The following is a 57,671-nucleotide window of genomic DNA, read 5'->3' on the forward strand; positions in this document are numbered from 1 at the left end:
TGAAAAAGTAAGTAAACCAACGCCAGCGCCAACGAAAGCGGGCTATACATTTGGAGGTTGGTACACAGATGTAACGCTTACAGAAACTTATGATTTCAACAATGTCATTACAGCGAATACGACACTTTATGCGAAATGGAAACTGGTTACTTACACGGTTAATTTTGAAGTGAATGGTGGAAGTCTCGTGCCAAGTCAATCGGTAGCACATGGTGAAAAAGTAAGTAAACCAACGTCAGCTCCAACGAAAGCAGGCTACACATTTGAAGGTTGGTACACAAGTAGTACACTAGATAAAATATTTGACTTTAATAGTAGTTCTATAACTCGAAACGTTACTATTTATGCAAAGTGGGTTAGCATCGTAACACCACCTACTAGCAATGATGGTAACGAAAGCTCTACTCCATCAACAAACACTGAACACATTGTTGTTGATGTCGACGGAGAAAATGGTGTGAATTTAACGAAAACACCAATTATTCGTACGACGATGCCAGATGGAGTAATTAAAGATCATGTTTCAATGTCCGAGGATATCGCTAAGGAAACAATTGAAAAAGCAAAACAACTGGGTAATGATACTGCACGTATTATTATTCCTGATGCAAACGATAAAGTAAGTGAAGTTGTCGTTGATATTCCTAAATCTTCAGTAGCTCAAATAAATGCTGGAAACATAAATTTAGAAATTGCAACTATGAATGCTATAATTTCTATTCCAAATGTATCTATGTTGAACTTTGGTAATGATTTATACTTCCGTTTGGTGCCTATCAAGACATCAGAACAGCAACAACAAGTGGAGGAAAGAATATTAAAAGAAGATCTAATTAAAGATACATTGCAAAGTGAAAAAGTATATTTAATAGGTCGTCCAATGACGATTGAAACGAATATGCAAAATCGCCCAGTGACATTAACATTGCCATTACCGAAGAATATAACGCAAGAACAACTTGATAATTTAGCAATTTTTATTGAGCATAGCGATGGTACAAAAGAGTTATTACGCGGCAAAGTTGTAGATTATCAAAAAGATATGCTAGGTGTACAATTTGAGATTACAAAATTTTCTACCTTCTCCATTATCTATTTACCAGATGATGAAAATGTAGAGGAACCAACAACCGACCATGTTACACATACACCTTATATTCAAGGCTATGCAGATGGCACATTCCGTCCGAATGCATCTGTAACTCGCGCACAGATGGCAAGTATGTTCGCTCGTCAATTAACAGGTAATGCAATTCCGCAAGCGCAGGCAACGTATACAGATACAATGCAACATGACGCAAAAGATGCCATAGAATTTGTGAAGGATGCAGGTTTATTTAATGGTGTTACGGAGACAAGCTTTAATCCAAATGGCTTCATTACGCGTGCCCAAATGGCGGCAGTAGCCGCTCGTTGGATAGAGAAGCAGTGTTCGGACAATCCAAATGCAGAATTTTGTAAAGCAACCTCACAAGATATAGATTTCAAAGATGTGAGTAGTAGCCATTGGGCTAATAAAGCAATTGCTACTGTGAGTGCATTGAGAATTATGACTGGGACGACGGCAGACACATTTAATCCAGATGGTAATTTAACTCGTGCACAAGCAGTGAAGGTACTAAATCACTTGTTTGAGCGTCAAGCGCCAACAGAGCATCAAAGTCCAATTTTTAAAGACGTCCAAAGTAATCATTGGGCATTTTATGAGATTCAAGAAGCTGCAGTAAAACATACTCATAATAGATAATGAATTAGTTAAAAAGGCTGAATGAAAGAATTTTTGCCAATGAAAATCCCGAACTTTTTTGAAAACACTCTAATTTAGTGTTTTGTAATAGTTCGGGTTTTCTGTTTTGCCATTTAGTAAATTTCAACTATATAACAGATAAAATAAATTATGTAATTTCCACTTTTATATCAAATAAAGGTTAAGAAAAATTAACTTTTGTTATTGTGATATGTCATAGTTAGGATTTTAGTACTGATATATAATGAGGGGTGAGTTATAAGTCATTACATAATTTTTAAAAAGGAGGGGTCACTTTGTATCGAAAAAGAGAATGTCTTATGATAGCCATTTTACTAACTTTAATCTGTAGTTTTTGTGTTCAAGAAAAATCAGCCTATGCAGCTTCTGGTAATCATCCACCTGTTGTTGTAGCTTCTGAAATAATTCCAAAGCAATCAATGACACTTGGACAAGGAAAAATTGTTATTGATTTAAGTAAGTTATTTTATGATGCAGATAACGATCAGTTAATACTTAAAGCTATTACTGAAACTGTAGGTATTGTAACAGCAGATTTAAATTCAAATTTATTAACGATTGAGGTACTTTCACCTGGGAAGACACGAATAAAGATTAGTGCTGATGATCGAAAGTTAGGGAGAGCAAGCAGTAGTTTTGAAGTAGAAGTCTTACCTACGTTGAATAACATACCAATAGTTACTCAATTAATAAATAATCAAACTGGGCATGTTGGAGATGCGCCAATTCTAGTTGATGCAAGTAATGTTTTTGCTGATGTAGATAATGATATTTTAACGTTAGAAGTTAGTTCCAGTGATGAATCTGTTGCTACAGCTCAATTAAATTCTCAAATGATTACTATCGTACCTGTAGGCATCGGTCAAAGTATAATTTCAGTAAAAGCGGATGATGGTAACGGGGGTAGTGAAACTACAACATTTGCTGTTACCGTAACTAGTCCACCGAACCAATCTCCCGTGGTTGCGCAATCAATTAGTAATAAATCAGGAATAGTGAATGATGTCATCACTATAGACGGTAGTGGTATTTTTTCAGATGCAGACAATGACGTTCTTACGATAAATGTTAATTCTAGTGATGAATCTATTGCTACAGCTCAAATTAATGGACAAACAATTACTGTTTTGCCGATAGCAGCAGGCGTAAGTACTATGACAGTCCATGCAGATGATGGAAAAGGTGGGCAAGTATCTACAAGTTTTATAGTTACTGTATCTAACCCAACGTTTAACCATGCCCCAATGGTTGCTAAAACAATTAGTAATCAAAGAGCAACAATAGGAGGGAAGCCTTGGGAGATTATAGTAAGTGATGTGTTTACAGACGATGATAACGATACTTTAACGTTAACTGTAAGTTCTAGTAATAGCGGAGTAGCAACTGCTAGTCTGAATGGTTCGTCTCTTAAAATTACACAAAATGCATTGGGTACAAGCGTAATTACTATTTCAGCAGATGATGGAAAAGGTGGACTAGTATCAACAAGCTTTCTTTTCAGTGTAGAAGCCCCAGGACTTTTTATATCGGATTTTGTGCAAAATGGAGAATATAATGATGTCCTAGAAATATATAATGCAACAAGGGTTCCTCTATTAAATTATAAAATAGAAATTCAGCAATATAATTTAATTTTAAAGCAGCATAGTATCAAAACAATAGATATACCTTTAGTTTATCCAAACACAAACTTTGTGTTAATCCATACTTATTTTTATGACTTTTTTGATATTACTTCTTCACAATACTTCAATGATGATTTTATTTTTAGAGATGCCTCTAAAATAACGGTGTCAATGATATTAAAAGACAGTAATGGCATTGTAGTAGATACGGTTGGGGTTAGGGATTCAATCAACCCGATATTGGAAAGTAGCGGTGGTTATATAAGAGATAAAAGGCTCCAATCTGGTTCATCCAATTTTAACAAATCAGAATGGATTGTATTACCTAAAGACGATTATTCTACAATTGGTCACTATTAAAAAGAGAGGGCGATTTTTATTCAATATTCTAAAAGAAAAGTAATAAATTTATTTATTTTAACTATCTTAATAATGATTATGATGCCTGTGACTTTTGTATCTGCAAAAAGTGATTTTTATTCATTTAATACCGCAACTAATAAAGAAGAAATGAAATTAGCAATGACTACAGATTGGAGTGTAGTACATTACTCAGCTCGAGGAAATGAATTATTTCAAAATTTTAAAATAGCAGATCAAAATTATTTGGCAAATAAATTACTAATCGAGCGGCCACAGACAGGGTATACATCTACAAGTGCATTACGACAAGTATATTTAAATGCAGTCGAAAATCGATCCTATCTTATAAATGTTAACAATGCGACAGATGCACTTACACTATGGACAATTTTTATGGATGATTATCATTTAAATTATAGTAACTTCAATCGCCTGACTATAGAAGATCAAGATAAAGTCTGTCAGCAAATTATAATGGCACGTCCTAGTCAAGGTTTTGAGTCTATAGAAACTTTACAATCTGTGTTTGACAGTGAAGTTATTGGTATTTTTATTAACAAAGTACAACTTGATAAAGATGCTCTTACTATTCAATATGCTCAAGATGATACTTCAGAAAATGTAACGAAAAATCTTGTTCTACCTATTATTGGAGATAATGGTGCGTCAATAACTTGGTCATCTGACAAGCCAGAGGTAGTTAAAGGGAATGGCGAAGTTATACGCCCGTCGGCAGGCAAAGGAAATGAAAAGGTTACATTGACTGCTAAAGTTTTCATCGGTGAATATGTGAAAACTAAAGTCTTCACTATTAATGTAAAGGCATTTTCACAGAGTCATAATGCTTTTTTAAAGGAGTTAACGATTTCATCGGGCAACTTCAATACACCATTTGATAAGAAGATAATGTCTTATACGGCCAAAGTTCCACATATAATTGATAGTATAAATATCAAAGCTATTGCGGAGGACGATAAAGCAAATGTAACAATAAATAGTAAGACAAGTACTGAAGCAATAAGGCTAGTAACAGGTATGAATACAATAAAGATTGTAGTGACTGCGGAAAATGGTAGCCAAAGGGAATATACAATTTTGGTTACAAGGGAAAATGCTCCTATTAATAGCGGGGATACAACTGTCTCTGAATCTACAGAAAGTTTTACTGTGAATATAGAATCAAGTAGTGGAGAAGCTGTTTCTAAAACGACAATTAAACGAATAATTGGTGAAGATGGATCGATGAAAGATGAAGTGATTTTAACAGAAAAAAGTGCATTGGAAACTATTTCTAAGTTGAAAGAAGTAGGTTCAGATCAAGCACGTATTGTTATTCCAGATTCACAGAACAAAGTAAAACAGGTTGATATATCAATACCTAATAATATTGTTAGCCTGTTGAAAAACAATCAATTAAATCTAACTATCCAGGCTTATAATGTAAACATCGATGTTTCAAAAGATTCATTGGCAACATTTAATGATAATTTATATTTCCGACTAATACCTTTAAATGAACAAAACGAGCAATTAAAAATCGAAGAGCGTGCAAAAAATGAATTGATTGATAAAGACATAACTGGTAGTTCAATTAGTAAGTTAATAGGGCGTCCAATGAAGATTGAGACCAATATGCAAAATCGCCCAGTAACATTAACCTTACCTTTGCCTAATAATTTATCCCAAGAACAGCTTAATAATCTAGCTATCTATATCGAGCATAGCGATGGAACAAAAGAGTTATTACGCGGGAAAGTTGTAGATTATCAAAAAGATATGCTAGGCTTGCAATTTGAAGTGCAGAAATTTTCTACTTTCTCCATGCTCTATTTGCCAGACAAGGGTGACGATGTTAAATATACACCTTATATTCAAGGCTATGCAGATGGTACATTCCGACCGAATGCATTTGTAACGCGCGCACAGATGGCAAGTATGTTTGCCCGACAACTAACTAGTAATGCGATTCCAAAGTCTAATGCGACATTTACAGATACGGCTCAACATGATGCAAAAGATGCAATCGAATTTGTGAAGGAAACAGGTTTATTTAAAGGTGTTACGGAGACGAGCTTTAATCCGAACGGTTCCATTACACGTGCACAAATGGCAGTAGTAGCAGCTCGTTGGATAGAAAGACAGTGCAAAGAAAATCCTAATGCAGATACTTGCAAACCAACATCAGAAGGTATCATTTTCAAAGATGTTAGTGATAGTCATTGGGCTGTAAAAGCGATTAATACTGTCAATGAATTAGGCATTATGACTGGCGTAACGGTAGACACATTTAATCCTGAAGGTTATTTAACACGTGCCCAAGCGGTGAAGGTTCTAAATCGCCTGTTTGAACGGCCAGTAACAACAGAACATCAAGAGCCAATATTTAAAGATGTCCCAAGTAATCATTGGGCATTTTATGAGATTCAAGAAGCGGCAAAAAAATAGAACGTATTAAGGCGAAAGAGAAAAAGTGTTAGATTGTTTGTAGTCAATCTAACACTTTTTTGCTATGTCGTTGGTGTCCGCTACGGCGGATGCTTTCCAAAAGTTTAGTGGCGATTCGCAGACTTTTATTAGCGATTCCATAAGAGCTACCGCCTTTGCTACTCAAATAGGAATTGATAACCAGAACCCCTTACAGTTACGATTTTAGCTCGATGGCCAGAGATGGATTCCAGTTTTTTTCGCAAATTACTGATATGTACTTTTAACGCCTGTGTTTGTCCGATACTATCTTCCGCCCAAATGAGCTTATACAGGTCAGATGGATGGAAAATTTCCCCTGGACGCTGTGCTAAAAAGTACAGTATATGAAATTCCTTAGTGGATAAAATTAAAGCTATCCCATCGATGTAAACTTTTCCTGAGTGAACATGGAAGTGAATATTATCAATGACTTGAACATCCTCATTGCGTATATTTCCGTCTGTTAATTGCATATTTCCCTTCCGAAGAGAAATTCTTTCAATTGTTTTCATTAAGCGAGCTTTATCAATGGGCTTCAAAATATAATCAATAGCTTGAACAGAAAAGGCATCAATTGCATAATGCTCATACGCAGTTACAAAAATAATATCCAATACATGTGTTAAACCTTCTAATTTACTAGCAACATCAATCCCATTCATCTCTGCCATCTCAATATCTAAAAAAAGAATATCTGGTTTGAGTGCGGGGATGTTTGCTATTGCGTCTAAAGGGTTTAGAAATTTTCCGATAACGTTAATTGTTCCATTGTCCTTTAACATCGTCTCTAGTAAATTGATTGCTAAAATTTCATCGTCAACAATGATAGCTTTTAACATTCCTTCACCTCTTTTCATCCAAAAATAGCGGAAATTTTAGTATCACGGTCGTTCCCTCACTAACAATACTTTCAATATGGAAAGTTGCCTTCTCATATTTTTTTAAACGTTTAGTGATATTGCGAATCCCGACGCTCTGATGAGCGGATGGCTCTCCCGATAAAATGTTTTTTATTGTTTCTTGTGTCATACCTATACCGTTGTCCTTAATTTTAATAACAATCATTTGTTGATCTTTTTTAATAGTCATTGTTACTTTTCCATTTACTCGCTTATTTTTCAAACCGTGAAAAAGAGCATTTTCTACTAAAGGCTGAAGTAGCAGAGGGGGGATTAGTATATTTAAAGGCTCCTCCATCTGAATTTCCCATTCAAGCTGATCTGGATATCTAGTCTGGTGAATATTGACGTAAGATTGAATTAACATGAGCTCCTGTTCTAGAGGGATAAGGCTATTTGTATTCTCAAACGAGAAGCTGCTTCTTAAAAATGTAGCAAAATCCGTTATCATAATACGGGCTTTATCCAAGTCTAAATAGCTTAGCGATAAAATCGAATTTAAAACATTGTAAATAAAATGGGGTTTAATTTGTGCTTGTAAAAATGCAGTCTCCATTTTAATTGCAGTTTCAGCCGATTCCTTTAGTAAGATAAGATTTCGTACCCTTGTCTTCAATTCAGCAGTATCTAATGGCTTGTGTAGAAAATCATTCGCCCCAGATTGGAATGCTGCTAGCATATCCTCAGGACGGATGGCTGCTGTGAGCATTAAAATCGGTAACTCGGCAGAAGAATAGTTTTTCCTAATTTGTTGGCAAACCTCATATCCAGAAAGGTTCGGCATCATAATATCTAAAATCAATAAGTCTATATCTGGATGCACTTGTAATTGTTCGAAAACATGCTGACTATCATCAACAGCGATAATAGAATAGTTCTCCTTTGCAAGAATATCAATTAGTACTTTGAGGTTAATATGATCATCATCAGCAATCAGTATTTTTTTGCCCATTTTTCTTTCCTCAAAATAAGGAAATGTTATCGGCAAATAATCTTTAGTTAATGTGATTTTATTCTGTTGTTGTTTAGCTTGCTGGACTTTCTTTATTGTCTGCACAGGTAATTTAACAGAGAAAGTTGTTCCTTGATCAATAACAGAATGGACTGTAATTTCTCCACCATGCAACTTCACAAGCTCTTTCGTCACATTTAGCCCTAGCCCCGTCCCTTTACTTGCATCTTCTAACTGTCGGAATGGTTCAAATATCGACTCTAAATGTTCTGGAGCTATGCCTCGACCGGTATCACTTACTTCAATAGTAAGGAATCCTTGTTCTTCGTAGCATGAAATTTCTACTTTTCCATGCCTAGTATACTTAACAGCATTTTCTATAATGTTATATAGAATTTGACGCAGTCTATCCTCGTCAGCTACTATAAATTTTCCTCGTTCAATGTAATTGTAAATCTTTACATCTTTATTTCCGATGTACGACAATATTTCAACGATGACATGGGTCACAGAATAAAGATCAACGTTGGTAAGACGAAGCTTTAATTCGCCTTCTTTTAACTTTGAAAAATCTAGAATGTCATTCACAAGATGTGATAACTTTTCTGTAATATTAAATATGAGCGATATTTTTTCCTTTTGTTCCATCGTTAATGTAGAGCTTTCTTGAGGCTCTAACATGGAATGAGATATGGCAATCACACCGTGTAACGGAGTGCGGAATTCATGTGAGGTTTTTGCAAGAAAATCATCTTTTAATTTATCCACTCTAATTAAAGCACTTGTTAATCTACCTTTTTCTAAATAAGAATCTGTAAAACGATGAGAAATATAAAGAGAGAGCATCGTTAAACAAATAAAAGGAAGCAAGGGAGGTAAAGAGTAAATTTCTAGATTAATATTGAGATTTAAGGTAGCAACAACCATATAGATAAGAATAGCCATAGTACTAAGCCATAAATAAATAGCTCCTACTAATCGTTTAAAGATTGCAATCGTTTGAATATAAAGCAAATAAAAGATATTTATTAAAATATAAATAGAATGTACAGTTTGTAAGTATGAGCTAATGGATATTGGGAGCATTACTGTAGCTAATAATAAAATGCCAATAAGACAAAGTGCTTTCACAAACTTTTTATGTGAAAATTGCTGTAGGGCATGGTAAAAATACAGTAGCATAAAGATACCCGAACCGATACTTGAAATGATTTGGACTCTTATCAGGAATTCATAGCTAATAGGGAATAATGACATTAATATTTTTTCTCCATGAGATAGACTGTATAAACCAACCATGAAGCAAAATAAAGAAAAGTAGAGCTGCTCAATTTCGAGCTTGGCATATAAATAGGAACCAGCAAAATAAATAAACATTGTAAAAAAAGCAGCAAAGGTTATTAAATCATAGAAAAGTGAACCTTCTCTTAATTTACCAATACTCGCTTGATCCCCGATAAAAATGGAACCAATAATTCCTCCGCCTGATGCATAATCAAAATTAGCTACATGAATGATGAGGTCAAGTTCATTATTGTCAGGTGAGAAATATGCAACATACGGTACATTTTGTTGAATATACGTCGAATCTTCTGCAGGCTCTCCACTTTGTCCAATACGTTTTTCATTTATGAAAATAGCATTCGACATTCGAATATTACCTGTTTTTATGCCCAATATAGTATCTGTTTCATGAATTAAAATTTTTAAACGATAGGTACCGCTACCCAATGTAGTAAAATTTTGATCATCAAGCTTGTACTTAGACCATAGTGATGGGACATTTACTGAATAAGAATGAGAGTCATTGAATTCAGAATAATTCAACAATTTATTGGGGACAAAATCCCATTCTCCATCCAAGCTTACAGTGTTTTTGTGCAAATCATACTGTCTAAGATCTATTACTCCTGCAACGGCTTTAGGAGCATTCTGGCTTTCATTATTGAGTAATCGAGATGTCATCCCAATCATCATAATACTAATAATGACCATAAAAATAAGTAATAACTTTCTCATTCTCACTTTCATTCTTGTTCTCTCATTCTTATATTATTTTAAGGTATTGATATTAAAAGCGTAGTAAATGAATATGAAATTATACCCATATTATATCATGTGAAAGTTGACTAAGAATAGATGAAATGCACATGATTTCCTATAAAAGATGGATGAGCATGGTTGGATTTTGTGCATTTTGTGTAATTAAAGCGCATCTACTTACAATCGCTCTGTTTTTTGCTTATAATAGAAAGGTAAGAAGTTTTTCTGAAAAAGTAGCCACAAAGTGAGCGATTGCGATTGAAAAAATTATTATACGTAGTATTTTTTCTTGTTTTTATAGTCATTTTTTTGTACGTAAACAATCACTGGCTGGTTGTAAGTAAGCATGTATATGAATCTGAAAAAGTGCCAGTCAGCTTCGATGGACTACGCATTGTACAAATATCAGATTTACATGATGCACTCTTTGGTAATAACCAACAGAAACTCATTGCAAAGGTTAAGGCTACAAATCCAGATTATATATTTATTACAGGCGATGTTATTGATAGTAATCGCTTTAATTTGGAGCAGAGCTTACAGGCGGTGAGGGGGTTAGTCGAATTAGCGGATGTATATTATGTACTTGGAAATCATGAAGTTGCGACGAATAAGGTTAGTGAAATTTATGAGGCGCTGTCATCTTTAGGTGTACATGTGATGGCCAATGAATCGACCGTGTTAGAGCGCGACGGGGAGCGCTTGGCGATTGTTGGTATTGAAGATCCGTTAATGGGTAGATCAACTGAAGAAATGCTGGACATGGCGACTGCTTATGTTCCAGAGGACATGCTAAAGCTGTTGCTGGCGCATCGACCAGAAGTGTTTAGTACGTATGTAAATCAAGAAATAGATTTAGTATTCTCAGGTCATGCACATGGTGGTCAGGTTCGGATTCCTGGCATAGGAGGACTTGTCGCACCAGGACAGGGACTGTTTCCGAAGTTCACGGCTGGTGTTTACGAGGAAGGCAGCACCAAAATGGTAGTTAGTCGTGGCTTAGGAAATAGTAGTGTACCTTTTAGAGTTTTTAATCTACCAGAAATTATTGTGCTGGATTTAAAGAAAAAATAAGTACCGTTGATAAAAGGCATCAAGAAGATCACATTCTTGCTGCCTTTTGTCATTTTTTATGCTTTTATCATTATTACCTTTTTCTAAATATTATTCAGTTGATTGGAGCGGAGGGCGACGACTCCTGCGGGAACGCACCGAGGGCCGGTGCCAGGCACGCAAACAATTTACCTTGCATCTCATGAATTTTAAGACCATCCCAGGAAAAATCCACGAAGAATCCTGCGGGAACGCACGTAAAGTAAGATGCAACAGGCGGCGCGACAGCGACGGTTGCGGCTTACGTGTGCCCGCCGAAAGCGAAGTGGAATTTTACGATTTTAGGAACCGATATTATGCATGTATACATGCATAGTGCCAGGCACGCAAACAATTTACCTTAGGTGATTGGAGCGGAAAGCGTCCACCCGCAGCAGAAATCAACAGCAGTAGACTCTCCAAGCACTGCGTCTTAGCTAAGCAGTGCTTTCTATTTGTTTACGCTCCATACGTTTAACAAGATGAATACTGATTTCATATAAAATAATCATCGGTATTAATACGAGTAATTGGCTAATAAAATCAGGTGGGGTAATGACTGCTGAGCCAACGCCCATTATGATATAGGACCAGCCTCGTATTTTTTTCATCGATTCAGCAGTTAGTACACCGATGGACGATAAAAAGAGCGCTACGATGGGCAGCTCAAATAATAATCCAAGTGGCACCGTTGTCATAAGTAAAAAATGCATATATTCACTGGCGGATACCATTACATCAAAATTCGCCGCACCTAGGCTTACTAAAAATGAGTAGCTAAGTGGATTCACAACAAAATAGCCGAATGCTACACCTAATAAAAAGAGCACGAACATAACAGGTGCGTAGAGCCCGAGAAAGCGACTTTCCTCTTCCTTTAAGCCAGGTTTTACAAAGCTCCAAAGAAAGTGAACGAGAAATGGCATCGATAGACCAAATGCCAGAGTAGTGGAGATGGTCATATAAAATTTAACGACCTCGAGTGGTCCTAAAATAATGAGTGAATGACCACGCGTAACATACGGAAACCAAATATTAATGGTAGAGAATGCGACAATAAAAAATAAAATAAAAACGACAAGTCCTTTAATGATTTGTTTCCTTAGTTCTGCAATATGTTCAAATATTGAATCTAAAGGAAGGAGTGGTTTATCCTCAACTACTGTCTGTTCAATATCATTGAGAGTAATTTCAACAGGAGCCTCCCGCAACGATGGAGGCTCCTCTTGTTTTTTATCAAGTGGACTTAAATAATTTTTTTCTTCATAAGGATCCATAGGAAACCTCCTACGAAACGTCAGATTTTTTTTCTATTTTTTTCGCAGGCTCTTCGTCGTCATCCATTAATCCTTTTGTTGACTTTTTAAATTCTGCGAACGTCTTTCCAACTGCACCACCGATTTCTGGTAGTTTTTTTGGACCAAAAACGATTAGTACAATAACCAATATAATAATTAAACCAGGAACTCCGATTGCTCCAAGACCACCCATGGTGTCATCCTCCTATTAAATATAATTTTTTTGTTGCACTAAATGACAAACATTACACTAAAGAACCACCTGATTTGCTATATTTCAAAATACCTTCTGCACAGCGATAAGCTAGTGCGCCAAGTGTACCTGTTGGATTGTAGCCACTATTGTGAGCAAAGCTTCCGGAACTTAAAGCGAAAAGATTTTCTACGTCCCAATGTTGTAGATAGTTGTTCACAACGCCCTTATCAGGTGTTGTGCTCATCACTGTACCACCAGTATTGTGTGTTGTTTGATAAGGTACGATGTTGTAATCGGTAATTTCCGCATTTGGCACAATTGTTTTGGCACCCATCTCTTTCATTATGTCAGCAGCGCGAGCTGAAATAAATTTATGAAGCGCTCGATCCTGATCAGTGAAGTTGTATGTTAATTGTAAAAGCGGTAAACCGTACGCATCTTTGTAATTAGAATCAAGTGATAGGAAATTTTCTTTATGTGGCATGGATGCCCCTTGTGCACCAATACCGAACGAACGTGTATAGTAATGAATAGACTGCTTTTTAAACTCCGGTCCCCATGTTGGCGTATCAGGAGGTGTTGGATTTGAACCAATAGGGCGTGCACCTGTTTGAGTAAGCGCGATATTGCCACCATGGATAAAATCTAATTCGCTATGGTCAAAGTTATCTCCGTTGTAATCATCAATACTCATACCGAGAGAACCTGCACCCATAAATGTATTGTATTGGTCATCAAAGAATCCTGTAGCACCAGGTAAAATTTGATAGCAATAATTTCGACCTAATGTTCCTTTGCCTGTTGTTGGATCATATAGTTGACCAATGTTAGAAACCATTAGTAGTTTGGCATTGTTAAAGACATAGCTTGTTAATACGACAATATTCGCAGGTTGAATAAATTCCTCTCCAGATATCGTGTCGATATATCTTACGCCAGTTGCTTTGTTACCTTGTTTTAAAATTTCTACAACGTTTGAGTTGTAACGTAAATCAAAATTTCCAGTTTTTAATGCAGTAGGTACTACCGTAACTTCTGCGGAAGATTTTGCGCCATATTCACAACCGAAACGCTCGCAGAAGCCACAATATTGACAAGCATTAATTGTTTCACCGTCAGGATTTTTATAGACTTCTGATAAGTTAGCAGAAGGGACCATATAAGGTGATAATTTTAGATTTTTTGTTGCTTTCTCAAATTGTTGTAGCATAGGCGTCATTTTCATAGGAGGAGTTGGATAAGCGCTTGAACGTTTCCCGGCAAATGGATTTTTATCATCGCCTGAAATACCTGTTGTTTTTTCGAATTTATCAAAATAAGGCTCTAATTGATCGTAATTTAATGCCCAATCCTGTAGTAAATAGTCAGGTCCTAATTTGTTAGCGCCATAACGCTCGTCTGTCAACGTTTTAATTTGGAAATCATATGGTAAAAATCGGAAAGTCATGCCGTTCCAGTGTGTTCCAGATCCACCAAGCCCCTCACCTAATAAAAAGGAACCGAGTTGACGCATTGGTAAAGCTTGCATTTTACGATTATTACGGAATGTAACAGTTTCTTTTGAAAGGTTTTGCATTAAATCATAGCGAATTGCATAGCGATATTCGTCATGAATATTTAAAAAATCCTCCGTGCCACGCTTCTGACCTCGTTCTAAACCAACTACCTTTAATCCAGCTTTCGAGCACTCAGCAGCGACAATGCCACCTGTCCACCCTACACCTACTGTTACAACGTCTACACTTGGTAATGTAGTTGCCATTTATAAAACCCCCCTTAAATTAATGGTTGCCTAATTGATTTGGCTCAATTTTTTGGAACTTAGGATCTTCAATCATTGTGATATACGCCATCTGATGACCAGGGAAGCTCTTCATGCGCCAGCCTTCCATGTTGCGGTTTCCGCCATATAAAGGATCTGAATATGCCCCCTCTAAAGTAGCAGCACGTAATAAAGTGAAGAAGAAAGCTGATGTTACTCCATACATTTGGACTTCACCTTTTTGAAAGGCTGTTAATATTTCATCCATTTGCTTACCCTCTAACTCGTTAAAAGGTTTTTTGAAGCGACTTTGAGCTTCTGTCTCCATTAAAGTAACGCCTTGTTTGAAAATTTCTGCACGAGTTAAACGACTTTGATAACCTTGTGTTGGGGCACCCTCCCCAAAAGGACCATGCATATATTCCTTAGAGTTACTACCATATTGTCCAGCTAACTGATGGTCAATAAAGTAAGGAACATCTAAATCAATCGCACCTGGACCTAAATCATCCTTAGGGAAAATGCGCTCAGTAGCATTCGATAAAATACTAAAATCGCGGTCGTTCATGAAAAACATTTTAGCTTTAGGTGCAGCTGCTTCATTTGCAGTACCGTTACCATGCTCTAATGTAGAAGTACCTTTACCGTTAATGTTATAGCCAACAAGACCACCTATTAATCCACCACCGACTAATGTACCAGCTGCAATACCTGTTGTTTTTAAAAAATCACGACGTGAGACATTATTATCTGTACTCATAAAAATCCTCCCCTCCAAGAAGTAAATAGATTGTGTTCTATCTTTTATAATCAGCAAAAAAACCAGATTATAATCAATTTGCCATGGAAAAAGTTTTAATTTAATCCAACGAAATAGACTATTAAATAACAATTAAGAAAGAGTGTGGATAAAATGTATTAGACTATAAGCACTATGCTTATGATGAAAAATACAATTTTAAACAATTTTTATTGTTAATGGAAAAGTTTTGTTGACTTCTAGTTTTCGTGACCTTACTCTGAAGAAGGAAGGGCAAAAAATTACAAAATTCTAAACAAAAAATTGGAGAAATGAGCAAATTAAATATGTGGATTAAAGGTATAGGTGGTAAATTAGTTGTAGCAATTATCGCTTTAGTATTTGTGACATGTGGTACGCTTGGATTTTCTACATGGTGGAATAGTACAAAAGCAGTTGAGGAACAGGTCCAAGAAAATTTAATATCAAGGGCAGAAGATGTATCAAAATACATAGAAGAACACTTCCAACTAACATTAGTGGAGGTAGAGGCCATTGCGGAGCAAGCAGCTATCCGTAACATGGACTTTGAGGAGCAAAAGACATATTTAACGAAACGTTTTGAGGATAGTAAAAATTATTTAGGCTTTGGTATTATTACGTCTGATGGAATAGCTCATTATTTAGATAATACAACAGCTGATTTAGGTGATCGGGAATACGTAAAAGAAGGTTTTACAGGCAAGACAGTCATGTCGGAAATTACAATAAGCCGTGTAACAAATGAGCCAGTTATTTTAATTGTTGCACCTATTGATACAGTAACAGGGGAAAAAGCATTACTATTAGCGCGAATAGATGGTTATTACTTATCCAACATTGTAGAGGACATTAAGGTTGGAAAAAATGGTTATGCCTTAATGTTAGATGCTAAAGGTACTATTATCGGGCATAAAAATCATGCACTTGTAAAAGAGCAGGACAATGCAATTTCTGCCGCTGAAAAATCTGGTGAAATGACAGGTGAATCATTAGCAGCACAAGAAATGATTAATAATTCAAATGGATATTTTGCCTTCGATACAAAGGAAGATGGCACAAATTTAATGGGGTTCCACACGTTAGATAATGGTTGGAAAATGGGGGTAGTCGCATTAGAAGATGAAATGCTCTCAGGGCTTTCACAATTGAAGACAAATTTCATTATCATGACTATTATTGTTTCAATATTGGGATTGTTGATTTCGTTTGCGATTTCGCGATCTGTAAGTAGACCGTTGCGTCATGTGCTTCGTATTAGTGAAGGGTTATCTGAAGGAGATTTTACACAAGAAATTCCTGATAAATATTTAAAGCGTATTGATGAAATGGGTACTCTTGCGCGTGCATTAAATAGAATGGCAGATAATATGCGAGAGATGATATCACAGGTTGGAAAAGAAGCAACAGCGGTAAATGAGACATCTTGTGAATTAATGGGAGATGTGCTTGATGTGACAAAGCATTCTGAGCAAATTGCAGGTGCAATAGGTGAGGTAGATCGTGGGGCACAAAGTCAAACGGCAATGGCTGAAGAAGGTGCATCAGCTATGGAACAAATGGCATTAGGTATTCAAAATATGGCAGAGGTCGCTTCAACGATAGCCTCTAATACTGATTTTATTTCCGAGAAAATAAGTGAAAGTAATGGAGCCGTTAAACAATCTATTACCCGTATGGATGAAATACAACGAGGAACAGCGGTAGAGCTCGACATTATCCGTAAGTTAGAACAAGAATCAAAAGAAATAGAGTTAATTTCTAAAATGATTACTGATATTTCAGATCAAACAAACTTGTTAGCCCTCAATGCCTCAATTGAAGCTGCACGAGCAGGGGATGCGGGTAAAGGCTTTGCGGTGGTAGCAGAGGAAGTAAGAAAACTTTCGGAGCAAACAGCTGGGTCTGCCGCGCAGATTAATGTATTAATTGATAGAGTACAAGCATACACATTAGAGGTCGTGAAAGCTGCAGAGAGTGGCGAAGTGAATGTAGCCCGAGGATTAGTAGCTATAGAGGCAGTAGGAGAGCGCTTTGAAGAAATCGTACATGCTGTTGGTGAAATAGCAGGTCAGATTGAGGAAATGAATGCTTCAGCAGAGCAAATGTCAGCCAATACGGAAGAGGTTTCAGCTTCAATGGAAGAAATGGCGGCAACAGCACATGCTGCAAGTGATTATGTTTCTGAAGTGAAAAATGCAACATCTGAGCAAATGAAAACTGTAGAGACGATGAACGATCAAACTGTAAAAATGTCTGAAATGGCAAATCGCCTACATGGAGCAATCCAAAAATTTAAATTTTAAAATGAGTGCTAAGATGAGCCAGAATAAAAGAGAAAAAGTGTTAGATTGATTGCAATCAATCTAACACTTTTTTTTATGCCGTTGCTGTCTGCTACGGCGGATTTTTTCTACTCAACGGCACACAGTAGAAAGTATTCAGAATTGTTTGGGTGACTGGCACTTTTATAAATTATCGGCCCAGCAAATTAATATCGATGCAATCTCACAACAATTAGGTGAACCTTGCGGGCCTTGTTATGTTTCTATCCATATACATTTAATTCAGTGCTTCTTGCATAACAGTGAGCAGTTGCTCGCGGGCAATTATGCGCTCGCCACCACCTTGCACCATTTGATTACTGCCGCCACCTTTACCATTAATGACTGGCAAAACTTTTGCAGCAAGGTCTTTCATGCTTGTTGGTACTTGGGCACCACGCGTCGCAACAAACTGTAGCTTGTCTTCATTTTCTGAAACAAGTAGTGCGATTGCATCCGAACGTTCAGCTACAATAAAACGAGCCAATTTTTGAAGCTCTTGTATCGAGCGATCATTAAAGGAAGCAGAAATTATATAGTTATCGCTAGATGCCAACGCTTTCGCTTCAAAGGCAAGCAATTCTTCTTTTGCTGTTACAAGTGCCTTTTCTGTCGTTTTTTGATTTGCTAGTAGCTTTGCAAGCGCAGTAGCTGCTTCAGATTCAGGTACACTTAATTGTCTAGCAACATCGGCTAGTACAGTTTTCCTCATCGCTAGCTCTGCTAAAACTCGTTTACCACATACAAAGGACACACGTACATTCCCCTTCATTTTTTCGGTACTTAAAATTTTAATAGCGCTAACTTGCCCTGTGGATGTCGGGTGTGTACCACCACAGCCATTGTAGTCAAAATCAGGAATAATGACTAAACGAATATCTCCTGTGACTGCTACCTCTTTACGCAAGTTGTAGTTACCAAGCTCTTGTTCTGTAATCCATTTTGTCTCAATTGGACGGTTTTCTAAAATAATGTCATTTGCTCGAGCTTCAGCCGCTGCAAGCTGTTCGCTTGATAGAGTGTCGACAGCAATATCAATATTTACCTGCTCACTACCGAGGTGAAAGCTTACTGTTTGTGCATCAAAAAGTTCAACAAACGCTGCTGTTAAAATGTGCTGTCCAGCGTGCTGTTGCATATGATCGAATCTGCGCTCCCAGTTCAATTTACCGTGCACTTCACCAGATAAAGCGGAAGCATCGTTCTCGATATAATGACGGATTTCATCATCAACCTTTTCAACATCGATGACGTTAGTATTGTTTAATGTACCCGTATCATGTGGCTGACCACCACCTGTAGGATAAAAGGCAGTGTTAGAAAGCACAACGTACTGGCGTCCATCATCCTCTATGCCAGTACGTACAATCGTTGCAGTAAATTCACGTTGCATAGTGTCTTGATAATATAGTATCTCTTTCATTAAAAAGCCCCCTTTATGTAATTTGATTTAACTTTCATTGCTAAAAGTTTTACTTTATTGTGGCATAATTGCTTGTAGGTGTATACAGGTTTTCTAGTTGACCCATGCTGAAATTGATTTATTATAGAAAAGAATAGGTAAAGATAAAGGAGCTAGTATAAATGGATATTACACAATTTTCGATGGAAGAAATTTTAGATCCGACGAATATTATTGAAGGTAAGCGCTATGAGTTTATTTTAGATGTAGACATTGATGAAGAGGATGAGCTATACCATGAAGCGGGTATTGAAATCCGTGTTTTAATTGGCGAAAAAGAAGGTGCGCCATTTATTTTAAATTACTTCATTATGGAAAAGGCAAAGGGAGAGTATTTAGACTTTGCGCTGGAAGATGAAGAGTTAGAAGAGATTTTAACGTTCTGCAAAGAAGAAATAGCAAAAGCATAAGTACTTAAACAGGTAAAGGAAAACGATTGTTTTTCTTTACCTGTTTTTTGTAGAAGGGAAATAACCCGTGCCAAAAAGTTGAGTCATTTGTTCCTCTCTTACTGCTTTCTACCTTTTAAAAAAAGGTAGTACTGGAAACGTGCATTTGTAATTAGCTTTTTGATAACATTGATGTATTGAGTTGCAAAGTAATAGGTTTTATCGCTTGATTTACAGTGCATATCAATGGTTATAAAGTAAAGAAGCGTTATGACAATTTTAAATCCTATGTGAGAGGTACTATTTGCTATGTATGTGGCGGAAAACGTCATCTACATAGTTACGAATACTGAGATTAAGTGGTAATAAGAAAAAGGGGGCTTGTAGGATGAAATTCGTAATCATTGGGGGAGATGCGGCGGGAATGTCCGCCGCTATGGAGATTTATAGGAATGTACCAGGGGCTGAAATCACCTCTTTGGAGCGTGGATTTATCTATTCATATGGACAATGTGGATTGCCTTATGTAGTAGATGGGCGGATTTCATCAACAAAGCGCCTCATTGCGCGAGATGTTGAAACATTCCGTGATAAATATGGTATTGATGCACGAGTTGGACATGAGGTCGAGCATATCGATGTGGAGAACCAGCTTGTTTTGGGTACACAAGCTTCAGGTGAACCATTCGAGATTGCATACGATAAGCTTCTTATTGCTACAGGAGCGGACCCAATTATCCCTGTGCAAAAAGGTGCTGAATTAGCAGGTATTCATAAAGTTAAAACAATACCTGAATTAGAAGATTTACTTGCAGATTTAACACCAAATATAGAGCAAGTGACGATTCTCGGTGGGGGCTATATCGGACTTGAAATGGCGGAAACAATTCGGGCATGTAATAAGAAAGTACGACTTATACAACGAGGCAATCAAGTCGCTAATATTTTAGATGAAGAGCTAGCTAAGCATGTTCATGAAGAGGCAAAAAAGCAAGGCATTGAGCTACTATTAAATACAAATGCCGAAGCGTTTGAAGGCACTACACGTGTTGAACGAATCCTAACAGATAAAGGAGCGTTAGAAACTGATTTAGTTATTGTAGCTTCAGGTATTAAACCGAATACGCAATTTTTAGATGGGACAAATATTATATTAGCTAAAAATGGCGCAATCGTTGTGAATCGTCATTTAGAAACGTCAGTTGAAAATATATACGCTGCTGGGGATTGTGCAACTCATTTTCATATCGTTAAAGAACGCTTAGATTATGTACCACTTGGAACGACGGCAAATAAGCAAGGGCGCTTAGCAGGGCTTAATATGTCTGGGAAATTTGCACCGTTTCGTGGTGTTGTCGGCACCTCTATACTGAAATTTTTTGATTTAACAATCGCCACGACAGGCATCAATGAGCGTACTGCAAAAGAACTTGGATTTGAGTATGAGGCATATAAAATTTCTGCACGTCATATTGCAGGATATTACCCAGGAGCGCAGCGCATGTTTATTAAAATTGTTGTGCGGAAGCGAGATCAGCAACTTTTAGGTGCACAAATTGTTGGACCTGCTGGTGTGGATAAACGCATTGATGTCTTTGCTACAGCTTTATACAATAAAATGACATTACCTGATTTACTCGATTTAGATTTAGCCTATGCGCCACCTTTCAATGGTGTGTGGGATCCATTACAGCAAGCTGCAAGAGTGAATGCACGTCAATAATATAATGGCAAATAGGGGGAGTAAAAATGAATATTTATGATATTAATGTAGCTTTAGAGGATGGAACAGAGTATAGCTTAGAACGTTATAAGGGCAAGGCATTGTTAATTGTCAATACCGCAACGAAATGTGGGTTTACACCACAGTTTGAGGAGTTAGAAGAGCTCTATAAAAAATATCATGATGAAGGACTAGTTGTGCTTGGCTTCCCGTCAAACCAGTTTAAGCAGGAGGTAGCCACTGCGGAAGAGGCTGCATCACAATGTCGTTTAACATATGGAGTAACGTTCCCAATGCATGAAATGGTGAAGGTGAATGGCAAGGAGGCACATCCTATTTTTAACTATTTAACGACCCATTCTAAAGGCTTCCTTGGTAGTAGTGTGAAATGGAACTTTACAAAGTTTTTAGTAGATCGCAATGGAGAAATTATCAAACGATACGGCTCTGCTGATAAGCCAAGTAGCATTGAGGAAGATATTAAAAACGTATTAGCTTAGAGCACGAAGGGGATGGAATATCTCCGTTTGTCCACCATTGAAAAAATCAATATGGTTTATTTGCAGTAAGCAATAGAGTGTCGGCAAAAGACATCAAGAAGTTAGTTCATTCTTGATGTCTTTCGTCATTTTTAATCCTTTTAATAACCGTCAAATGGGTGACAGGCACTCAAACAATTCAGAAAAGTATACGATACTAGTTGATTGGAGCGGAGGGCTGCGACTCCTGCGGGAACAGCGAAAAATGTAAGCCGCAACCAACCGCGCGTTTGCGAGGGTTGCGGCTTACGGTGTGCCCGCGGAAAGGGCCAGCCCATAGCGGAAATCAATTGCAGTAGTCATCTTTTTTCGATTTAAGGTTGTTGTAAGCTTACGACAATTTTGCTGTAAGTTTGGGGTCGTATACTGTAAACAGAAAGAGGTGAGCGTATATGACGCCATTATTAAAGGTACAAAATGTAGGAAAAACATACGGCAAAGGCGCGAATATATTTACAGCGCTTGAAAATATAACATTCGAGGTAGAACAAGGTGAGTTTGTCGGTGTAATGGGGCCTTCCGGGGCAGGGAAATCGACGCTCTTAAATGTTTTAGCGACAATTGATACACCAACAACAGGCGATATTGTAATAGGAAATACAAATTTAGCACATATGAAAGATACACAGTTAGCAGATTTTCGTCGTGATAACTTAGGGTTTATCTTCCAAGATTATAATTTGCTTGATTCATTAACTGTTCGCGAAAATATAGTACTACCACTTGCCATTGCGAAGGTGCCACAGAAGGAGATTGCTGTAAGAGTAGAACGTATTGCACAGTTGTTTGGCATTAGTGATTTACTAGATAAATACCCTTATCAAATTTCAGGCGGTCAAAAGCAAAGAACAGCATCATCACGTGCGTTAGTAACAGCGCCGAAGCTTATTTTTGCTGATGAGCCAACAGGCGCACTCGATTCAAAATCTGCAACAGATTTATTGGAAAGTTTAAGTGATTTGAATCAATCTCATGCCGCAACAATTATGATGGTCACGCATGATGCATTTGCAGCAAGCTTCTGTCAGCGTATTCTCTTTATTCAGGACGGCAAGCTTTCCAAGGAAATTCATCGTGGGATACAAACGAGAAAGCAGTTTTTCCAGGAAATATTACAGGTGCTTGCAGGCATCGGAGGTGGAGTAAATGACGTTATTTAGTTTGGCGCGTAAAAATGTTCAGCGTAATTTGTCGAATTATTTTTTATATATCGCCTCAATGGTATTTAGCATCGTGATTTACTTTACATTTGTAACGTTAAAATACAATGACGATCTTGCAGGCTCAACAGGTATGTCGCAGCAAATTAAAGGACTAATGAGTGCATCGTCAATCGTACTATTATTTTTCATTGTAATATTTATCGCGTATTCTAATTCATTTTTTATGAAGAAACGAAAAAAAGAAGTAGCACTTTACTCGCTACTAGGTGTACGTAAACAAAAAATCGGCCTAATGCTCTTTTTTGAGAATTTAGTTATTGGACTCGTATCACTGGTTTTAGGTATAGTAATAGGCTTTTTTATGTCGAAGGTGTTATTAACAATTTTAGTACGACTGATGGGCTATCAAGTCGTGGCAAATTTAACATTCACCCCTGAAGCAGTGCTTCAAACAGCGGGCATCTTTGCCGTACTTTTTCTATTTACTTCTTTACAGGGCTACCGCGTTATTTATCAATTTAAATTGATTGATTTGTTCCATGCAGAGAAACAAGGGGAGAAAATTCCACGTGCATCGTTTTTAGCGGCAATTGTGGGGACAGCACTTATTGCATTTGGCTATTACACTGCTTCTTCTGATATTTTCACAAGTCCTATTTGGAAGCTGTTTACAATCCTTGGGACACCACTTTTAGTAATAGGTGCAACAATAGTCGGGACATATCTACTGTTCCATAGCGTGAGTGTTTTCGTATTGACAGCTTTGAAAAAGGCAACATCTTGGTCTTGGAGAGGCTTGAATTTAATTGGCGTTTCGCAACTATTATATCGAATACGAGCAAATGCTAAATCGTTGTCCATTATTGCGATTTTAAGCGCAACAACGATTACAGCTGGTGGTGGTGTATTTGGCATGTACTACAATACCGAAGCATCGGTGCGCCACGTGCTACCAAACACATTTATGTGGAAAGGTGAAGCTGTTAAATTTGACCAACAGAACGTATTGTACAATGAATCGATTCAAGCAAAAAATTTACGCGTTGATAATGAATTTGCTTTTTTTGAATATACATTATTGAAGGAATCTGATTACAATCGTTTAGCCACATTACAGGGTACAAATCGTGAGCTTCATATTGCAGACGGTTCAGCTGTGCTACTAGATGTTAACTTTGATGAACGTTTTTCACATGACTTTACGGGTGAAAACTTTAAATTGCAGAGTGGCGAATCCTTCCATATCGACAAAATGTATACAGATAGTGTGCTAAACTTTATTTCAGCTGGCACGGTGCTTGTCGTAAACGATCGTGCATTTGATGCGACAAATGCGGAAGGTGTGACAATGCAGGCTGTTGGCATGGACAATGATTTAAAGCAGCAAAGTGTATCTAAACAAATATATGAACAGCTATCTACTGAGCAACAAGAATGGTTTTCAAGTGTTCCTCAAAGCTATGAGGATAGTCTAGGTACTGTAGGTTCATTACTATTTGTAGGAAGCTTTTTAGGGTTAGTATTTTTAGCAGCTACGGGAAGTATTATTTATTTTAAAGTGTTAACAGAAGCAGAAGAAGATCAGGCGAAGTATGCAGTATTAAATAAAATCGGCGTGAACAGCAAGCAAATATTGAAGACAGTGGCAGGACAGGTTGCTGTCATATTTAGTGCACCTCTTGTTGTCGGCATCGTACACAGTGCTTTCGCGCTTCTAGCATTTTCACAATTATTTAATATGGATATAACGAAGCCCGTTATATTATGGATGGTTGCATATTCAGTCATTTACGGCTTGTATTATCTCTTTACTGTACGGTCGTTTTATAAAATTGTGAGACAGGGGAATTAATATGAAAAAGATGTTTATAAGTATTGGAGCATTGTTTATATTGTTTGTGGCAGGTCTTTGCGTACTCATGACAGTAGATTTTAATCGTTTAAATAAAGACACTTACTATGTGCATATAACTGCCGATGGGGAAGTTGAAGAATACAAGGCAGATGATGGGCAAATTATTCAAACGTATTGGTATGAGCTACCGGCATTTAAAGAAAACGGTGAAGAAATGACGTTGAAATTTTCTGCTCAAAAAAATTTACGCCTAGATGCATACTTAAAGCTTTATGTGAAAAAAGAAAACGAAGTAACGTCTTATGATGAAATACAATTTGATGAAATGCCTGCAAAGGTACAAGCACAAATAAAATAAAAATATAAGAGGAGCGGCCATAATAATTGGACCGCTCCTCTTTATTTTCCGCTCACTTTATGCAATTGAATAGTTACAGTTGTCCCTTTTTGTTTCTCAGATGTGATAGACACCGTTCCTCCATGAGCTTCAATAATATCTCTTGCAATGGCAGTGCCAAGTCCAGTACCCTGTTTTTGCTCAGTATTTGTCCCGCGGTAGTAACGCTCAAAAATATGTGTTAGGTCTTCAGCGCTTATGCCATGACCATCATCAGCTATTGTGATGGTGTTAGCATCTACTAAAACGTGAACACATACATCGGGAGGATTATGCAGTATTGCATTATATAAAAAATTCACAACAGCGCGGCGCATAAAATGCTCGTCAATTGAATGGACAATGACCTCTGCAGTTGCATCAAAATCAATATTTGCTTGTTCATAAGGTGGCGTATTTAGTGTGTCGATGACAATTTCACGCATAAACTGGACGATATTCACCTCAGTTAAAGACAGGGGAAGCTGCTGGTGTCTTAGTCGCATTGTTAAATTTAAATCATCGAGTAAATCTTGCATATGCAATGACTGCTTTTCAATAATTTGTGCGTATTCTGTTTGCTCATTAAGTGATAAACCTCGATCATTTAGTAACTCTGCATAACCACGAATGGAGGCAAGTGGCGTCTTCATATCGTGTGAAACGTTGCTAATCCACTCCTCACGCATCATCTCTAATCGTTTGCGTTCTTGCTCGTGAGCAGCCAACTCGCTTGATACTTCACTTAAATTTTCAAATACAGGTTGATAGAGACCTTTTGGTACTTTTATTGGCATATGTTTGTGATTTTTTAAATGCTGAATACGTTCTATCATTGCGTAAAGCGGCTTCGTTAATGTACGACCAAATAGCCAGCCGACAAGTGTTGCGACTAGTAAATCCGCGATGACGATTAGCAATCCATACTTTCCGATAAGTTGTAGTATAGATGCGGCCGAAAGGTGAACAACTAACCTTGAAACGCCACTACCTTTAATGCCAATTAAATAGCTAATGTTATCTTTACTTCCTACATAAACCGTTGTATCAACATCGAATTCCTTATATTTGTAAACTTGAATTAAATCGACGGGAGCATAATGAGAAAGTGCCTTTTCAGGTGCAAAATAAGCATCAATAACTTGCCCATTTGCATCAAGCAATTGAATCCAAGCATTTCTTTGATGTAATTGTTGTAGCCCTTCTTCACTGACGGATGAATGATTATTACTCACATCAATATACTGCTGGAACTCTCGCACAAAGATTTCCTCGTTATCTGCAGTAGCATCATTAAATTTGTTGAATTGCTGATACACCATTAAAGCAATAAAAATGGCTGTATTGACGAAAATAACAATGATTACAATGGACAATATGGATAGTAAAAAACGAGCAGTTAAACGCCATTTCATGTTTGAGACTCTTTTGGCACGACTAATTTATAGCCAAGCCCTTTGACCGTTGTAATATAAACAGGTTTAGATGGATCATGTTCAATCTTTTCACGTAGACGACGAATATGCACCATGACCGTATTGTCTGAGCCAAAAAAATCCTCACTCCATACACGTTCGAATAATGTCTCCTTACTTAAAATACGGTTTGGATTATGCATAAAGCAAGCCATCAATCCAATCTCCTTAGCTGTTAACTCTAATAAAGTACCACCTTTATGTACTTCGGTTTCATCGCTATTGAGCACAAATGGTCCAACCTGTATCGTCTTCATTGTGGTAGTGGTCGGTGCTTCCTGTATTTGATAACCGGCACGACGCAGATGCGCCTTTACACGATAGGCAACTTCTTTAGGACTAAAAGGCTTGGTAATATAATCGTCTCCGCCAATGGCGAGCCCTAAAATTTTATCAATTTCCTCGTCTTTAGCTGACAAGAAGAGAACGGGAATATGTGATACTTCTCGAATACGTCGGCATAAATCATAGCCTTCACCGTCTGGAAGCATAACATCTAGTAGCACGATGTCGGGTTTTATTTGTTGAAAGCTCGACCAAGCTTTTTCAATGGAGTCTGCTGTATGGATAAGCTTATATCCCTCTTTTTGAAGACTAACCTTTAGCAAATTGGCTAAATCAGCTTCATCTTCTACGATTAAAATAGTTGGTTCTGTCAAAGTTCATACGCCCTTTCCTTTAAGGTTGGCAGTCATTTCTTATTTATCAGCCTTATTATAAATGAAAGTAATGGAAAAGACGAAGCACGATGGATGCAGGAAGCGAAAATCTATAAATTGAGTTTTCTGGAAAAGATCGATAACGCTAAAAAGCACCAGATAAAGCGTCTATGGGCTAGCCTATCCTGCACTCAATGGAGAAAATGTGCTAAAAAACATTGGCACCGATAGTACCGCTATGCATTTTGTAAAATTGGCAAGGTTTTACTCGAAATAGCAGGAACTAATGACCTCTATGTCGAAATTAATTTAATAAGCGGTGATGTGTAGCTTTCAATCGACATCGACTACTAAGTTGTTAGTAAATGCAAAGCAAAATGAAGATAAACGAAAGAGATGGCTTCATCATGCTGCTAAAATTTACACATATTTTAGATTTGTACATGAATAAATTATTAATAATGGCTCTCTGCTCATGAGTGGAGAGCTCTCTTTTACACTTGTGTAGATACATAAAATATTTTTTGGATTGGGAGAGTGGAAAAACATGATTACGGAATTACAAATGCATGAAAAAGCTAAACAACCAGAAAATGAAGAAAGTGTACAGCAGCTCGAAGCAGTGGAAACATTGTTTGTGAATGAGTTCATAGACGGTATTTTAGATCCACAGCAAAAAATGCTTGGCCCTGTCAAAAATGGAGGCACAATTATTGCCAACACAACGCCTGGATGTTGGGGACCAATGCTAACGCCAACAATTCGTGGTGGACACGAAGTAACGAAGCCCGTTTTTGTGGAAGGTGCTGAAGTAGGTGATGCAATTGTTATTACAATCAAATCCATTCAGGTCACATCCCTAGCGACGGCATCTGGGCATGATGAGGCAATACCTGACCGTTTCATCGGAGATCCGTTCGTATCTGTAAAATGTCCTGGCTGTGGCAAGCTACATCCAAGTACAGTGGTGACTGGTATAGGACCGCAAGCAATACGCTGTTCAACATGTGATACAGAAACCGCGCCTTTTAAAATGACAAATGGTTATACAATGGCACTAGACCAAAAAGGTAATATCGGTTTAACGGTTGGACGCGAAGGTGCTCGACGTATTGCGTTAGAAGCAAAAAATTATATGCGCACACCTGAAAAGTCAGTGCAAAACCCGGTAGTAGCTTTGGCACCGAGCGATTTAATTGGTGTAATGGCAAGAATGCGACCTTTTTTAGGTCAGCTTGGAACGACGCCTTCGAAGGCAATGCCAGATTCACATAATGCTGGTGATTTTGGTTCGTTTTTAATAGGAGCGCCGCATGAATATGCCTTTACAGAAGCGGAGCTAGACGCACATCGTACAGATGGACATATGGATATTAGCCGTGTTCGCGAAGGTGCTACAATTATTTGTCCTGTAAAGGTACCTGGCGGTGGTGTGTATATTGGCGATATGCATGCGATGCAGGGAGATGGTGAAATTGCTGGGCATACAACAGATGTTGCGGGAATTGTACAACTGCAGGTAAGTGTTTTGAAAAAAGTAGCACTTGAAGGTCCTATTTTGTTACCAAATGAAGAGGATCTTCCATATACAGCAAAACCTTTTTCGAAGGAAGAAAAACGCCGAGCTCGAGAACTAGCAGAGGAATTTGGTGTGAAACAAGTAGAAGAAGCGTTCCCTGTGTCTGTAGTAGGTACAGGTACAACATTAAATGAGGCGACAGCTAACGCAATTAGTCGAGCAGCAAAACTATTTGAGATGAGTGAGCCAGAAGTGATGAATCGCGCAACAATTACAGGATCCATTGAAATCGGCCGCCATCCTGGTGTCGTTACTGCAACTTTCCAAGTTCCAAAGACTGTGCTAAAAAAAGCGCGAATTTATAAACCTATTAAAAAGCAGTACGATTAAAATTTAGCTCTGCTGAAAAAACGTATCGATATATCTACAAATCAAGAAAACAAGGCACGAGCCAGTGTAATGCAAGAGTACATTGGTCTCGTGCTTTGCTTTTTAACTTCTCATCATTGTAAAAATATAAAGTAAAATTGAATTCTTGTTGTTAGCTGATATAATAGTAAAAGCTTCTAAATCTCTCTATATATAATTACGTTTGATATAATTTCGACTTTAGATTACAAGGATGGTGAATATGGCAGATTTCATACGTTTGCAAGAAAAAGAAGCAAAAAATCATCGACTAAAAGCATACATAGCTAAGATGAGTGGAGGTGGACATGCTCCTTCAAGAACTAATTTTGCCGATGCAATAACAGGTGCAGTTGGTGGCTTACTTTGTATCTTTGTATTGCTTTGTTTAACAAACTATACAGGGGCACCTTGGTTAATGGCATCACTTGGGGGTAGTTGTGTACTCGTATTTGTTGTATGGAATGCGCCATTGTCGCAACCCCGTAATATTATTGGAGGACATTTGATTTCAGCCTTTATCGGATTGATAATGTATTCATTATTAGGATCAAGCGTCTTTTCAATCAGCCTTGGTGTCGGTTTAACGATTTTTTTCATGGCACTTTTCGGCGTTATCCATCCACCAGCGGGAGCGAACCCTATTATCATTATTTTAGGAGGCTATAGCTGGGGCTATTTATTAATGCCAGTATTAATAGGTGCAGTGATTATTGTTATCTTTGGCTTACTAATAAATAATTTACGACAGACAAGAAAATACCCACAATTTTGGTGAGCCGTAAAAAAATAAAATTTTGCACCAATTTCGTGTAACTATTATTTTTGTAATCCGTCTACTGCATTGGGAGTGTTAGCTGTTCATGGAAACAGTGGATACTTAGGAATATAAATGAGTATGGCGCTGACATAGATTAGCGTCGGGCAAAGAGCCATCTGAGACAATGCACTGGGCTACCAACTTAAGGGCAACTATCAGATGAGCTCGTTTGTCTTTATTTAAAATTTAACGAGCTTCGTGAAAATTTCAATGTTGCTCTAAGTAGAGCTAAAGTGTTTGTATAGGCGGACACTTTAGCTCTTTTATTTGTGCATATTCGGAAATTTTTAGCATATGTTGGATAGGATTTGTTATATTGGAGAAAGAGTGATGAAATATTTGAGAAACATATTTTTGCATGATAGGGGAAGATCTTTGTTGCGTGAAATTGATAGGGGGCTCTGGTTGTATGCTGCTGGATTGTGATGAGCAATTATTCATAACATATAGACAAAGTGGTGAAAATGGCGCTGAAAAATTACTTTCAAAATGGGCGGAGGCCGAGGTCACTCCACAAGTAGATCCCAAAATATTAGGTACTGCATTATCACCGCAATTATTTTTAGTAAATAAAGAAGCGGCGATGAACATTGCCTTTTCGACAGCTCGAAAATATTGGGGACGTGTATCTACGGAGTTGCAACTATTTTTCAACAAGCATGGCCTGGATACAAAATATGTGAATGACCGACTTAATGCTTTTTTTTATACCCAAAAAGGGAAGCAAGCTTTTTTTGAGCAGCTTTTTGCCCAGCATACAATGGATTTAGAGCGGTTAGTTTGGCTTGTGTTCGGAAAGCGATGGCAGGTCAAGTTACCTGAAAATGATTTACTAACTATATATTTATATAAATTTGAAGATGACTATTTTGTGCATATGATCTATAAAGAAGAGGCTTTATTTTGGCATTGGCTTTTTATGAAAAAAGTTTATTCACTGCTTATCCACAAACCTTTGGAACAATTCACATTTATTCATGAAATAATGGGTCATTTTGAACAATCGTCAAAAATTACTTATGCACATGTGGATAACTTTGTGCATAATTATAGAAAAACTCTGGATAAGTGTATAACTTATGTGGATAAATGCAATTTGTCTTGTTTAGCAAAAAAACAGCTTCGTCTATATCAAATTGTCACACACTACCGTTTGTCAGAGGGGCAGTATCAATGCATTAAAGAATTGATTACTTGCTTTGAGGCTGATTGGCGTTACTCTATGTATGCCTTAACAGAGAAAGAAAAGGTTTTGATTGCATATATTTTATTGCATATAGCCCATCAAGAACAGGATTATGAAAATGTACTTCATTATGGTGAATATTTATTAGAAGATGAACGGCTTAATAACTATGCAATTGAGATTTTGTTGGAGTACAAGGACTTACTCCCGAATCGAAAACCGACGCCACCTGCAATAATAAAAAATTATAATTTGAATTATTTAGAAAATCTGTATGCAGTATTGCTGGATACTTATGTAAGATTGGAACGTTACCAAGAGGGGTTAGTGCTCTTAAAGGAACATGGCCTCGCATCCAATAAAAAAATAAATGCAGCATTAGTAAAGCAAAACTACAGTAAAGAGCAATTAATTGGCATTGAGGCATCAATGCAGCAAGATATAGCGCTTCAAGTAAATAATTCATTACAACATATTGGTTTGTCAGTGGAAGAATGGCGCCAACATTATCGCCAGCCAGATGCTCCTTATTTTTTAGTAGCACAGAGCGCTTCCATGCATATGATCAATATTTTAAAAATCCTTTTTGTTACTGAACAATATGAGTTATTTGAGAAATTAATAGAAGTTTATAAAAAATATTTACTCATTGAAGATCATTTCGAAAAATTACGAGTATTTATTAGTGCGTATGTATAATAGATAAAAGAGCGTCCCATGAAGTCAAAAAATGACTTCATGGGACACTCTTTTTTAAAAAATAAATATTAATGACCATTACTGTTGATTTCAGAATTGTTTGAGTGCCTGGCACCTGCCCTTTATGTCGCCATCCTATATTATTCTAAAACCCCTTTTTCTTGTAGTGCAATAATTTGTTCAGCACTGTAGCCGATTGATGATAATACTTCTTCGTTATGCTCGCCTAGCTTTGCCCCAACATGCTTGTACGTTGGATTGGCTCCATCAAATTTAAAGGCAGATGCAATTTGTTTTTGTGTTGTACCATCATTTTTCGGAATTTCCACAATCATCCCACGAGCTTGTAATTGTGGATGCTCGCACGCTTCTGGAAAAGTTAACACCGGTTCCACACAACCTTCGAAATTTTCGTTAAAGACTTCGAGCCATTCGTTGTAAGTTTTCGATAAAAAGGCATCGTGCACTGCCTCTTTAAATCGAATTTGAGTATAGTATGAATCATTGAACGTATTATCGATAAGTTCTGGAATATCAAGGGCTTCACATAGCAGCCTACGAAATTGTGGCTCTAGACTTCCCACTGAGAAAAATCGCCCATCCTTCGTTTTGTAAAAATCATAGTAGCTACCACCGTTTAATATTTCTTGTTCAGGCTGAGGCACACGACCACCGCCAATATAGGCAGAGCCATACATTGCATTAAGTGAGAAAACGGCATCGGTCATGCTAATATCGACATACTGACCTTCTCCTGTTTTTTCTCGGTGTAGTGCTGCAGCAAGTACCCCTATAGCTGCGTGCATTGTACCACCAGCAATATCTGCAAGCTGAACCCCCATGGAGACAGGTTTTTTGTCTTTATGACGAGAATAGTCGAGAACACCAGCTAGGGCCAGGTAATTATTATCATGGCCTGGTCGGTTGCTATATGGTCCTGTTTGGCCATAGCCTGTAATAGCACAATATATCAGTTTTGGATTCACTTCTTTTAACGCTTCATAGCCAATACCGAGTCGTTGCATGACCCCTGGCCGAAAACCTTCAATAATCACGTCGTACTCTTGTATAAGTGACTTTACAATTTCTACAGCCTCTGGCGATTTTAAATTTAATGTAAGTGACTTTTTAGAACGATTCAAGTGCTGATGAATATATGCCTCATGATCTTCATCATAGGGAGGCATAATCCGTGTTAAATCTACGCGTTTGGAGGATTCCACATGGATGACCTCCGCACCTAGGTCGGCAAAAATCATTGTTGCCATTGGCCCTGGTAGTAATGCAGAAAAATCGAGAATTTTTAACCCCTTTAAAATACCCAAATCTTCCAACCCCTTTTTGTGTAGGCTACAATGCAGTCTTTTAAGAAGCATTAGTAGCGCTTTTCTCATTATCCCCATAGTGCGAAAAGCGTGTTTTATAAAATTCTGTATTAATACAGATTGTGTTTATTTTATTCAGTATTATAACAGAAGATACATTGGATTGCCTATGTTAATTTTTATTATAAATTAATTTATCAGAAAATTATATGTCGCAATAACAATAAAAGTAAAAATATTTAGAAATTAGATAGGTATTAATAGGTGAATCGCCGATAAAATTACATGAATCGCCGATAGAACTTTCGTAAATTAAAAAATCTAATCATAAACATGTTTACCTTTTAAGATTATGGGTATTTGAATAATAGAACGATAATTTGGGCAAGCTATTGATGTAAATGAAACGTAAACTCGGGACACATCTCTCGATCAACTTGGCAAGACTTAAGGTTATCCCCCTTTCCCTTATGACAGAACAAGTATGATATGATGTATGCCTATATTTTGGGAAAGCCAAGAAAGCACCGATGCTTCTTGGCTTTTTTATTTTGTATCTGACTTTCTTCCATTATTTTAGAAATACTATGAAGGTTCACTATCTACCTGTCGATATAAAGGGTATGATGAAAATGATATTTTTACGTATTAATTATATGTGAAAGGAAGAGTGAGATGGATAAAACAAAAATCCAAAAAGTGAACAAAGCACTTATTGCAACTGTTTTAGCTACTAGCGGGATTGCTGTTGTCGTACCACCACCACAAAAAGTAGCAGCAGCTACTTCACCATTTGTAGATATTAATCAATATTCAAGTCACTATGACAATATTTTAAAATTATACTCTCAAGGTGCAATTAGTGGGTTTGCAGATAAAACGTTTCGACCAAATCAAAATGTAACGCGTGGTCAAGCAGCAAAAATGCTGGCAACTGTTTTAAAGCTAGATTTAAAAAATGTACAAGATCCATATTTCAAAGACGTTCCAAAGAGCAATGAATATTATAAGTATGTAGCAGCATTGCAAAATGCAGGGATTATGTCTGGTTATGCAAGTGGTTCATTCATGCCAAATGAAGTTATTACGCGAGGACAGTTAGCCAAAATTTTAGTGCTTGGCTTTAAATTCGAAGTAGCATCGAATTTTAACCATAGCTTCCAAGATGTAAATAGCCAAACGAGTAATGCCTACTATATTCAAACTTTAGTAGATTTACAAATTACAGAAGGAACAACACCTGTCACATTCTCTCCATTCAATGCGGTAACACGAGGACAAATTGCTTCCTTTATTGTTCGTTCACAAGAGAAAAAAAGCAATGCATCAACTTATAAGATTACTGGTGTTGAAGATGATATTGTTTACATAAATGCTGAACCGTATACAGTACCAGAAAGCCTTTCACATATTTTCAATGAATATAATGCAGATGTACTAAAAGGTGCATTTATTGAGGGAGACCTCTCAGGAAAAACACTTTATTCTGTCGCAAAGTTAACGTTGAATGCAAGTGGTACGAGCTCACGATTTTTACATTTTGATGGTGACTATAAATCCTTTGGTGGCACAATCGTTGTAAATGGGAATTATATTGAATTTGCTAATGTAACATTAACAGGCACGATGTTAGTCAACGAAACGGTACGCCCACCGCTACATTTAGATGTTTCTTACTATAAGCCATTAGCAATTGGCCGTGTAGCTAGCAATAATTTTTCATTTATCAACTGGTCTAATCCTGATAAGCAAGAAGGAGATAGCTCATCGAATAGTAACTCATCGAGCGATCTTCAAAACTGGACGGATTCAAATCAAAATCCAGATAAAAACAAACCTTTTGAAAACTGGTCAAAAGATCAAGTAACGATGAAAAACGTTGAAAAGCATATTGAATTTTACAATAGTACTGTATCACGACTAGTTGTGTCTCAAAGTGGTACAAAAATTGAAACGAATACAAAGCTACCTCGTGTAGATATTATTGGAAACGTACGTGAATTTGAGATTCAAGGCAATATCGGTACGCTGAATTTGGATACAGAAACAAAGCTAACGATATATGGAACTAGCAATATCGACTGGATTAATTACAATAGCTATACCGATTTAGAACTTTATATAGACGGTCGTGTAGGTACGCTTTATGTAGATAATGCCTATGGCTGGATTGATATTGGTGACTACACATATATCGACAAAGTGATCCTTCCAAAAGACGAAGGACCAAATAATATTTTTGATGATTTCTTAGATGATAAAGATAACATAGGAAATATTACAGACCCAGATGGTAAACCAATCGATAAAGATGATATTGACAATCAAAAGCCAGTAGATAAAACAAAACCGTTAATCGATATTACAAACGTAAGCGTATTGAATGGTAGTGATGTTCAAGTAGACTTTACTTCCGATAAAGTGGGAACGTATTACTATATTGTCCGTGAAAAAAATGCGGAAGCCCCAACAAAACGAGAGATGGTCAATCGTATATCTACAGATAATGTAGCAAGTGGCACAGCTTCAGCCGTCAATGGCAAAAACACGTTTAAAGTAACGAATTTAGGCGAGAAAAAAGAATATGTTGTCTATGTAATGGTAGTAGATGGAGCGAAAAATACGTCGGACATTAAATCGCAGTCATTCCAAATGAAAGATTCATCACCACCAGTCGTAAAATCGCTAGCGGTAAACCCTCTACATGGTGGGACACGTGCAGAATTTACATTTACAGCGAGTGAACCTGGAGAATACTACTATTATGTGCGTAAAAAAACAACGGCCGCAGATCCAACAACAGCAGATATTGTTGCTAAACCAACAGGTAAGGGGAAGGCTGTTGCTGGAAAATTGAAAGTGGATGGGTTACTAACAGGTTTAGACCCTGAAGAATCGTATCAACTTTATGTTGTGATGAAAGATGAGTCAGGCAATTATTCAGTTGACCCAATTCCAAAAGAAGCTATCAAAGAGTTCAAAACAGGTGCTTTAGATAATATTCCTCCATACATTGTTGGCGGAGAACTCGTTTTACAAGATGAAATTAAAAATGAATTTTATGTAACAGTAAGTGAAGAATTAGATTTAACTTCTGCTGAGAAAGTGGAAAACTATGAACTGACAGGGACAGGTATTGTTAACCAAGGATTACAAAAACCGATTCGCCCTGAAAAAGTAGTCTATAATAAAGCTCAAAAAAGATTAACTTTCACAATCCCTTCTTTAACAGGTTTTGTGAATGGAGATAACTTAGTCGTAACGATTTCTCCAAATGTAAAAGATTTAGCTGATAATGAATTCGAAAATATTAACAATGCACCAGTGAATAGTGTTCCGCGCAATACTGCAGAGTATATTCATAAAGATGGTGAGTGGCCATATTTAACGATAATCGGTGAACCTGCTATTAACAATGCTAAAGATCAGACACTTGTCGAATTTAATGCAACAAAAGCAGGAACATATCATTATTTAATTATGGAATCGGATTTAAATTTAACACGTGATGATCGTTTACGATTAATCGAAGCAGTGCAATTAAATTCAAAAGAATTTAATGTAGGAGGCAAGGATATACCGATTATCGGTAGTGGCGGTAATAAGCCAGCACAGTTAGGAAAACAAAAGGTGACAATTCCGCTACCTAATACGATTCCACCTTTAGATCCATTTAAGAGCTATTCGATTTATATGGTATTGCGAGACCGTTCAGGGAATGTCTCAGATATTCAAACAAAACATGTGATTGATGACCGTACGCCACCAGTTATCGACAATACGTCAATTAAAATATTAGAAGGGGATCGAAAAGCAACCTTCAAATTTATGTCAGACGAGGACGGTTCGTATTACTACGTTCTTCGAAATGTAGGCGACTCAACACCTGGACCAACAACTCCTGAAGAAGTAATGGCTAAAGGAATTACGAGCAGCATGCGTAAAGATACAAATGAGATTTCTTTAACACTTGCGCCACATCAACAGTATGAGCTATATGTTGCTGTAAAGGATCGTTATAATAACGTAACGATGCTACAAAAAGGGACAGAATCAAAAGTTTATACATTTGATGAGAAGCAAAATAAAACGATAGCCTTATCTAATGGTGGGGATGGTAATGGTGTGATGAAATACACATTCTTTGCAGATGGAACACCACCAAAAGTTCAAGATCCAATCTTTAAACGACTTGATGGTAAAACATTTGAAGTGACATTTTCAGAGGCAATCGATACTGGATTTGATTTTAAATTAGTAGAACCAGGTACAACGACTGCTATTACACCATCTTACACACACAGTTGGCTTGATATTACAGGTACGAGGGATTGGGAGCCTCGTAAGCTTATTATCACGTTCAATAGTGAAGTAAAACAAAGCTTTGACATTAGCGTCAATGCTACTGCGAAAGATAAAGGCGGCTGGACATTTAGTAAGGATAGAGCAGAGTACAAATATCCAACAAAAGAGAATACAATTACTACTGCTACATTATTACCAGATACGCAATTCCCAAGTAATTTAAATATTTCTAAGAAGCTTGAAGTCGTTGCGAATCTAAATGCCGATATTACATGGGATCAGCATTATTACTACGCAGTACTGAATAAAGGATATGATTTATCGCCTGAAAATGTTCAAGATGTTATTGCAAATGCAGATAGTAATAACTTTACGTATATACCTGGAGGAGCAATTGTTTCCTACGGTAAAGGGAAAATTACAGCACCTGCGGATGCAAGTTCTGCGAAGACCTTTACAGCAATCCAAACAGGTAGTGATCCAAATTCAACGAATGTATTCCAAAAAGATCAACGAATTTATCTGTTCACGAAAGATAAGTATGGAAATATTGTGTATGCTAAAGCATCTTCAGATCCAGGAGCTTTAGATTACGTATTAATTCAGCCTAGAACACAATAAATCAATAAAAAGACACTAGCTATTACAAAGATAGCTAGTGTTTTTTGTTAAAGAAAAGAAAATCCCACATCTCTTTGAAGTGACTCGAAAGGGATATGGGATTCATTTTATTTAATTCCTAACAATTTGAAACGTACCAGAAGTTTGTGTTTCGATGATATATTGATTGCCATTGACTGTATATGACACAGGCTCGTGATCCCCAAATTCATTGATTTGAACGATGGATGCATTCTCTGGTATGTTTTCTAAAATGATTTCGATATTTGCTTCGAATTTAGCAGGCATTTTATTTAAAACCGCTTGGAACGTAATACGGTTTAAATTTCTTGTAAGCTGGATGTCCATTACGCCAAAATCTTCATTCACGAGCGTATTCAATGGTGGAATGATGACAACCATATTCGCCTTCGTAGTTAATACAAAGCGTTCATTGTCATTTTCAGAATCAGCAACATTGATTTTTGCTTTATATGTGTTTCGACTTTTCGACATCAGCGTATTTTTACCTGGTACAGCGGCAGAGTCAGATAATTCCGGTGTTTTGATCGTATTGCCCTTAGCTGGTAGTTTATATTTTCCTTTTACATAGTCTACTAATATCCACACATTTGGCACAAGCTGTTGTTGGACAGGCGTTAATGCTTCGAATGCTGTTTTTACTGTTTGTACATCTTGCGTTGTAGATGTTTTCGGTGATAAAGCTGCAATGGCATTTTCGACTTCTTTGGCAGCGGCTTTATCCATCGTAACGACGTGTTCAGCATCTAGTAAAAGCTGTTCAATACCTGTAGGCAAAGAAACGTTTGAGAATTTTCTTAATGCATTATACTCTGCTCGTGCTTCAGCCACATCTTTATGGAAGCTAAGACGAGAGGAGTTTAATAGTTGAATTTTATTTACGACTTTATCAATAGAAGTATTTGGTGTAATCGACGACGTCAATATTTTTTGTGTTTCGGCGCTGACAAAAGTTTTTTGGGCAGCATTTAATGTGTTGTACCAATCTCTCGTTTCAATAACGTTTTGATAATAGTTAACAGAAGTAGAATCGACTGAAGCCAATTTTTCTTCAATTTGAGCGGCTAGTCTACGATAATTTACTCTTGTTTGTTGGTGATTTGATAGGGTCGCATAATTTGTTACGTATTGTTTTTCAGTTTCTGTCAATGCATTGTAGGCTTTGATTGCAGCCTCTAAGTAAGGCTGAAACGCAAATGATGTATCATTAATATTTGAAATAAGCTGTATAACATTCTGCACGTTAGAATTATAGTAGTAATAATTATTATATATGTATGCCGTCTTTGCATGTGTCGAGGTATCGGCAGCTGATGCAGACGTTATTGGTGTTGTATAAATAAGCGATGGAACGGCTACTAGAGCAAGCAAGGCTAGGCTTTTTTTATGTTTCATACGGGCAAACCTCCTATTTTAATAATACTAATTTTATCATAGCTTAAGGATTTTTTATGCATATTTTAGGTTAATAGGTAAAAAGGTCAGTCGTTTTTTACAGTATAATATATCTTAACTACCAATAGAAGGGCTTCCGAAACTTCTAACGTTATAAAGTGAGTGGTGATTTTATTAGATATAGCAAGCTTTCATATAAAAGCATTTGGAATGTAGTTAATCAATATAGATATAACAAATTTTAGTAGAAATGGGTGTGTGTATCAATTTAATGTCTATAAATCATGAATTTTATTAGAAAATTTTAATTGACTTGGTAAAATAAGCGTGTTTATTGTTGTGATACATAGGTCCATACATTATGATTATTTTATAAAAATGGAGGTGTTTGTAATGAAAAAACCAAAAAGTATTGCTTTAAAACTCTCTTCTTTAATTTTAGGATTATTTTTAGTGTTATTTATTGCTTATACATTGGTAACAAGTGTTATTTTACATAATCAGAGTGTCAATGATTCAGAAAAAGCAACGCTTCAAAACGCAGAATTATCTGCTGCGAAGATGAGTGAAAGGTTTAAGAAAGCCAATGATACATTACAAACGACAAAACGTATAGTTGAAGCAATGCAAAAAAATGACGAGCTCTCAACAGAAAGTGTAATGGATATACTGGAAACTAATTTAATGAAAAACGAGGATTTACTTGGTGTAGGTGCCGTTCTTGAAAATGGTGCTGTAAAAGTTGGCCCAACTATCGACAATGCATTAATAGATCAAAAAAATCGCTTCATACCTTATTTAAGTAAAGATGGGAACAATACTTCTGCTAATGCTATAGAGGGAATTGACAAAACGGATGCTGCTGACTGGTATCGTATACCAACAGAAGAAGGTCGTGCTGTGCTAACAGAGCCGTATGATTATACTGTGAATGGTAAAACGATATCGATGACGACAATTGCAGTACCGCTAGTTAATGCCTCAGGTAAAAATTTTGGTGTATTAACGGCAGATTTATCTGTTGATTTTTTAAAGGGATTAGCTGAATCCATTACTCCTGATGGTGGTTATGCAGGAATTATTACAAATCAAGGTATGTTAACAGTTAATAGCATTAACGAAAAGCTAGACGGGACAAATATGCAGGATGCTATTGATTGGACAAGTGTTAAACAATCCATGGACAAAGGGGATCTAGATAGTCTGTATGTAGACTCTAAGCAGCTTGGAGAAGAGTCATTTAACGCTTTTGCTCCAATGATGTTAGAAAACATTGACGAAGTATGGTCAGTGCAGTTAGTTTTACCTAAATCCAAAATATTAGAAACGTATAATAAGGTTCTTATCGTAACGATTGTAGCTGCAATAATTATGATAGTTTTAATGGCTGCTGCCAGTGCGATGTTTATCTTTAAACAGTTAAAGCCATTGAAAGTTTTACGTGCCTCTATTGAAACTGCGGCAGAAGGCGATTTAACTAAAAAAATAGATGAAAAATTTATAAAATCAGATGAAATTGGTGCTGTTGCAGTAGCCTATAATAATATGCTGGACAAAACGAATGATGCCATACATACGGTATTAAATTCATCAACATTACTTAATCAATCATCAGATGATGTCAATGAAGCATTTAATGAAATTGTCGCTTCTAATCAGGAAGTATCTGTAGCTATCAATGAAATTGCGCAAGGTGCTTCGAAACAATCGGAGGATACTGAAGAAACAAATTATCGAATGATTGATTTATCCGATCAAATTGACACCATTACAATGCTTTCCAAGCAAATGGATGAGCTGTCGATGAAAACAAAAGCTTCTACAGAGCAGGGCATGAAAGAAGTTGAAAGCTTACGTGATCGAAATGCAGAAACAAATGAAATGAATGTCCGCATTCAAAGTCAGATGGAATCTTTATCTAGCAACATCAGAAATATCAACCAAATTATTGTATCCATTCAAGGAGTAACGGAGCAAACCAACCTACTAGCGTTAAATGCAAGTATTGAGGCTGCTCGTGCAGGAGAGCATGGGAAAGGCTTTGCAGTAGTAGCGGAAGAAGTTCGTAAACTAGCGGAACAGTCTAAAAACGAAACAGAAGTTATTAAGAAAACAGTGACTAGCATTCTAGAAGACGCGAAGCAAACAGTGTCTGTTATTGCTTCAAATGCAGATTTGATGCAAGCTCAAAATGAATCAGTGCAAAATACAGAGCAAGCTTTTAAAAATAATAATGAGCTTTCTCATTCTATTGCAACGGCAATTAATGACCTATTGTCAAATCTTTCACAAATGTTAGAGCAAAAAGATCAGGCAGTTACAGCGATTCAAAGTATTTCTGCCGTTTCAGAGGAAACTGCAGCTTCTGCTGAACAAGTAAGTGCATCTGCTGTGGATCAACAGGCAGAAATGCAAAAGGTTGCAGAATCAATTAATAATATGAACCAAATTTCTAAAGAGCTACAAGAAGTCGTGAATCGATTTAAACTTGCATAATTAAGCTGGTGCATTTTAAGGCTAATTATATTGTCGTAGATTTCAGGAATCGCCATAAAACTTGGAAGAATCGCCGATAAACCAGGCTGAATCGCCAGTAAACCCTCGGAAATCGCCGATAACCTTTGAGAAATCGCTGGTAAAACTTCTTGATGCCTTTTGTAGACACGTTGAGACTGTCCTTGGAAAAGGACAGTCTCTTTTTATGTAAACGGTAGAGCAGAGAAGGGCATTGACCCAGTTTGGGAACAGTTTTACTATAGAAAGATGAAAGGGGGGCGCCTCCATGATGTATCTCGGTATGATTTTCTTTAAAATTGTTGCGCCTATTTTGGTGTTGCTTGTACTTGGGGCGTTTTTACAGAGGAAATTTCAATTTAATTTAAAAGCCCTATCCCAGCTTATTACATATTGTTTTATGCCAGCAGCTGTGTTTGTAAATTTATATGAAACGAGTGTGGAACTATCGGTGCTTGGTGAAGTGGCATTATTTATTGTGCTCTTTATTGGGAGTCAAATGGTGCTTAGTCATTTTATAGCGAAGGGGCTAGGCTTAAAGAAAACAGAGGCAGCAGTATTTAAAAATAGTGTTGTACTCATTAACTCTGGCAACTATGGTATTCCGGTGGCTCAAATGATTTTTGTGACACAACCAATTGGGGTGGCCATTCAAGTTATTCTCGTTATTTTTCAAAATGTAACGACCTATACATATGGTTTATATAATTTAATTTCTTCAACTAAATCAGGTATGGCCATTGTGAAGGACTTCCTGAAAATGCCGATTATTCATGCGCTCATTATAGGTGTGGCAATGAATTTCTTTAATATTGGCATTCCTCAATTTATCCGTATTCCAATTGACCATGTTGCTGACGGGTTTATCGCTGTTGCTCTTATTACGCTCGGTGCGCAACTATCTCAGCTTGAAATTAAATCAATGTTCAATAGAACTGTGTTTGTCAGCTGTTTTACACGACTTGTAGTAGGTCCAGCTGTTGCATTGCTAATAATTTTTGTCCTCGGCTTAGATGGCGTTGTGGCCCAATCGCTCTTTATTGCGAGTGCATTTCCCACTTCACGTAATAGCTCGAGTCTAGCCCTAGAATATGATTTAGGGTCAGAAACGGCTGCACAAACAGTGCTTTTTTCAACAATTGTTAGCTGTATTACAGTAACAATCGTAATTTATATGGCAGAAATTCTATTTACTTAATGACTTCCATCTATTAGGAATATCTGTTACACTAGCATCAAACTGAATAGCTTAACTAGGGGAGTCTGATGAGTCGGGCTGAGAGGGAAACGCATTGAGGTTTCTTGACCCTTTGGACCTGATCTGGCTCATACCAGCGTGGGAAAGTTAATGAACTTCGCACTCCTTGAACTTTGCGATAAATGTAACCTTACATGTACAGCCGGATCCAATATTTTTTTGGATTCGGCTTTTTATTTGTAATGCTACTTGTTGGAGTGGGCTAGATTCGGTCCTTTTAATAATTTACGTAAAAGGGAGCGGAATAGTAAATGACAACAGTTAGCGAAAAAAACATGAACATTATGACAAGCTTTGACGGAAGTAAAAAAGTATATGTAGAAGGATCACGCCCAGATATATTAGTGCCAATGCGTGAAATTAAGCTAAGCCCCACAACGGGTAGCTTTGGTGAAGAGAATAATGCGCCTGTACGAGTTTATGATACGAGTGGACCTTATACGGATCCAACTTACAAAGTCGATATTACAAAGGGTTTACCAGCTTTGCGTAGTGCGTGGATGAAAGAACGGGGCGATGTAGAGGAATATGAGGGGCGCACCATTAAGCCAGAGGATAATGGGTTTCGTAATGTGGATGACCCGCGCATAAAGGAAAATGTTTTTCCAAAGCTTTCTCGCAAACCTTTACGTGCGAAAAAAGGCCGTAATGTGACACAGCTGCACTATGCAAGACAAGGAATTATTACTCCAGAAATGGAATTTGTAGCGATTCGTGAAAATTTAAAACCAGAATTTGTACGTGCAGAAATTGCTGAGGGGCGAGCTATAATGCCATCTAATATAAATCATCCGGAGGCGGAACCGATGATTATCGGCCGTAACTTCCATGTAAAAATTAACGCCAATATTGGAAATTCAGCTGTAACTTCATCCATCGCAGAGGAAGTTGAAAAAATGACATGGGCAACACGATGGGGTGCTGATAATATTATGGATTTATCTACTGGTAAGCACATTCATACAACCCGCGAATGGATTATTCGTAATGCTGCTGTGCCTGTTGGAACAGTACCAATTTATCAGGCACTTGAAAAGGTAAATGGCGTTGCTGAGGATTTAACGTGGGAGGTGTATCGTGACACGCTAATCGAGCAAGCCGAGCAAGGGGTTGACTACTTCACGATTCATGCAGGCGTGTTGCTGCGATATGTACCACTTACGGCTAATCGTGTAACGGGCATTGTATCGCGTGGAGGCTCAATTATGGCACAGTGGTGTCTATTCCATCACCAAGAAAATTTCTTATATACTCATTTTGAAGAAATTTGCGAAATTATGAAAACGTATGATGTTGCCTTTTCGTTAGGGGATGGTTTACGTCCTGGTTCAATTGCCGATGCCAATGACGAGGCACAGTTCGCAGAGCTTGAAACACTAGGGGAGTTAACGCAAATTGCCTGGAAGCATGATGTACAAGTGATGGTAGAGGGACCTGGGCACGTGCCAATGCATCTTATTAAGGAAAATATGGACAAGCAATTAGAAGTTTGTAAAGAAGCACCATTTTATACATTGGGTCCTCTAACAACGGATATTGCACCTGGCTATGATCATATTACATCTGCTATTGGCGCTGCAATGATTGGTTGGTTTGGAACAGCCATGCTGTGCTATGTAACACCGAAGGAACATTTAGGGTTACCAAATCGAGAAGATGTTCGTGTAGGTGTTATCACATATAAAATTGCAGCACATGCAGCGGATTTAGCTAAAGGTCATCCTGGTGCACAGCAGCGAGATGACGCTCTTTCGAAGGCTCGCTTTGAGTTTCGTTGGCGAGATCAATTTAATTTATCGTTAGATCCAGAACGAGCTGTAGAATACCACGATGAAACATTACCTGCAGAAGGAGCGAAAACGGCACATTTTTGCTCGATGTGTGGTCCTAAGTTTTGCAGTATGAGAATTTCTCAAGATATTCGTAACTATGCTAAAGAAAACGATTTAAATACGACAGAAGCTATCCATCAAGGGATGCAGGAAAAGGCAAAAGAGTTTAAAGATGCTGGTAGCAGACTGTATCAATGATAAAGAACAGAGGCCTTTAAGTAAGTTTTCACTTAAGTAATGAAAATGGAACAAGAATGCAATAGTTGACGGTACTGGATGCGGTGACTGCACAGAACGTAAGACGCAACAAACCGCTCACAAGAGAGTTGCAGCTTACAGTAGGAAGAGCGGAGACAGCCACTGTGGCGAACAACGATGTTCACAGCAAAAAGTGTTAGATTGATTGCAGTCAATCTAACACTTTTTATTTTTTTGCTGGCTATTAGACTTTAAATTTATTTATCTCTTCTTGAAGGGTGGTTGCCTCATCGCTTAATGATTTTGCAACAGCGTTAACATCTTGAATGATTGATGTTTGCTCTTCAATCGCCGCAGCTATTAATTCGGATTGTTGTGCCGCATTTTTTGCCACAGATGACATTTCATTGACCGATGCAGCGACCTCTTCAGTAGCGGCAGAAATTTGCTGTGTGGAAGCTGAAACGTCTTCAATTTCAGATGCCATATGTTCAATTGCGTCCATTATTTTATTAAAAGCAGATTGTGCACTATGAATGTATGTAACGCCTTCATCAACTTTTTGCACTGTGACGCTCACAGCTTTTTCTACTTCCCTAGTGTTTTGCTGAATATTTGTAGTTAAATTGATAATTTGATTGGCGGATATTTTTGACTCTTCAGCTAGCTGACGTACCTCATCGGCAACGACTGCAAAGCCTTGTCCGTGTTCGCCTGCACGTGCGGCTTCGATGGCTGCATTAAGCGCAAGTAGGTTGGTTTGATCAGTAATATCGGTAATAACTTTCGTAATATTTTCAATTTCAGCCGATTGTGTACTTAACTGTTTAATGAGTTCGTTTGTCTTATCTGATGATTGCTGAATGACCATCATCTGATTTTCAGTCGTTTGCAACATTTTCTCACCATTATCTGCAACAGTTTGTGTATCAACCGCCTTTGAATGTAGCATTTGTGTTGCTTCAGCGATGCGTTGGACACCACGAGCTGTTTCGTCCATAGCGGTAGAGGTATCCTGTCCAGTAACGACAGCTTGCTTACCGTCCTCAGCCATAATTTCTATGCGTTTTGCAATATCGCTAGAAGTAAGAGAAACTTCCTCTGTACTTGCCGATAATTCTTCAGAGCTAGAAGTAGTGTACTCAATATTTTTTGCGACATTTTCAATAAGTGAGCGCAAATTAGTTTTCATGACATTAAATGAATCAGCCAAATTTCGAATTTCATCTTTTGTTTTTACTTCTACATTTTCCTGTCGTAAATCTCCGCTAGCAATTACACTTGCTGCTGTGGCTAGTTTATTAACGGGAATTGTAATAGCTCTGGTCATAATGAACGAAATTATAAAGGAAAGAATTATAGAAATAGCAGCGAGGATTAGGATGATATTTGAGCTTAGATCTTCTGCTCTTGATGATTTAGCAAGTGCTAGCTGTATTTGTTTCTCTTCATAAATGGCAATTTCTTGAGCTGCTTGTTGAATTGCTTCACTTGCAGGCCGCGCCTTTGTTCTAAGAATGGCGATAGCAGATTGTAAATCGTCTGGATTATATGTATCGATAACCTCTTGAGCTGCTTTTTCAAAAATGGCTTGGTTTGTTTTAATATTTTGCATTTGTTGTTTTGTTGTTTTGTTGTTTTGAAATAGTTTGTCTAACTCTTCTACTTTGGATTGGATAATCTGTTTTTGTTCCTCGAGTCTTTTTATTGTTATCTCCTTTTGTTCAATTATATATGAACGAAGCTCGCTTCCTTGCAATGCGGAGGCGTTGAGTATTTTATCAACTTGAATAAGCTTATAAACATGGTTTTCGAATAAGTCATTATTCAATTTATCAATGTGATTTAGTTGATAGTAGGATATTGAGGAGCTAATTAGTAGTAAAAGAATAATGGTGCCAAATCCGAGATATAGTTTTTTTCTGATAGACATCGTTCTTTTCCTCCATTCCAGTTTTGTGGTATCAGTACGCAACAATGTCAGGATATCTTTTCGTTATTTAGAGTATGAAAATAATACGAGGTTGTGGAATTTTTCGATAGATATAAATGTTGTTAAAAACACCTATATGACAATGGGAGATTTACGAATCAAAAAGGACAATAACTATAGGTGAATTTAATCGTTGAACTCCACTGTGTTACATTGTCAGTGAGTGGGGGACATACCTTCCCGAACGAGTGGTGGCACTTGGCTCCAATCAACTGAATAGTAAACGGAATATTACAGTATCTGATTTTGTGACAGATGAGAAAGCTTTAGAACGAAGGAAGATTAAAATATGTAAGATAGTCTTCCATTATAGCTGCTTGTTATAAAGCTTATTGGGAAAACTCAAAGGGACGAGCAATTAAACGGAGAAAAATGACAAAAGGCATCGAGAAGTTGATTCTCGCTACCTTTTGTCTACCTGCCAGTGACGGCAAGCAATATTGGATATCAATAAAGTGGAATATTAAATGTTTGCTACTTGTTTTACTTCTTGTTTTACATATGGGTTTGAAAGATTCATTCCATCTAATGAAAGACCCATCGCTTTTGCTACACCTTCACCATATGCAGGATCAGCTAGGTAGCAGTGTAGGATGTGACGACGTTTAATGAATTCTTCAACAGTAGCCATATCGTTTGCTGTATTTTCGAATAAACGCTGTTGCTCTTCCGCAGATAAAAGACGGAATAATTTACCTGGTTGCTCGAAGTAGTTATTGTCATCTTCACGGAAGTCGTGGATATCAGCATGACCATCAATACGTAATGGTGGCTCTTTATAGTCTAAATTGTGCTCCCATTCACCATAGCTGTTTGGTTCATAACTTAAAGTAGAACCAAGGTTACCGTCAAAACGCATAGCGCCATCGCGGTGGAATGAACGGAATGGGCATTTTGGTGCGTTTACAGGTAGCATGTGGTGGTTTACGCCTAAGCGATAGCGAGCTGCATCTGCGTAAGCAAAAATACGTGCTTGTAACATTTTGTCTGGAGAGTAGCTGATACCAGGCACAATGTTAGATGGTGCAAACGATGATTGTTCTACTTCTGCAAAGTAGTTATCAGGGTTTTTATTTAACTCGAATTCACCAACTGGAATTAGTGGGAAATCTTTTTTATACCAAACTTTTGTTAAATCGAATGGGTTATAAGGTAATTCACGAGCTTGTTGTTCTGTCATAACTTGAATGTACATTTTCCATTTAGGGAAATCGCCTTTTTCAATTGCTTCGTACAAGTCACGTTGTGATGATTCACGGTCTTTACCAATAATTTCAGCTGCTTCGGCACCAGTTAGGTTTTTAATGCCCTGTTCTGTGCGGAAGTGGAATTTCACCCATACACGCTCGTTTTGAGCATTGATAAAGCTATATGTGTGAGAACCGAAACCATGCATATTGCGGTAACCTGTTGGAATACCACGGTCAGACATAACAATTGTAATTTGGTGTAACGCTTCAGGTAATAAAGTCCAGAAATCCCAGTTAGAATTTGCGTTTTTCATATTTGTACGTGGGTCACGCTTAACTACATGGTTTAAATCTGTGAAGTGTAACGGATCACGGAAGAAGAATACAGGTGTGTTGTTACCAACTAAGTCCCAGTTACCTTCTTCAGTATAGAATTTAAGTGCAAAACCACGAATATCGCGCTCTGCATCTGCAGCCCCGCGTTCCCCTGCTACAGTTGAGAAACGAGCGAACATTGGCGTTTGCTTCCCAATTTCAGAGAAGATTTTTGCTTTCGTATATTGAGAAATATCATGCGTAACAGTAAATGTGCCGAATGCTCCAGAACCCTTTGCGTGCATACGACGTTCAGGTATAACTTCACGGTTGAAGTTTGCTAATTTTTCAACTAACCATACATCTTGAAGTAAAAGAGGACCACGAGGACCTGCTGACATAGAGTCGTGGTTGCTTACTACTGGAGCACCACCTGCTGTTGTAAAACGACGGCTACGATCATTTGCGTTTGTCATATTAGTTTACCTCCTGAAAAATATTGTGAGTCAAACTCCTCGTAAATAACTATAACAAATATAAAATAGAATTTCTAGTACATTATAATAATTATTGTTAAAGAATTTATCTCGCAAGATACAAAGTATAAATATATGCGTGTTTTTCTAAAAATATACATAGTTTTTTAGAGTGTTTTCACTATTTATATAGTGTTTTAAGTCATTTTGAAGGAATTCGAGATTTACTATTATATAAGTATTAAGCTGTGGGAAGTATAGTAATTTCTTTTCTTTTACTATTTATATTGAAAATAGAACGGTCTAATTGAAAATCAATATATAATGCACTCTCATTAGGTCTTCCAACCTTTGCGATAGCGATTAGGTGTAGTCCCTATTAGCTGTTTAAATAATTTACTAAAATAATTCGGATCGTCAAAGCCATTTAAAAGTGCAATTTCACTAATTGCAAAATCCGTTTCAATAAGCATTTTAGTCGAATTTTGAATTCGAACCTGTTGTAAATAGCGTTTAAATGGCTGGCCTTGCTTCTTTGCAAATATAGTACTTAAATAGTTGGGACTAATACCTAGCTTTTGAGCGATAAAAGGTAAGGATAATTCGCTGTTGTGGTATTGATGGTCGATTATATCTAAAGCTAATTCTACATAGTCTGCTTTTTTCTCCATTCGAGCCTCTCTTGCCAATTCAATAAGTCTTTGTGTGAATAAAATAATGCCATTGAGAATTGTATAGAATATCGGGTGTTCAATAATTAAATGAAATAGCTGACGATAGTTTTGTTCAATAGCAGCTTTCTCATGAAGTTTATATTTCAACATAAAGCGGCGAATTTGTGCTAATACACTTGTTAGATGAATACGTAAGTCATCTTGTTCGTAATAAATACTTCCATTTGATAATCGATATAAAAATGCTTTTACTGCCTCGATATTACCTTCCTCTAAACTCTTAATAAGTAGCTGTTGTTCCTCGGGTGTGAGTAAAGGATCTAGTGGTTGTGTTTGATATTGTTTAGTTGCATAAAAAATATGGCCAAAGCCTTCGTAAAAACTTTGAAGAAGAGCACGTTTTGTTAAAGCATACATTTCTTTTAAAGTTGTTGGCTTACCATCATAAATCCCTATATTTAGAGCACCGTTATTAGTCATTTGCCATTCTTTTAGTAATGTACGAATATCCTTTTCAATAATTTTTAAATCGCTTGTTTGAAACAAGCAGATAATTGTATCTGATAATGGATAAATACTCATTTGATAAAAAATAGGTGTTTGTTGGAGCCATATGTACAATTTATTTAATGTTTCTGAATGCTCAGGTTCAATCATCGTGAACTGGATATTTGTTGTTAATGGGCTTGTTGTGCTTTCTAAAAATAATTGATAGTAAAAAGATTCATCTTTAGCATCAGGACTCGCTTTTTGTACTTGAGGTGTATGAAGAGAAATAGCAGTCAACTTCTGCTTCAACACTTCTAAATCAATTGGTTTTACAAAAAGATGCGCTACCTGTAAATCTATTGCTTTTAATGCGTTTTTAAATAATGGCTCTGTCGTTATCGCAAGTATTTTGCCAGGATGCTTTTGTAAAAGACCATAAAGAGCTGTTAAACGATTATTAGGCAGCAAATCAATATTTAATAAAATGACCTCTGGCGCAAATTGTTGGATGCTCTTTGTTGCCTCGGAAATAGTAGTACACATCTCAATTGATAAATCTCCAGGAAAGTATGTATGTAAAAACCATCGTATGCCTGACAGTTCGGTAAGATCTCGATCAATTAATAACAGTCGCATGGAATCAGCCTTTCTTAAAATATTCTAGTTTCGTAAATTATTACGATTATATTAATAAAAATAACATAAAAATCTGTAATAATTCCTATTTTCTCTTTTAAAATTCTATATTTTCTGAAAAAGGTAGTTTGTACAATGGATATAGAGAAATTCTATTTTTTTTACTCTTTAATTTACATATGCTGTTAAGAATAGGGGGATATCGTATGCAAAAAATCATCGAACTTGATGGCAATACGTTAACGAGACAACAAGTTGAGGAAATCGTGAAAGGTCAGGCTACGGTTGCACTGTGTGCTGAAAGTACGAAACGTGTTCAATTAAGTAGGGAACGAATTGAAAAACGTTTAGCTGAAGGGCATGTAATCTATGGCGTTAATACAGGGTTTGGCAAACTAAGTAATATACAAATTGAAGAATCAGATATTGAGTTATTACAGTTAAATTTATTGCGCTCGGATGCAACAGGTGTTGGAGAGCCACTTCCAACTGAGGTTGTGCGTGCAATGATGATTTTACGTGCGAATGCATTAGCACGTGGTTTTTCAGGTATTCGCCAAGAAACATTGCAACTATTACTAGACTGCATCAATAAAGGTGTACATCCAATCGTTCCATCTCAGGGTTCGGTTGGAGCAAGTGGGGATTTAGCACCGTTATCACATTTAGCATTAGTGCTTGTAGGTGAAGGGAAAGCTGAGTTCAACGGGGAGCTAATGGCGGGTGGTGTCGCGTTACAACGAGCAGGCTTATCAGCTGTAAGACTACAAGCGAAGGAAGGTTTGGCACTTGTCAACGGTACGCAAGCAATGACAGGAATCGGTGCTTTGACTTTGAATGAAGCAGAGCGTATTGGGCTTGCCGCAGATATGGCAGCGAGTCTGTCGTTAGAGGCGTTAAAAGGTATTACCAATGCATTTGATCCTGCACTTTTAGCTGTAAGACCACATCCGGAATTAGAGCTTGTAGGTGGGCGTATTCGCAAATGGCTTGATGGTAGTAAACGTGTGACGAAGCAAGGAGAAGTTCGGATGCAGGATGCGTATTCGCTTCGGTGTATTCCACAAGTACATGGTGCTTCTTGGCAGTCATTTTTCTATGCCGAGCAACGTGTGCAAACTGAAATGAATGCTACGACGGACAATCCTATTGTTTTAGAAAATGGAGAAGTTGTTTCGGGAGGTCATTTCCATGGCCAGCCAATAGCGTTAGCGATGGACTTTTTAAAAGTTGGTGTTAGTGAATGGGCTAATATTTCGGAACGACGCACAGAGCGTATGGTTAATCCTCAGCTTAATGATGGTTTACCACCATTTTTAGCAACAAATCCTGGTATTGAATGTGGGCTTATGATTGCACAATATACGGCTGCATCGATTGTATCTGAAAATAAGGTGCTGGCACATCCTTCAAGCGTGGATTCTATTCCCACATCAGGGAATCAAGAAGACCATGTCAGCATGGGAACAACATCCGCTAGACAAGTGCGACAAATTGTACACAATGCTGCACGGGTGATTGCGATAGAAATGATTTGTGCTTCGCAAGCTATTCATTTAGATAAGGCAGAAGAGCAATTATCTCCGACAACAAGAACGTATTTAGAAAAAGTACGTGAATTCTGTCCACCATTATTAGCAGATCAACCTACCGGCGATGAAATTGAAGCATTAGCAAAGTACTTATTGGCAAGTGATGATTTAGTAGTGTTAGCAAAATAAAAGCAAAGGGGATGGCAGTATGAAAACACCAACAACGATTCGTGCACCAAGGGGAACAGCGCTCTCTTGTAAAGGATGGACACAAGAGGCGGCAATGCGCATGCTGATGAATAATCTGGATCCTGAAGTTGCGGAAAACCCTGATGAGCTCATCGTCTATGGAGGTATAGGTAAAGCGGCACGTAACTGGCAAAGCTACGAACAAATCATAGCCTCTTTAAAAGAATTAGAGAATGATGAAACACTTCTTATTCAATCAGGAAAGCCAGTAGCTGTCTTTCGTACACATGAACATGCACCGCGCGTCTTAATAGCCAATTCAAACTTAGTGCCTGCATGGTCGAATTGGGAGCATTTCTACGAGCTAGAAGACCGTGATTTAATGATGTATGGTCAAATGACAGCTGGTAGCTGGATTTATATTGGTGCTCAAGGGATTTTACAAGGAACATATTTATCGTTTGTAGAGGCTGGGAAAAAAGTGTTTGGTACTGCTGATTTACGCGGTAAATTCATCCTTACTGGTGGTATGGGTGGCATGAGTGGTGCACAGCCTTTAGCGGGGAAAATGGCTGGTGCAGTCATTTTAGTCGTTGAGGTGGAACGTGCGCGCATTGAACGTAAGATAAAAGAGGGTTACTGTGATTATCTTGTTGAGACAGTAGATGAGGCAATTGCGTTAGTCAATAAATTACGTAATCAGCAGGAGCCTGCGTCTATTGGTCTTGTAGGCAACTGCGCGGATATTAATCGGGAGCTACTGAATCGAGGGATTATTCCGGATTTTGTGACAGACCAAACATCTGCACATGACCCGATTAATGGTTATGTGCCGAATGGGATGACCTTTGAAGAAGCGCTAGAATTACGTAAAAATGATGTTAAAACATATGAACAAAAGGCAAAAGAAACGATGGCAGAGCATGTTCGTACAATGCTTGAATTTCAAGAGGCTGGTGCGGAAGTATTTGATTATGGTAATAACATTCGTGCTTATGCGAAAGAGATGGGTGTCACGAATGCCTTCGACTTCCCAGGCTTTGTGCCAGCATATATTCGTCCTTTGTTCTGTGAGGGTAAGGGGCCATTCCGTTGGGCAGCCCTTTCTGGGAACCCAGAAGATATTTATAAAACAGATGCTTTAGCAAAAGAAATGTTTGCGGAAGATGAAGGGCTTGTCAATTGGATTGATATGGCGCAAAAAATGGTGAAATGGCAAGGGTTACCTGCACGTATTTGCTGGTTAGGCTATGGTGATCGTCATCGCTTTGCTTTGAAGGTCAATGAAATGGTAGCGAATGGTGAGTTATCTGCACCGATTGTTTTTGGTCGCGACCACTTAGATTCTGGCTCTGTGGCATCGCCTAATCGTGAAACGGAAGGAATGCTTGATGGGTCAGATGCTGTGTCAGATTGGCCGATTTTAAATGCACTAGTCAATACGGCAAGTGGAGCGAGCTGGGTAAGTGTTCACCATGGCGGTGGCGTAGGAATGGGTTATTCTCAGCACGCAGGTCAGGTGTTAGTAGCGGATGGCTCAACGCTAGCAGCTGAGAAAATTGCGCGCGTGTTGATTTCCGACCCAGGAATGGGCATTGTGCGCCATGCTGATGCAGGCTATGAAATTGCTATTAATACGGCAAAAAACAAAGGTGTCCGCATGCCGATGTTAAAGGATGATGTGAAATGACCATTTTGATTAAAAATGCGAATGAGGTCATTACGTTAAAAAACACAGTACAAGGTCCTCGAATAAAAGAACAAATGCGAGAGATTGCAATAATAGAAAATGGCAGTGTGCTGTTACAAGAAAATCGTATAGTCGCTGTTGGGGCTTATGAGCAGTTAGCTATAGATTTCCCACATTTAGTAGAGACAGCCGATGTTATTGATGCCACTGGGAAGATTGTGATGCCAGGTTTGGTGGATTGTCATACGCATTTAGTACATGGTGGTACACGTGAACAGGAATTTAATATGCGACTTAACGGTTCCACTTATATGGAAATTATGAATGCTGGTGGCGGCATTCATGCTACGACAAAGCGAACACGAGAAACAAGTTTTGAAGCGTTATATGAAAAGACGATGCACCATTTAGATGTATTTTTAAAGCATGGTGTTACAACCGTTGAGGCAAAATCGGGCTACGGTTTGGATTGGGAAACGGAAAAGAAACAATTGGAAGTAGCGAAAAAGCTACAAGACACACATGCTGTAGACGTTATCAGTACTTTTATGGGCGCACATGCAGTGCCGCGCGATTTTAAAGGTCGTGAAGATGAATTTGTCGATGTTGTTATTCATAATATGTTGCCAAAAGTAGCAGAACTAAAGCTCGCAGAATTTAACGATGTATTTTGTGAAAAAGGGGTATTTACTCCAGCGCAATCCCGACGTATTTTAGAAGCTGGCAAAGCGCTTGGGTTGACACCGAAAATACATGCTGATGAAATAGAGCCTTATAATGGAGCGGAGTTAGCTGCTGAAGTGGGAGCCATCTCTGCAGAGCATTTGTTAGTAGCCTCTGATGAAGGAATTCGAAATATGGCTACAGCTGGTACGATTGCGGTATTGCTACCTGGAACTGCCTTCTTCTTACGCGCTCCATTTGCGAGAGGGCGTTTGATGATTGATGAAGGGGTACCTGTAGCTATATCAACAGACTTTAATCCAGGCTCATCTCCGACAATGAGTTTGCCATTTATTATGAATCTAGCTTGTATGCATATGGGTTTGACACTAGAGGAAGTGTTAACTGCTACGACGATTAATGCTGCTTATGCACTTAACAGAGGTCATGAAATTGGTACACTAGAAGTGGGGAAGCAAGCTGACGTCATCATATTGGACGTTGCTAATTACAAGCAACTACAATATTTTTATGGTATGAATCATACGCATACGGTTATTAAAAAAGGGCAAGTCGTAGTAAGTGATGGCATTCTTTTATAGTAGCAAACATATGTAATTGTGCATTTATTTACAAATTAAATATTACAGAAAAAGCATAAATAGGGAGAGATCCGTTATTTATGCTTTTTTTCGTATAGAATATAGTTGTTACTATAGATAGAAGGGAATGTTTAACGTGCAGCTTACATTAACATTTCTTATTTTAGGAATGACGATTTTTGCATTTATGACGAATCGAGTGCGCGCTGATTTTGTTGCTATCGTGTCACTGCTCGCATTTGTTATCGCTGATATTTTAACACCTGCGGAAGCTTTAGCAGGCTTTTCAAATTCAGTTGTTCTTATGATCGCGGGACTTTTTGTTGTTGGCGCAGGTATACTGCGGACAGGGCTTGCGGCAATGGCTGGACAATTATTAATGAAATGGTCGGGTAATAGTGAGTTAAAGCTATTTGTATTATTGCTCATTATTGTAGGCTCTGTAGGTGCCTTTATGAGTAATACGGGGACAGTCGCCTTAATGATGCCTATTGTTGTTAGTATTGCAATTAGTATGAAAGAAAGTCCTTCAAAGTTTTTGCTACCACTTTCTTATGTAGCTAGTCTATCGGGGTTAATGACGTTAATTGCATCTCCACCAAATTTAATTGTCAGTCAGCTTTTAGTCGATCGTGGCTATCAGAAGCTAGGTTTTTTTGAGGTAACACCCATTGGCATTGTTGGGATGATTGCAGGGATTTTATATTTGGTGCTCGTGCGCAATATATTGTTGCCACATGATAAAAATAGAACACAAACATCTACTGGGTACAAGCTCTCACCAAAGAAAATTGTTAAACAATATGATTTAAACAATCGACTGTTTAAAATGTTTGTGCCTGAAGATTCTACGATTATCGGCATATCTCTAGCAGAATTAAAGCTTCCTGCAAAATACGCGCTCTGTATGATGAAAATTCAACGTAAATCACAGGATGGTATCAATTTACTCCCTATGACTTATCAAGAAATGGCGGGGCCAACAAGTGTTATACATGCCTTAGATGAACTCTATGTACAAGGCGAGGAAGAGGATATTGCTTTCTTGGCTGCAGATTATGGCTTAGTGATGCAAGAATTAACAGAGAATGAGGCAGATGAATTAGTAACAAAGCACCTTGGTATAGCGGAGGTGCTCTTAACACCCAATTCTAGTTTTATTAATGAAACAGTAAGTTCACTTGGATTCCGCGAAAAGTACAATCTCAATATTATTGGTATTAACCATAGAGGTGGCTATAAGCTACAGGATATGGTTAAGCATAAGTTGAAATTTGGGGATGCCATTTTAGTGCAAGGTGCATGGGATGAAATATTAGTGCTTGCTAGAGAGACGCAGGATGTTGTTGTAGTTGGTCAGCCGAAGGAACATGCGAGTGTTGCGGCAGCTACTGGTAAGGCTGGTATAGCGGGCGTCATTATGTTGTTGATGATTGGATTAATGGCATTTGAAGTTTTTCCGGCTGTGATTTCCGTTATGGTAGGAGCGGTTTTGATGATTATAACGGGCTGTTTGCGAAATATGGAAGATGCGTATAGTAATATGAATTTTGAAAGTATTGTGCTCGTTGCAGCGATGCTTCCAATGGCAACCGCACTAGAGAAAACAGGTGGAATGGTTATTTTATCAGATGGTATTATTGATGCTCTCGGTAGCTACGGTCCTTATGGGGTGCTAGTAGGGATATATATATTAACTGTAATTTTTGGCCAATTTATTAGTAATACAGCAACTGCTGTTTTGTTTGCGCCAATTGCAATGAATGCAGCGATTGCAATGAATGCTAATCCTACAACATTTATGATTGGTGTAGCTGTAGCGGCAAGTATGGCGTTTGCCACGCCAATTGCCTCCCCGACCAACGCACTTGTTATGACAGCGGGCGGCTATAAATTTATGGATTTTGTAAAGAT

At 37.6% G+C, this 57,671-nt stretch carries 36 protein-coding genes and 1 riboswitch (1 of these 37 only partly in view); of the genes, 22 read left to right on the plus strand and 14 right to left on the minus strand.

From position 1 onward, the window contains the following. The 3 genes from ACIP9C_RS20615 to ACIP9C_RS20625 form a co-directional block, all read left to right on the plus strand. Nucleotides 1–1,747: InlB B-repeat-containing protein (locus tag ACIP9C_RS20615; RefSeq protein ID WP_401013946.1), on the plus strand; the 1,747-nt coding region annotated here is incomplete at its 5' end. Nucleotides 1,748–2,043: 296 nt separating this feature from the next. Then, nucleotides 2,044–3,753, plus strand: coding sequence for an RTX toxin (locus tag ACIP9C_RS20620; protein ID WP_401013949.1), 1,710 nt, complete (start codon nucleotides 2,044–2,046; stop codon nucleotides 3,751–3,753). An 87-nt stretch (nucleotides 3,754–3,840) separates the two neighbouring features. Continuing rightward, nucleotides 3,841–6,201, plus strand: a complete 2,361-nt coding sequence (locus tag ACIP9C_RS20625; RefSeq protein ID WP_401013952.1) for an S-layer homology domain-containing protein — start codon at nucleotides 3,841–3,843, stop codon at nucleotides 6,199–6,201. A 158-nt stretch (nucleotides 6,202–6,359) separates the two neighbouring features. On the opposite strand, the gene ACIP9C_RS20630 is transcribed toward ACIP9C_RS20625, so the two are convergent. Further along, nucleotides 6,360–7,061, minus strand: coding sequence for a response regulator (locus ACIP9C_RS20630; RefSeq protein ID WP_401013955.1), 702 nt, complete (start codon nucleotides 7,059–7,061; stop codon nucleotides 6,360–6,362). Nucleotides 7,062–7,065: 4 nt separating this feature from the next. After that, nucleotides 7,066–10,092: an ATP-binding protein gene (locus ACIP9C_RS20635; RefSeq protein ID WP_401013958.1), complete on the minus strand. Its 3,027-nt coding sequence runs from the start codon at nucleotides 10,090–10,092 to the stop codon at nucleotides 7,066–7,068. 282 nt (nucleotides 10,093–10,374) lie between these two features. On the opposite strand from ACIP9C_RS20635, the gene ACIP9C_RS20640 reads away from it, so the two are divergent. After that, nucleotides 10,375–11,190 (plus strand): metallophosphoesterase, encoded by an 816-nt coding sequence (locus ACIP9C_RS20640; RefSeq protein WP_401013961.1) that lies wholly within the window; start codon nucleotides 10,375–10,377, stop codon nucleotides 11,188–11,190. Nucleotides 11,191–11,645: 455 nt separating this feature from the next. Here the strand turns inward: ACIP9C_RS20640 and tatC are convergent, their stop codons facing one another. The 4 genes from tatC to ACIP9C_RS20660 are packed head-to-tail and all read right to left on the minus strand — an operon-like array spanning nucleotide 11,646 to nucleotide 15,224. Then, on the minus strand, nucleotides 11,646–12,485 hold the full coding sequence (gene tatC / locus ACIP9C_RS20645; RefSeq protein ID WP_401013963.1) for a twin-arginine translocase subunit TatC: 840 nt from the start codon (nucleotides 12,483–12,485) through the stop codon (nucleotides 11,646–11,648). Between the two features lie 10 nt (nucleotides 12,486–12,495). Beyond that, nucleotides 12,496–12,699: a twin-arginine translocase TatA/TatE family subunit gene (tatA, locus tag ACIP9C_RS20650; protein WP_139860418.1), complete on the minus strand. Its 204-nt coding sequence runs from the start codon at nucleotides 12,697–12,699 to the stop codon at nucleotides 12,496–12,498. 52 nt (nucleotides 12,700–12,751) lie between these two features. Then, a complete protein-coding gene (locus ACIP9C_RS20655) occupies nucleotides 12,752–14,464 on the minus strand; it encodes a GMC family oxidoreductase (RefSeq protein WP_401013966.1) in 1,713 nt (570 codons plus the stop codon). Nucleotides 14,465–14,483: 19 nt separating this feature from the next. Then, complete coding sequence (locus ACIP9C_RS20660; RefSeq protein ID WP_401013969.1) at nucleotides 14,484–15,224, minus strand: gluconate 2-dehydrogenase subunit 3 family protein; 741 nt, start codon at nucleotides 15,222–15,224, stop codon at nucleotides 14,484–14,486. Between the two features lie 311 nt (nucleotides 15,225–15,535). Here ACIP9C_RS20660 and ACIP9C_RS20665 point away from each other — a divergent pair, with 311 nt between their 5' ends. Beyond that, a complete protein-coding gene (locus tag ACIP9C_RS20665; RefSeq protein ID WP_401013972.1) occupies nucleotides 15,536–17,548 on the plus strand; it encodes a methyl-accepting chemotaxis protein in 2,013 nt (670 codons plus the stop codon). Nucleotides 17,549–17,804: 256 nt separating this feature from the next. Here the strand turns inward: ACIP9C_RS20665 and ACIP9C_RS20670 are convergent, their stop codons facing one another. Further along, the gene (locus ACIP9C_RS20670; protein WP_401013975.1) at nucleotides 17,805–18,989 is read right to left on the minus strand and encodes an alanyl-tRNA editing protein; all 1,185 of its coding nucleotides are present in this window, start codon (nucleotides 18,987–18,989) and stop codon (nucleotides 17,805–17,807) included. A gap of 161 nt (nucleotides 18,990–19,150) precedes the next feature. On the opposite strand from ACIP9C_RS20670, the gene ACIP9C_RS20675 reads away from it, so the two are divergent. From ACIP9C_RS20675 to ACIP9C_RS20700, 6 genes are all read left to right on the plus strand, one after another. Then, nucleotides 19,151–19,438 (plus strand): DUF6509 family protein, encoded by a 288-nt coding sequence (locus tag ACIP9C_RS20675; protein WP_340821346.1) that lies wholly within the window; start codon nucleotides 19,151–19,153, stop codon nucleotides 19,436–19,438. 367 nt (nucleotides 19,439–19,805) lie between these two features. Beyond that, nucleotides 19,806–21,140, plus strand: coding sequence for an FAD-dependent oxidoreductase (locus ACIP9C_RS20680; RefSeq protein WP_401013979.1), 1,335 nt, complete (start codon nucleotides 19,806–19,808; stop codon nucleotides 21,138–21,140). 26 nt (nucleotides 21,141–21,166) lie between these two features. Then, nucleotides 21,167–21,640 carry a glutathione peroxidase gene (locus tag ACIP9C_RS20685; RefSeq protein WP_401013982.1) on the plus strand — a complete coding sequence of 158 codons (474 nt, stop codon included), beginning with the start codon at nucleotides 21,167–21,169 and terminating at the stop codon, nucleotides 21,638–21,640. Between the two features lie 431 nt (nucleotides 21,641–22,071). Beyond that, nucleotides 22,072–22,839, plus strand: a complete 768-nt coding sequence (locus ACIP9C_RS20690) for an ABC transporter ATP-binding protein (RefSeq protein ID WP_401013985.1) — start codon at nucleotides 22,072–22,074, stop codon at nucleotides 22,837–22,839. Further along, nucleotides 22,826–24,694, plus strand: coding sequence for an FtsX-like permease family protein (locus ACIP9C_RS20695; RefSeq protein WP_401013987.1), 1,869 nt, complete (start codon nucleotides 22,826–22,828; stop codon nucleotides 24,692–24,694). Before ACIP9C_RS20690 ends, ACIP9C_RS20695 begins: the two co-directional genes overlap by 14 nt. A 1-nt stretch (nucleotide 24,695) precedes the next feature. Continuing rightward, nucleotides 24,696–25,055, plus strand: a complete 360-nt coding sequence (locus tag ACIP9C_RS20700; protein WP_401013990.1) for a YxeA family protein — start codon at nucleotides 24,696–24,698, stop codon at nucleotides 25,053–25,055. A gap of 41 nt (nucleotides 25,056–25,096) precedes the next feature. On the opposite strand, the gene ACIP9C_RS20705 is transcribed toward ACIP9C_RS20700, so the two are convergent. Together ACIP9C_RS20705 and ACIP9C_RS20710 are read right to left on the minus strand one after the other, a co-directional pair. After that, a complete protein-coding gene (locus ACIP9C_RS20705) occupies nucleotides 25,097–26,488 on the minus strand; it encodes a sensor histidine kinase (protein WP_401013993.1) in 1,392 nt (463 codons plus the stop codon). After that, nucleotides 26,485–27,207, minus strand: coding sequence for a response regulator transcription factor (locus tag ACIP9C_RS20710; RefSeq protein ID WP_401013995.1), 723 nt, complete (start codon nucleotides 27,205–27,207; stop codon nucleotides 26,485–26,487). The genes ACIP9C_RS20705 and ACIP9C_RS20710 overlap by 4 nt, the downstream gene beginning before the upstream one ends. 565 nt (nucleotides 27,208–27,772) lie before the next feature. On the opposite strand from ACIP9C_RS20710, the gene ACIP9C_RS20715 reads away from it, so the two are divergent. The 3 genes from ACIP9C_RS20715 (at nucleotide 27,773) to ACIP9C_RS20725 (ending at nucleotide 31,839) form a co-directional block, all read left to right on the plus strand. Then, nucleotides 27,773–29,116, plus strand: coding sequence for an acetamidase/formamidase family protein (locus tag ACIP9C_RS20715; RefSeq protein WP_401014042.1), 1,344 nt, complete (start codon nucleotides 27,773–27,775; stop codon nucleotides 29,114–29,116). Nucleotides 29,117–29,357: 241 nt separating this feature from the next. Further along, nucleotides 29,358–29,912, plus strand: coding sequence for an HPP family protein (locus ACIP9C_RS20720; RefSeq protein ID WP_401013998.1), 555 nt, complete (start codon nucleotides 29,358–29,360; stop codon nucleotides 29,910–29,912). Between the two features lie 451 nt (nucleotides 29,913–30,363). Next, nucleotides 30,364–31,839, plus strand: coding sequence for a hypothetical protein (locus ACIP9C_RS20725; RefSeq protein ID WP_401014001.1), 1,476 nt, complete (start codon nucleotides 30,364–30,366; stop codon nucleotides 31,837–31,839). 140 nt (nucleotides 31,840–31,979) lie between these two features. On the opposite strand, the gene ACIP9C_RS20730 is transcribed toward ACIP9C_RS20725, so the two are convergent. After that, nucleotides 31,980–33,164, minus strand: coding sequence for a CaiB/BaiF CoA transferase family protein (locus ACIP9C_RS20730; RefSeq protein ID WP_401014004.1), 1,185 nt, complete (start codon nucleotides 33,162–33,164; stop codon nucleotides 31,980–31,982). Between the two features lie 675 nt (nucleotides 33,165–33,839). Here ACIP9C_RS20730 and ACIP9C_RS20735 point away from each other — a divergent pair. After that, complete coding sequence (locus ACIP9C_RS20735) at nucleotides 33,840–38,090, plus strand: S-layer homology domain-containing protein (protein ID WP_401014007.1); 4,251 nt, start codon at nucleotides 33,840–33,842, stop codon at nucleotides 38,088–38,090. 111 nt (nucleotides 38,091–38,201) lie between these two features. On the opposite strand, the gene ACIP9C_RS20740 is transcribed toward ACIP9C_RS20735, so the two are convergent. After that, nucleotides 38,202–39,506 (minus strand): hypothetical protein, encoded by a 1,305-nt coding sequence (locus ACIP9C_RS20740; protein WP_401014010.1) that lies wholly within the window; start codon nucleotides 39,504–39,506, stop codon nucleotides 38,202–38,204. Between the two features lie 393 nt (nucleotides 39,507–39,899). On the opposite strand from ACIP9C_RS20740, the gene ACIP9C_RS20745 reads away from it, so the two are divergent. The 3 genes from ACIP9C_RS20745 (at nucleotide 39,900) to thiC (ending at nucleotide 45,308) form a co-directional block, all read left to right on the plus strand. After that, complete coding sequence (locus tag ACIP9C_RS20745; protein WP_401014012.1) at nucleotides 39,900–42,002, plus strand: methyl-accepting chemotaxis protein; 2,103 nt, start codon at nucleotides 39,900–39,902, stop codon at nucleotides 42,000–42,002. 286 nt (nucleotides 42,003–42,288) lie between these two features. Beyond that, entirely contained in the window at nucleotides 42,289–43,218 is a 930-nt protein-coding gene (locus ACIP9C_RS20750; protein ID WP_401014015.1) for an AEC family transporter, read from the plus strand. Between the two features lie 47 nt (nucleotides 43,219–43,265). Then, a riboswitch (TPP riboswitch) is annotated at nucleotides 43,266–43,380 on the plus strand. A 149-nt stretch (nucleotides 43,381–43,529) separates the two neighbouring features. Continuing rightward, nucleotides 43,530–45,308 (plus strand): phosphomethylpyrimidine synthase ThiC, encoded by a 1,779-nt coding sequence (gene thiC, locus ACIP9C_RS20755; protein WP_401014017.1) that lies wholly within the window; start codon nucleotides 43,530–43,532, stop codon nucleotides 45,306–45,308. A gap of 244 nt (nucleotides 45,309–45,552) precedes the next feature. Here thiC and ACIP9C_RS20760 read toward each other — a convergent pair whose 3' ends face one another. The 3 genes from ACIP9C_RS20760 to ACIP9C_RS20770 all read right to left on the minus strand — a co-directional run bounded on the left by ACIP9C_RS20760 (nucleotide 45,553) and on the right by ACIP9C_RS20770 (nucleotide 51,081). Further along, nucleotides 45,553–47,241, minus strand: a complete 1,689-nt coding sequence (locus ACIP9C_RS20760; protein ID WP_401014020.1) for a methyl-accepting chemotaxis protein — start codon at nucleotides 47,239–47,241, stop codon at nucleotides 45,553–45,555. Nucleotides 47,242–47,764: 523 nt separating this feature from the next. Then, nucleotides 47,765–49,282, minus strand: a complete 1,518-nt coding sequence (locus tag ACIP9C_RS20765; protein ID WP_401014022.1) for a catalase — start codon at nucleotides 49,280–49,282, stop codon at nucleotides 47,765–47,767. Between the two features lie 335 nt (nucleotides 49,283–49,617). Then, entirely contained in the window at nucleotides 49,618–51,081 is a 1,464-nt protein-coding gene (locus ACIP9C_RS20770; RefSeq protein ID WP_401014025.1) for a helix-turn-helix domain-containing protein, read from the minus strand. Between the two features lie 206 nt (nucleotides 51,082–51,287). Between ACIP9C_RS20770 and hutH the strand changes: the two genes are divergently transcribed. The 4 genes from hutH to ACIP9C_RS20790 all read left to right on the plus strand — a co-directional run. Next, a complete protein-coding gene (gene hutH / locus ACIP9C_RS20775) occupies nucleotides 51,288–52,802 on the plus strand; it encodes a histidine ammonia-lyase (RefSeq protein WP_401014028.1) in 1,515 nt (504 codons plus the stop codon). A gap of 19 nt (nucleotides 52,803–52,821) precedes the next feature. Further along, nucleotides 52,822–54,492 (plus strand): urocanate hydratase, encoded by a 1,671-nt coding sequence (gene hutU / locus ACIP9C_RS20780; RefSeq protein ID WP_401014030.1) that lies wholly within the window; start codon nucleotides 52,822–52,824, stop codon nucleotides 54,490–54,492. Continuing rightward, nucleotides 54,489–55,757 (plus strand): imidazolonepropionase, encoded by a 1,269-nt coding sequence (gene hutI, locus ACIP9C_RS20785; protein WP_401014033.1) that lies wholly within the window; start codon nucleotides 54,489–54,491, stop codon nucleotides 55,755–55,757. Before hutU ends, hutI begins: the two co-directional genes overlap by 4 nt. A gap of 127 nt (nucleotides 55,758–55,884) precedes the next feature. Then, on the plus strand, nucleotides 55,885–57,671 hold the 5' portion of the coding sequence (locus ACIP9C_RS20790; RefSeq protein WP_401014036.1) for an SLC13 family permease. The gene runs 70 nt beyond the window's last position; only the first 1,787 of its 1,857 coding nucleotides appear in the window; it begins with the start codon at nucleotides 55,885–55,887; the stop codon falls past the right edge of the window.

This window comes from Lysinibacillus sp. NPDC093210, assembly GCF_044753985.1.
In the GTDB taxonomy this organism is placed as follows: domain Bacteria; phylum Bacillota; class Bacilli; order Bacillales_A; family Planococcaceae; genus Lysinibacillus.

What these genes read in the sequence shown, in the direction of transcription:
- ACIP9C_RS20725 (WP_401014001.1), top strand. Translation starts at nt 30,364, where the DNA reads ATGCTGCTGGATTGTGATGAGCAATTATTCATAACATATAGACAAAGT.
- ACIP9C_RS20735 (WP_401014007.1), top strand. Translation starts at nt 33,840, where the DNA reads ATGGATAAAACAAAAATCCAAAAAGTGAACAAAGCACTTATTGCAACT.
- ACIP9C_RS20715 (WP_401014042.1), top strand. Translation starts at nt 27,773, where the DNA reads ATGCATGAAAAAGCTAAACAACCAGAAAATGAAGAAAGTGTACAGCAG.
- tatC (WP_401013963.1), bottom strand. Translation starts at nt 12,485, where the DNA reads ATGGATCCTTATGAAGAAAAAAATTATTTAAGTCCACTTGATAAAAAA.
- ACIP9C_RS20670 (WP_401013975.1), bottom strand. Translation starts at nt 18,989, where the DNA reads ATGAAAGAGATACTATATTATCAAGACACTATGCAACGTGAATTTACT.
- hutH (WP_401014028.1), top strand. Translation starts at nt 51,288, where the DNA reads ATGCAAAAAATCATCGAACTTGATGGCAATACGTTAACGAGACAACAA.
- ACIP9C_RS20760 (WP_401014020.1), bottom strand. Translation starts at nt 47,241, where the DNA reads ATGTCTATCAGAAAAAAACTATATCTCGGATTTGGCACCATTATTCTT.
- ACIP9C_RS20750 (WP_401014015.1), top strand. Translation starts at nt 42,289, where the DNA reads ATGATGTATCTCGGTATGATTTTCTTTAAAATTGTTGCGCCTATTTTG.
- ACIP9C_RS20695 (WP_401013987.1), top strand. Translation starts at nt 22,826, where the DNA reads ATGACGTTATTTAGTTTGGCGCGTAAAAATGTTCAGCGTAATTTGTCG.
- ACIP9C_RS20700 (WP_401013990.1), top strand. Translation starts at nt 24,696, where the DNA reads ATGAAAAAGATGTTTATAAGTATTGGAGCATTGTTTATATTGTTTGTG.
- ACIP9C_RS20630 (WP_401013955.1), bottom strand. Translation starts at nt 7,061, where the DNA reads ATGTTAAAAGCTATCATTGTTGACGATGAAATTTTAGCAATCAATTTA.
- ACIP9C_RS20660 (WP_401013969.1), bottom strand. Translation starts at nt 15,224, where the DNA reads ATGAGTACAGATAATAATGTCTCACGTCGTGATTTTTTAAAAACAACA.
- thiC (WP_401014017.1), top strand. Translation starts at nt 43,530, where the DNA reads ATGACAACAGTTAGCGAAAAAAACATGAACATTATGACAAGCTTTGAC.
- ACIP9C_RS20655 (WP_401013966.1), bottom strand. Translation starts at nt 14,464, where the DNA reads ATGGCAACTACATTACCAAGTGTAGACGTTGTAACAGTAGGTGTAGGG.
- ACIP9C_RS20690 (WP_401013985.1), top strand. Translation starts at nt 22,072, where the DNA reads ATGACGCCATTATTAAAGGTACAAAATGTAGGAAAAACATACGGCAAA.
- ACIP9C_RS20680 (WP_401013979.1), top strand. Translation starts at nt 19,806, where the DNA reads ATGAAATTCGTAATCATTGGGGGAGATGCGGCGGGAATGTCCGCCGCT.
- ACIP9C_RS20685 (WP_401013982.1), top strand. Translation starts at nt 21,167, where the DNA reads ATGAATATTTATGATATTAATGTAGCTTTAGAGGATGGAACAGAGTAT.
- hutU (WP_401014030.1), top strand. Translation starts at nt 52,822, where the DNA reads ATGAAAACACCAACAACGATTCGTGCACCAAGGGGAACAGCGCTCTCT.
- ACIP9C_RS20635 (WP_401013958.1), bottom strand. Translation starts at nt 10,092, where the DNA reads ATGAGAAAGTTATTACTTATTTTTATGGTCATTATTAGTATTATGATG.
- ACIP9C_RS20675 (WP_340821346.1), top strand. Translation starts at nt 19,151, where the DNA reads ATGGATATTACACAATTTTCGATGGAAGAAATTTTAGATCCGACGAAT.
- ACIP9C_RS20665 (WP_401013972.1), top strand. Translation starts at nt 15,536, where the DNA reads ATGAGCAAATTAAATATGTGGATTAAAGGTATAGGTGGTAAATTAGTT.
- ACIP9C_RS20745 (WP_401014012.1), top strand. Translation starts at nt 39,900, where the DNA reads ATGAAAAAACCAAAAAGTATTGCTTTAAAACTCTCTTCTTTAATTTTA.
- tatA (WP_139860418.1), bottom strand. Translation starts at nt 12,699, where the DNA reads ATGGGTGGTCTTGGAGCAATCGGAGTTCCTGGTTTAATTATTATATTG.
- ACIP9C_RS20705 (WP_401013993.1), bottom strand. Translation starts at nt 26,488, where the DNA reads ATGAAATGGCGTTTAACTGCTCGTTTTTTACTATCCATATTGTCCATT.
- ACIP9C_RS20720 (WP_401013998.1), top strand. Translation starts at nt 29,358, where the DNA reads ATGGCAGATTTCATACGTTTGCAAGAAAAAGAAGCAAAAAATCATCGA.
- ACIP9C_RS20740 (WP_401014010.1), bottom strand. Translation starts at nt 39,506, where the DNA reads ATGAAACATAAAAAAAGCCTAGCCTTGCTTGCTCTAGTAGCCGTTCCA.
- ACIP9C_RS20765 (WP_401014022.1), bottom strand. Translation starts at nt 49,282, where the DNA reads ATGACAAACGCAAATGATCGTAGCCGTCGTTTTACAACAGCAGGTGGT.
- ACIP9C_RS20770 (WP_401014025.1), bottom strand. Translation starts at nt 51,081, where the DNA reads ATGCGACTGTTATTAATTGATCGAGATCTTACCGAACTGTCAGGCATA.
- hutI (WP_401014033.1), top strand. Translation starts at nt 54,489, where the DNA reads ATGACCATTTTGATTAAAAATGCGAATGAGGTCATTACGTTAAAAAAC.